This window comes from Saccharomonospora cyanea NA-134 (assembly GCF_000244975.1).
In the GTDB taxonomy this organism is placed as follows: Bacteria; Actinomycetota; Actinomycetes; order Mycobacteriales; family Pseudonocardiaceae; genus Saccharomonospora; species Saccharomonospora cyanea.
The window spans coordinates 1857195-1913023 of sequence record NZ_CM001440.1 but is presented as its reverse complement, the minus strand read 5'-3'; the positions used below and the strand labels follow the sequence as shown (position 1 = coordinate 1913023).

Here is a 55829-nt window from a genome sequence, read left to right as displayed (position 1 = left end):
ACACCGGGTTCCGGGAAGTCGGGGATCTCGGTGATGAGGTCCAGCGCCCGCTCGAGTTCGCTCCCGCTCACCGCTTCCGCTTCCCTGTCGGGCGCGCGGCGCTCCGCTGCTGAGTCGACTTCGGGTGCCGAGCCGGCACACTCGCCGCGGCGGCGTAGGCCTTCTCGCGGCGTAGTTCGGCCGCGAGCTGTTCGTCGTCAGCGGGGTTGAAGTCGTCGTCGGCGAGTGCCGAACCGTTCTCCGCACCGAGCTTGCGAGCCTGGTTCTCCCTGCGGGCCCGCACCTTCTCCGCCTGCTTCCGGTACTTCGGTTCGCGCATCTTGAACGCCACCAGCAGCGGCGTCGCGAGGCAGACCGACGAGAGCGTTCCGGCGAGCATACCGGTGAGCAGCACCAGCGCCAGGTCCTGGAGGGTTCCGGACCCGAGCAGCAGGTAACCGATGACCAGCAGGCCGAGGACCGGCAGCAGCGCGATGACCGAGGTGTTGATGGAGCGCATCAACGTCTGGTTGAGCGCCAGGTTCGCGGCCTCGGCGTAGGTGCGGCGGGTCAGGTTGAGGATGCCGCGGGTGTTCTCCTTGACCTTGTCGAACACCACCACGGTGTCGTACAGCGAGTAGCCCAGGATCGTGAGCAATCCGATGGCCGTCGCGGGGGTCACCTCGAAGCCCACCAACGCGTAGACGCCCGCGGTGACCACGACGTCGTGCAGCAACGCGATCAGGGCGGAGACCGCCATCCACGTTTCGAAGTAGAGGATGAGGAAGACCGCCACCAGCACCAGGAAGACCGCGAGCGCGATCAGGGCCTGCCGGGAGATCTCGCCACCCCAGGTGGCGCTGACCCGGCTGTCGCTGATCACCTGCTGGCTCGGCTGTCCCGAGGCGTCGACCGGTTGCAACTGCTCGAACAGGGCTTGCTTGACCTGCTGGACCTCGTTCGGCTCCAGGGTCTCCGACCGCAACTGGATGGTGGCGGACTCGCCGGTGCCGACCTGCTGGGCCTCGGCGGGGTTCGTGCCCATGGCGTCGGCGAAGGCGTCGCTCGCCTCGTCGGTGGTGATCGGACCCTCGGCGCCCGCCGCGGGGAGTTGGATCTGCGTCCCGCCCTCGAACTCGATGCCGAGGTTGAAGCCCCTGATGCCCATCGTGGCGATGCAGGCGAGGATGAGCGCACCGAAGAAGACGAACCACCGCTTGCGGTGGCCGACGATGTCGAACGCGCCGGTACCGGTGTAGAGGCGCTGGAAGACCGATTCCTTCGCGGGTGCGTCGGTTGTTGCGTTCGTGGTGGTCGGGTCTGACTTCGCCACGTCACGCCTCCTTCACGGCAGTGCGGACCGCGGCTCGACGGCCTTCGCCGATGCGTTGCACCGCACCGAGACCGGAGAGCTTGGGACTCGAGAGCTTCTTCGATCGGGACACCATCGCCACCAGCGGGTGCGTCACCAGGAACACCACGATGAGGTCGAGCACCGTGGAGACGCCGAGGGTGAAGGCGAAGCCCTTCACCTCTCCCACCGCGAGCACGTACAGCACACCCGCGGCCAGGAACATGATGGCGTCCGATGCGAGAATCGTGCGCCGCGCCTTCTCCCAGCCGCGTGGCACGGCCGAGCGGAAGGTGCGGCCCTCTCGCATCTCGTCCTTCAAGCGTTCGAAGTAGACGACGAACGAGTCCGCGGTGACACCCACGGCGACGATGAACCCGACCACGCCCGCGATGTCGAGGGTGTAGCCGATCCAGCGTCCGAGCAGGACCAGTACGGCGTAGACGATCAGACCGGACAGTGCGAGCGACAGGATCGTCAGCACGCCGAGAATCCGGTAGTAGAACAGGCAGTACACGAACACGAGGGCGAGACCGACCGCGCCCGCGATCAGCCCGGCCTCCAGAGTCGCGAGACCCAGCGTGGCCGACACCGTGGTCGCGTCGGACGACTCGAACGACAGCGGCAGTGAACCGTACTTCAGAACGTCGGCCAGGTCCTTCGCCTCGGCCTGCGTGAACTGGCCGGTGATCTGGGTGTCACCGCCCGCGATGGCCTGGTTGATCGTCGGCGCGGACACCACCTCGGTGTCGAGCACGAAGGCCGCACGCTGCCCGATGTTCTGCGCGGTGAAGTCCGCCCACGTGTCCGCGCCCTGCGGCGTGAACGACAGGTTGACGACCCAGCCGCCTTCCTGGGTGTTGTAGACGGACGAGGCGTCGGCGATGGCCGTGCCCTCCAGGAACACCGGCGACAGGACGTACTTCTCGGTGCCTTCCCGGTCGCACGCCACCAGCGGCAGTTTCGGGTCGTCGTTACCGGCCAGCGGGTCGAGTTCGTTCGGGTCGCAGGTCAGTCGCGCCAGCGCCTGCTGCTGCAACTGCTGCGCCTGCTGCATCGCGGCCTGGTCGGTGGGGTCGGCGGGCACGAGTGCGGGGTCCTGCCGCCACTGCTTGGCCTGCTGGATCTGCTCGGCGGCCTCCTCCTGGAGGGTCTGACCGTCGCCACCGTCACCGCCGTCAGCATCGTCGCCCTGGCCGCCGTTGTCGTCGCCGTCGGGCTGCTGGGCGGGGGCGGAGCCGAGCGGGCTGCTGCCGCCGCCCTGGTTGCCGGAGGAGTCGTCACCGTCGGTACCGCTGGAGTCCGCCTGGTCGCCGGATTCCGTGTCACCGGTCGCGCCTTCGGTGTCCTGGCCCTGGGAGTCCTCGCCCTGGCCGGTGTCCCCCGCGTCCGCGCCGGAACCGGGCTGCTGTGTGCCCGGCGGGGTGCCCGGCTGGCCCGCGGGGACCGCCGCGACGACCTGCCGGAAACCGAGCTTCGCGGTCTGTCCCAGCGTCTTCGCCTGCTCGCCCTGGTCACCGGGGACCGTGATGACGACGTTGCTGCCGTCGAGCACGACCTCCGCGCCGCTGACACCGATGCCGTTGACGCGGTTCTCGATGATCTGACGGGCTTGCTGGAGCTGCTCGCGTGACGGCTCGGAACCGTCCGGCGTCCTCGCCGTCAGGGTGACCCGCGTGCCGCCCTTGAGGTCGATTCCGAGCTTGGGCGTCGGGCTGCCGTCGCCGGTGAAGAACACCAGCGAATACAGCGCGGCGACGATCACGACGAAAAACGCGAAGTAGCGTCCCGGGCGGATCTGCCCGGCGGGAGGTGCCACGGTCGGTCGCTCTCCTCGAACTGTTCGACGGCTTGACGAGTCGGCAGGCGGGTCACTCACCGCGAGGTAGCGAACGCGCCCAGCACCGAGACCTTACTCGGCGCTGGGCATGCGCAACAGACCACCCGCACCGGCGAGTCCGTCGACGGCGCTGCCGGTGTCGCGGTGCGGTGACGAAGCGGTCGCTACTTCTTGCCGTGCTCGGCGGAGGAGGCGACCGGCGCGCCCTCGTCGACCTTCTCGGCGTCGACCTTGCCTGCCTCGCCCTTCAGGTCCTCGGCCTCGACAGCGGAAGCCGTGACGGTCTCCTCCGCGTCCTCGGAGGCGTGGGAGGGGTCGGAGGTGTCGATGTCGGTGGTCGGCACGATGCGCTCGCGCACGGCCTGACGCAGCCAGGTCGTCACCACGCCCTCGGCGATCTCCAGGTCGATGGTGGTGTCGTCGCTCGCGTCGGCGACGGTCGCGTACAGACCCGACGTGGTCATCACGCGGTCACCCGCGGTCAGGCTGTTCTGCATCTCCTGCTGCTCGGCCATGAGCTTCTTCTGCTTGCGCGTGCTCAGGATGAGCGGCAACGCGACGACGAGCATCAACAGCAGCGGCAGGATAAGGCCGTCCATGGTTCTCCATTCGCAGACGCCGCCTGTGGTGGAGCGTGACGTCCGAGTTGTGTCCGGATGTGCTGTTTTCGAGTGTGCCAGGCGCTGTCGAGAAATCGAGCACCGGTGGCGCACACCTCGGCGTCCCTCAGTCGAACAGGGACGGCGACGTGGCGTCAAGCCCTCCCGCGTCGTCGGGAGGCCGCAACCCGAGGTGCTCCCACGCCAGCCCGGTGGCGACCCGGCCCCGTGGCGTCCGCGCGAGCATACCCGCACGCACGAGATACGGCTCACACACCTCTTCGACCGTGGTGGGTTCCTCGCCCACGGCCACCGCGAGCGTGGACACGCCGACGGGGCCACCGTTGAACGAGCGCACGAGCGCGCCGAGCACCTCCCGGTCGAGCCGGTCGAGACCGAGTTCGTCCACGTCGTACACCTCCAGCGCGGCGCGCACGACAGGCAGCGTGGCCGCCCCGTCGGCACGCACCTCAGCGTAGTCGCGCACCCTGCGCAGCAGCCGGTTCGCGATGCGGGGTGTGCCACGCGAGCGCCGGGCGATCTCGGCTCGCCCCTCGGCGTCGATGTCGATGCCGAGGATCGACGCCGACCGCCGGAGCACCTGCTCCAACTCGGCGGGGCTGTAGAACTCCATCTGTCCCGTGAAACCGAACCGGTCACGCAGCGGGCCGGTGAGCGCTCCCGACCGGGTCGTCGCGCCGACCAGCGTGAACGGCGGGATCTCCAGCGGGATGCTCGTGGCCCCAGGTCCCTTGCCCACCACGACGTCGACGCGGAAGTCCTCCATCGCGAGGTACAACATCTCCTCGGCGGGCCGGGCGATGCGGTGGATCTCGTCGATGAAGAGCACGTCGCCCTCGACGAGGTTGGACAGCATCGCGGCGAGGTCGCCGGCCTTCTCGAGCGCCGGCCCGGAGGTGATGCGGATGGCGGCGTTCAGTTCGGAAGCGATGATCATGGCGAGGCTCGTCTTGCCGAGGCCGGGAGGTCCCGACAGCAGGACGTGGTCCGGCGCCACGCCGCGCTTGCGCGCGCTCTCCAGCACCAGTTCGAGCTGCTCCCGCACACGCGGCTGACCCACGAACTCCGTCAGCCTGCGCGGACGCAGCGCCGTCTCCACCTCCCGCTCGCCCGTCTGGGCCGCCGCGGACAGCGGTGTCTCGTCCGGAACCGGCCCGGCCTCCCCGGGTGGCTCGGTCATGTCGTCGTGCACGCCCGCCGCCTCACTTCTTCCTGCCGAGGACGGCGAGAGCCGCCCGCAGCATCCGCGACGTGTCGTCAGGCACGTCGCCCGCCACCTTGTCCACGGCCTGTTCCGCCTGCTTCGCAGAGAAACCGAGGCCCACCAGCGCGTCGACCACGTCGGCCCGCACCGCGCCGCTCCCGGCCTCCGCCGGGCCGGGCCCGCCGTCGTCCGACGCGAGAGCGGCCACCTTGTCGCGCAGCTCGATGATCAGCCGCTCGGCGCCCTTGCGGCCGATGCCGGGTACCTGGGTGAGCATCGTGATGTTGCCCTCCGACAGGGCGATCCGCAGCTTCTCGGGTTCCAGCACAGCCAGTGCCGCGAGCGCGAGGCGGGGTCCGATTCCCGACACCGTCTGGAGCAGTCCGAACAGCTCCCGCGAGTCCGCGTCGGCGAACCCGAACAGCGTCAGCGAGTCCTCCCGCACCACCAGCGCCGTGTGGAGCTGCGCCTGGCTGCCCCTGCGCAGTGTCGCGAGCGTGCCGGGAGTCGCCTGGACGGCGAGACCGACACCGCCGACCTCGATCACCGCGTGATCGAGCCCCACCGACAGCACCTCACCGCGTACCGAGGAGATCATGATGTCAGTCCTGTCCCTGTCGTGTCGTCACGCCGCCTGGCTGCCGCCGCAGCCAGGCGGGCCTTGTGGGTGCGGGCCAACTCGGCCGCTCTCGCCTCGGCCTCCGCGAGCCGCGCCCGTATCGGCTCCCTCCACAGGTGACAGATCGCGAGTGCGAGAGCGTCGGCGGCGTCGGCCGGGCTGGGCGCCTTCTTCAACCGCAGCAGGCGAGTCACCATCGTGGTCACCTGGGCCTTGTCGGCACGGCCGGAGCCGGTGACAGCGGCCTTCACCTCGCTGGGCGTGTGGAAGGACACCGGGAGGCCGCGGCGCGCGGCACAGAGGGCCACCACGCCGCTGACCTGCGCGGTGCCCATCACGGTGCGGACGTTGTGCTGGCTGAAGACCCGTTCGACGGCCACCACGTCCGGACGGTGGGTGTCGAGCCAGTCGTCCACCGCCTCGCTGACCTGCAGCAGCCGTCGCGGGAGTTCAGCGTCGACGGGCGTGCGAACGACGTCCACCGCCACGCACGACACGGACCGTCCGGAACCGCCGTCGACGACCCCGAGCCCGCACCGGGTCAGCCCGGGGTCCACACCCAGCACGCGCACGAGGCCAGTCCTTTCCACGAACACCAGTTCGAGTCGAAGGCTACCGCGTCGCGTCACCACACCACGTCGAACACGCTGTCACGGCGATGTGCGTGCGGACACGCGTACGAGAACCGCGAACCAGCGTACGCGGACTGCGGACACACGCGTGTGAGCCGGATCAGGGGCCGTCGACGCCGGGCGTCCAGCTCTCGGGCTCTCCGCTGACCGTCAGCACGGGCTGCCACTGGGCGAATCCCTCGGGCGCGCCCTCGTCCCACGGCCAGAAACCGTCCGGCGTCGGCACGATGATCTGCACCGCGGGGAAGTCCCCCTCGGGATAGACGAGGAACGCGCTGCCGAAGAACTCCGGGTAATGTCCCGGCGCCACCTTCTCGAACGTCACGGGCACGCCGTCGAAGAAGTCGTCGTAGAGCCCCCCGAACTCGAACCGCTCACCGGTGGCCGCACGGTCCACATAGGCGTCGAGCAACACCGTCGCCATCTCCTGGGGCAGACCCACGACGACCGCCTCCGGGATGCCGTGCATGGCCCACGCGCACACGGTGAACGCATACCCCGCGCCCTGCTCGTCGGCGGGGACCGCGACCACCGCGTTACCGCGTTGCTCGGCCTGCGCGACGATCCACTCCCGCAGTTGCTGGTCGGAATCGAGTTCGTGGCCGTTGTGGAAGGCGGTCTCCGCAGTCACGGCCGACATTGTGCCGTATCAGCGGGCGCGCACACCACAGGCTCGCCGCGCAGGCCCTCTCCCGGAGCGCACCCCGCTCAGCCGACCTCGGCGAGCACCTCGTCGCTGACGTCGAAGTTGGAGTAGACGTTCTGCACGTCGTCGCAGTCCTCCAACGCGTCGATCAGGCGGAACACCTTGCGCGCGTTCTCGGCGTCCAGCGGGACGTTGACCGACGGAAGGAAGTTCATGTCGGCCGACTCGTAGTCGTAGCCCGCGTCCTGCAACGCCGTCCGCACGGCCACCAGGTCGCCGGCCTCGGAGATGATCTCGTAGTTCTCGCCGAGGTCGTTGACCTCCTCCGCGCCCGCGTCGAGCACGGCCATGAGCACGTCGTCCTCGGACAGGCCGTTCTTCGGCATGATGACGACGCCCTTGCGGTTGAACAGGTACGCCACCGAGCCCGGGTCGGCGAGCGAGCCGCCGTTGCGGGTCAGCGCGGTGCGCACCTCGGAGGCCGCCCGGTTCTTGTTGTCGGTCAGGCACTCGATGAGCACCGCGACCCCACCGGGTGCGTAGCCCTCGTACGTGATGTTCTGCCAGTCCGCCCCACCGGCCTCCTCACCGGCACCGCGCTTGCGCGCCCGCTCGATGTTGTCCTGCGGAACGGAGTTCTTCTTCGCCTTCTGGATGGCGTCGTACAGGGTGGGATTGCCTTCGGGGTCGCCCCCGCCGGTACGCGCGGCGACCTCGATGTTCTTGATGAGTTTCGCGAACAGCTTGCCACGCTTGGCGTCGAGGGCGGCCTTCTTGTGCTTGGTGGTGGCCCACTTGGAGTGGCCGCTCATCTCTCCTCCAACTCTCTTTCGCGTCTATGCGACCTCGGACACGGTACGAACGAACAGACGGTGAATCCGCTCGTCGCCGGTCAGCTCGGGATGGAACGCGGTGGCGAGGACTCTCCCCTGCCGGACGGCCACGATCCTATCGGCAGCCGCGCCGGGGGTTGTGTCGTCACCCACCGTGGCGAGCACCTCGACCTCGGATCCCGCCTTCTCCACCCAGGGAGCCCGGATGAACACGGCGTGGAAGCCGCCCTCGATGCCTTCGAACTCCAGCTCGGCCTCGAACGAGTCGACCTGCCTGCCGAACGCGTTGCGCCGGACGACGACGTCGAGCGCGCCGAGCTGGTGCTGGTCGGGCCTGCCGTCGAGCACCTGCCGAGCCAGCAGCACCATCCCGGCGCAGGAGCCGAAGACCGGCAGCCCGTCCCGGATCCGCTGCCGCAACGGTTCGAGCAGCCCGAAGGAGCCGAGGAGCCGCGACATCGTGGTGGACTCGCCGCCGGGCAGCACGAGGCCGTCGACCTCGGCCAGTTCGGAGACCCGACGCACCGGCAGGACCCGGGCACCGGCACGCTCCAGCATGGCGGCGTGCTCCCGCACGTCACCCTGCAGGGCGAGGACACCGACGAGGGGTCGCTGCGGCACGTGCGTCACCTTTCCCGCGATCATTGCTGGTCAAGCCTAGTGGGAGCGCCAGAGGAACAGAGCTCAGGGCACGCCGAGCAGCCGCAGTCCCGCCGCCGTCGCCCCGGCGGCGAGCACGACGACCACGAACGGCGCCTTCTTCCACGCGAGCACACCACCCACGGCGACACCCGCGGGGCGAGCCCAGCCCGCGAACTCCGCCCCCTCCAGCAGGGACGACGTCGCGACCAGGGAGGCCAGGAGCACGACCGCCGACACGGCGAACAACTTCTCGACCCTCGGCGACAGCCGCACGCGGGCCTTCAGAGCGGGGCCGACGGCACGGAACGCGAACGTGCCCGCACCGAGCACGACGGTGGACGCGATGAGCGTGGTGGCGGTCATCCTGCCGTCCCCTCCCCTCCCCTTCGATCGGCCAGGGCCTGTTCCTGCTCGTCCGTGGTTTCGGTGGCGCCACGGCGCAGGACCGCGACGACGCCCACCAACCCGAGGAGCACGGGCAACCCGGCCGGGACGAACGGGGCTGTCGCCAGCGCGACGGCGACGCCCACCAGCACGGCCCTGCGGGTGTCCGCGTCGCGCAACGCGGGCAGCACCAGCGCGAGCAGCACCGCCGGGAACGCGGCGTCGAGGCCGAGCGCGGCGGTGTCGCCGACCGCCGTGCCGACGACGGCACCGACGACCACACCGAGGTTCCAGGCGACGAACAGACCGAGACCGCAGCCCCAGTAGGCAGCCCTGCGGCGCTCGCGCTCACGCTGGGCCAGCGCGAACGCGACCGTCTCGTCGATCATCAGATGGGTGCCGAGCAGGCGGCTCGCCCACCGTCGGCCGAGGAGGTCGGCGACCGCGAAACCGAACGGCACGTGGCGCGCGTTGAGGAGCAGGGCGGCGACGACGGCCGCGACCGGGTTGCCGCCGGAGGCGACCAGCCCCACGAACATGAACTGGGCAGCACCGGCGAAGACCACCACCGACAGCAGCATGGGCAGCCACAACGGCAGGCCCGAGCCCACGGTGATGGCCCCGAAGGAGATGCCGACGAGGGCGTCGGCGAGGCAGACCAGCGCGATGTCACGCGCGAGGTCGCGGTCCAGGGTTCGCCATATCGAACGCACGACTCCTATGCTGAACACAAGGACTCGCGTTCGTCAAGGCGAACAAGCGGACTGTGGAGCGAACAACATGACGCAGACCAGGGACAACGGAACATCCGGTGCCACCGGCGCGCCCCTCGCGGCCATCGCCGCCTCGCTACAGCGCGAGCGGCAGCGGGCCGGGCTGTCGCTCACCGAGCTCGCCCGCAGGGCGGGCATCGCGAAATCGACCTTGTCCCAACTGGAGTCCGGGACCGGAAACCCGAGCGTCGAGACGATCTGGGCGCTCAGCACCGCCCTCGACATCTCGTTCACCCAGCTCGTCGAACCGGTCCGGCCTCGGGTGCAGGTGGTGCGAGCGGGCGAGGGACCTCGGTTCTCCGCCGAGCGCGCGGACTACGTCGCCACCCTGCTGTCCCCCGCCCCACCACACACCCGTCGTGACGTCTACCTCATCCAGGCCGAGCCCGACCGGCCGAGGGAGTCGGACCCGCACATGCCCGGCATCGTGGAACACATCGTGCTGTGCAGCGGCCGAGCCCTCGTGGGACTCCTCGACGACCCGGTGGAGCTGAAACCGGGCGACTACGTCGCCTACCCCGGCGACCTGCCGCACGTGTTCAAGGCTCTTGAGGCGCAGACGATGGCCGTGCTCGTCTCCGAACAGAGCTGAGCGGTCGCCCTCACTCGGCGGCCGAGGCAGGCTCGGAGCGCGTCACCACCCGCGTTCGGCGAGCCGGTGGGGCGCGGGCACGTCGTCGACGTTGATGCCCACCATCGCCTCGCCGAGCCCCCGCGAGACCTTCGCGACGACGTCCGGGTCGTCGTGGAAGGTGGTGGCCTTCACGATGGCCTCGGCCCGCCGGGCCGGGTCGCCCGACTTGAAGATGCCCGAGCCGACGAAGACGCCCTCGGCGCCGAGCTGCATCATCATCGCGGCGTCGGCGGGCGTGGCGATACCACCGGCCGTGAAGAGCACCACGGGCAGCGAGCCCGTCTCGGCGACCTCCCTCACCAGTTCGTAGGGGGCCTGCATCTCCTTCGCCGCCACGTACAGCTCGTCCTCGGGCAGGGCCGACAGCGTGCGGATCTCCGAGCGGATGCGGCGCATGTGGGTGGTCGCGTTGGACACGTCCCCGGTCCCGGCCTCGCCCTTGGACCGGATCATCGCGGCGCCCTCGTTGATGCGGCGCAGCGCCTCGCCCAGGTTGGTCGCGCCGCACACGAACGGCACCGTGAACGCCCACTTGTCGATGTGGTTGGCGTAGTCGGCGGGGGTGAGCACCTCGGACTCGTCGATGTAGTCCACGCCGAGCGACTGCAGCACCTGCGCCTCGACGAAGTGGCCGATGCGCGCCTTCGCCATCACCGGGATGGACACCGCGGAGACGATGCCGTCGATCAGGTCGGGATCGCTCATGCGGGCCACACCGCCCTGGGCTCGGATGTCGGCGGGAACCCGCTCCAGCGCCATGACGGCGACCGCGCCGGCGTCCTCGGCGATCCTGGCCTGTTCGGGCGTGACGACATCCATGATCACGCCACCCTTGAGCATCTCCGCCATCCCGCGCTTGACCCGCGCGGTACCGGTCCGGGATTCGACAGAGTCGCTGGGCGAAGCGTTCGACACAGCAGTACCTTTCACCGCGTTCTTCTCGAGCTGACGGCACCACCGTAGGGCGGATGTGGACCGGCGGAGGAGGCCATTGAGCGTCGATTCCGGAGGACCACTTCGCCGTTGCGGTGTTCCGGAGTCCGCCCGCCTTGCCACCCGCACCGATCGGGTGTGTGCTCGAAAGCACAGCACCCGCCACCGTCGCAGGAGGCCGTGATGGCCGAGAAGAACATCAGGACCAGCGACCCGGCGGCCGCGGTCGCCGTGGACGAACCCGGCAGGGTACGCAACGTCGCACTCGTCGGCCCCTCCGGTTCCGGAAAGACCACCCTCACCGAAGCTCTGCTCGTCGCCGCGAAGACCCTCAACAGGGCGGGATCCGTGGTGGAGGGCACCACCGTGTGCGACCACGACCAGGCCGCCGTTCGCCAGCAGCGTTCCGTCGGCCTCGCCGTCGCCCCCGTCGTCCACGGCGACGTCAAGATCAATCTCATCGACACGCCGGGCTACGCCGACTTCGTGGGAGAGGTGCGCGCCGGGCTCCGCGCGGCCGACGCCGCGTTGTTCGTCGTGAGCGCGGGCCACGGTGTCGACCCCGCGACCGTGTCGCTGTGGGAGGAGTGCGCTGCCGTCGGCCTGCCGCGCGCCGTCGTCGTGTCGCGCCTCGACCACGCCCGCGCCGACGTCGACGCGACGATCATGGCGTGCCAGGAGGCGTTCGGGGCCGGGGTGCTCCCGCTGTACCTCCCGGCGGGGGACGGCGGCCCGGCGCTGGTCGGCCTGGTCACACGACGCCGCTACGACTACTCGAACGGCCATCCTCCGCGCCTCGGTGACGTCGGAGGAGAGGACGCCGAACGCCTGTCGGGCGCCCGTGACGCGCTCATCGAGGGCATCATCGCCGAGAGCGAGGACGAGACCCTCATGGACCGTTACCTCGCCGGCGAGTCGATCTCCGAGGACACCCTGATCGCCGACCTCGAGAAAGCCGTGACCAAGGGCACGTTCCACCCGGTCATTCCCGCGTGCGCGCAGACGGGTGTGGGCACGGCCGAGGTCCTCGACGGTATCGCCCGTGCGTTCCCCTCCCCGCTGGAACACGCACCGCCCATCGCCACCACGCCGGAGGGCATCCCGCATCCCCGGCTCTCCACCGATCCCGGCGGGCCGCTCGCCGCCGAGATCGTGCACACCTCCGTCGACTCCTACGTAGGCCGGGTGTCGCTCGTCCGGGTGTTCTCGGGCACGCTGCGTCCTGAACGGACGGTCCACGTCAGCGGACACGGCCTCGTCGACCGAGGGCACGACGAGCACGACACCGACGAACGCGTCGCGCACCTGTACTCCCCGTTCGGGGCCGCCCTGCGGGAGGTGCCCCACTGTGTGGCGGGCGACGTGTGCGCACTGACGAAGCTCACGTCCGCCGAGACCGGTGACACCGTGTCCGAGCCCGAGGACCCGCTGCTCATCGCGCCCTGGGAGATGCCCGAGCCGCTGCTGCCCGTCGCCGTCGTCGCGCAGTCCCGCAGCGACGAGGACGTGCTCGCCCGCAACCTGTCGAGGCTCGTCGCGGGTGATCCGACGCTACGGCTGGAGCGCAATGCGGAGACCCGCCAACTGGTGTTGTGGTGCATGGGCGAGGCACACGCGGACGTCGTGCTGTCCATGCTCCGGGCCGGTGGCGCGGAGGTGACCACCGAACCCGTACGGACCAGCCGCCGCGCCACGTTCGCCGCGCCCGCCGACGGGCACGGACGCCACGTCAAGCAGTCCGGAGGGCACGGACAGTACGCGGTGTGCGACGTGTCGGTGGAGCCCCTCCCCCGAGGCGAGGGGGTGGAGTTCGTCGACCGCATCGTCGGCGGCGTCATCCCCCACCAGTTCATCCCCAGCGTGGAGAAGGGGGTGCGGGCACAGTTGCGCAACGGCATCGGCAGCGACGATCCCGTCGTGGACGTGCGCGTCACCCTGTTCGACGGCAAGGCCCACAGCGTGGACTCCTCCGACGCCGCGTTCCAGACCGCCGGGGCGCTCGCGGTGAAGGACGCGGCCGCCAGGGCGGGGCTTGTGACGCTGGAACCGCTCGACGAGGTCGTCGTCCGGCTGCCCGACGCCTACCTCGGCGCCGTGCTGGGCGACCTGTCGTCCCGGCGGGGCCGGGTGCTCGGCACCGAGTCGGTCGAGGGCGGGCACAGCCTCGTCCGCGCCGAGGTGCCGTCGGCCGAGCTGGTGCGTTACGCCGTGGACCTCCGCTCGCTCACCTCCGGCCGGGCGAGCTTCACCCGCCGCCACGTCCGCTACGAGTTCGCCCCGCAGAAGCTCCCGACACGCGAACACACCAAGGCCCGAGCCTGAACCAGCTGAACCAGCGCACGCGTGTCCGCAGGTTGTGCACGCGTGTCCGCAGCCTGCGACGCGAACACGCGTGCGAGAAGTGCGGACACGGTGGTTTCGGCTCAGGTCTTCGGGGGCGTCGCGGGGTCGGGTTCGGCGATCTCGAAGTACTCCGGGCGGCGGGCCGTGCCGGCGAGCCGGAAGTACCGCACCCGGCGGCGGCGCCGCAGCGCCAGTGTGTCGCGCACCGCGTCGTTGTAGACCCGGCGGGCGATGACCACGCGCTCCTCGGCGTCGGTCAACTCGTCGGCGAGCCCGGCGGGCAGCGTCCGCCGGTCGACCTCGGCGAGCCGGCGCGTCAGTTCGTTCTCCGCTGACTCCCGCTCCGGCCGGGGCGCGAGCTCCGCCAGGTCGGCCGCGGCCCTCAGCACCTCGGCGTCCTCACCGCGCAGCACACTCGCCGCCACCGTCCTGGCCACCACGGCGCGGCGCGCGAGCGCGGCGTCGAGGGCGGCCCAGCCCGCGTCCATGCGGACGTGCAGCCGGTCGAGCCGGTTCGCGGTGGCGACCAGCCACAACGCGTTCGCCACCACCAGCGCCACGACGAGCGCGAACACCACCAACCACGTGGTCATCGCAGAACGCCGGGCTCGGCGCCGACCTTGCGTGGGTCGGCCGCGATCGCCGTCTCGTACACGCGCACGACCTGCTTCACGACGGTGCCCCAGTCGTAGCGCGCGACGCGTCGGGTGGCCGCCTCCGACAGCGCGGCCCGGCGGGCCGGATCGGCGATCAGCCCCCGCAGCGCGCCCGCCAGGGCTTCGGCGTCGCCGGTGGGCACCAGCACGCCGGCGTTTCCGTCGTCGAGCACCCGGCGGAACGAATCGAGCGCACTGGCCACCACGGGGGTGCCCGCCGCCATGGCCTCGGTGAGGATCATCCCGAAGCTCTCTCCCCCCGTGTTCGGGGCGCAGTAGACGTCCACACTGCGTAGTGCGCGCGCCTTGGTCTCGTCGTCCACCTGCCCGAGCAGGTCCAGTCGTGACGCGAGTTCGGGGCCTGCCTGCCGGTACAGCGTCTCGGCCTCTCCACGCCCGACGACCAGCAACCGCAGCGACGGCGACTCCGGCGCCAGCACACGCAGCGCGTCGAGCAGCACACCCATGCCCTTGCGGGGTTCGGTGTACCGGCCGACGAACCCGATCGTGCCGCCCTGACGGGGATAGCCCTCCAGCGGTTCGGCACCCGAGAAGAACGCGGCGTCCACCCCGTTGGGGATCTCCACCGCGTCCCCGCCCAGGTGTTCCACCTGCACGCGACGCGCCAGCGCCGACACGGCGATGCGGGCGGTCACCTTCTCCAGCAGCGGACGCAGCACCGGCTCGAACGCCGCCAGCGTGCGCGAGCGGGGGGTGGAGGTGTGGAACGTCGCGACGATGGGTCCTTCCGCGACGGTCAGCGCCAGCAGCGACAGGCTCGGCGCCGTCGGTTCGTGCAGGTGCAGCACGTCGAAGTCGTGGTCGCGCAGCCAGCGCCGCACCCGTGCGTACGAGACGGGGCCGAACTGCAGCCGCGCCACCGAGCCGTTGTACGGGATGCCGAGCGAACGACCCGCGGGCTGCACGAACTCGGGGAGGTGCGCGCTTTCGTCGTCGCCGGGAGCGAGTACCGACACGGTGTGCCCGAGCGAGCGCAGCGCCTTGGCGAGGTCCACGACGTGTCCCTGAACGCCTCCGGGCACGTCGAAGGAGTACGGGCACACGATGCCGACCTTCATGACACGCTCCGTTCCCCCGGCTCGGCCTCACCGACGTCGGTGTCGCCCGCCTCGTCCTCGCTGCCGCGGTCGGCGAGCCAGAACGGCTGGAGCATGTGCCAGTCCGTGGGGTGGGCCGCGATGTCCCCCGCGAAGACGTCGGCGAGTGCCTGCGTCGCGGCGGACACCTCCTCGCGGGTGCTGACGCGGATCCGGGGGTGTATGCGCACCGCCCACCCGCCGTCGGTGAACCAGCATCCCACCGGCAGCAGCGCGGCTCCGGTGCTCAGTGCCAGCCGGGCCGGGCCTGCGGGGAACGTCGCCTTCTCGCCGAAGAACGTCACGGGTGTGCCCGAGCCGGTGAGGTCGCGGTCGCCCACCAGGCACACCACCTTGTTCTCCCGGAGTCGCCGCAGCAGCAGGCGGAAGGACACGCTCCCGTCTGCGGGGACGACCTCGAAGCCGAGCGACTCGCGGTAGGCGACGAACCGTTCGTACAGCGACTCCGGCCGCAGCCGCTCCGCCACCGTGGTGAAATTGCCGGAGTGTCCCACCAGCCACACGCCCGCGACGTCCCAGTTACCCGTGTGGGGCAGCGCGACCACCGCTCCGTTGCCCTCTTCCAGGGCGGCGTCGAGGTATTCGGCACCCGTGACGTCGATGCGCCCGCGCACGTCCTCGGGGTCCATCGAGGGCAGGCAGAACGCCTCCTGCCAGTACCGGGCGTACGAGCGCATGGCCCGCCTGGTGAGGTCCTCCAGTTCCACCGGGCCCGCCTGTGGCACCACCCTCGCGAGGTTGCGGCGAAGTCGCGCGGCGCCGCCGCGGTCGCGCCGCGCGGCGATGTCGGCTCCCACGGCGAACGCCGTGGTGACGAACGAATCCGGCAGTTTCGGCACCAGACGCCACGCCGCGGCGTAACCCCATTCCACGAGTCGCCGCCTGCTCACAGCGGAGCCTTCCTCGCCGCCGTGGCCACCGCCACGACGCGCTGGGCCAGGGTGATCACCGAGAGCACCGCGAGCAGCCATTGTGACGTCTCGACGGCGTACGGCAGGCCCAGTCCCTGCAGTCCCGTCCCGACGAGCGCGATGATCAGGCGCTCGGCGCGTTCGACGAGTCCCCCGTTGGCCGCGTCGCCGAACCCGGACGCCTCCGCCCTCGCCTTGACGTAGGAGATGACCTGCGCGAGCACGAGACACAGCAGTGCCGCCGCGGCGACCCGGGGGTTGTCGGCCACGGCGAACGCCCACCAGGCGACGGCCGCGAACACCGCGCCGTCGACCAACCGGTCACACGTGGCGTCGAGCACCGCTCCGAACGGCGTGCTCCCCTTCGCCCTCGCCATCGCCCCGTCGAGCAGATCGAGCATGACGAAGCCCCACACCACGAAGGTGCCCGCGAGCAGCATCCCGGTCGGGAAGAAGGCCAGGGCCCCTGCGATGGCGCCCGCGGTGCCGATGAGTGTCATCGCGTTCGGGGTCAGCCCGACGCGCACCAGGGCGGCACCGATCGGGTCGGTGACGCGAGACACGGACGCGCGCGCGAAGATGTTGAGCATCTCATCCTACGGGTGCTTGCTGGCGAGTGCGGATCAACTCGGCAAGCAAACCCTATCGAGCCGCCACGAAGCCGGCGTCCCGTGCCCCTGCACCGCGTGTCACGGGCGACTACCGACGGCAGACTCCTCGGTGTTGTGGGAGGCTCCGGCCGCCTCGACTTCGGCGCGGGCGCATTCCGGCGTCAACCGGTCGGTGATCGCCGCGCTGATCGCGCCGAGCTGTCGGGCCTGCTCCGGCGTGAGCGCGTCGAACAGCGCCTCGCGCACCGCCTCGACGTGCCCGGGAGCGGCGTCGCGAATGGCCCGGAGCCCGGCGTCGGTCAGGTGGGCGAACGCGCCACGCTTGTCCGTGGGGCACGCCTCCCTGCGAATCCAGCCGTTGGACTCCATGCGGGCGACGGCATGCGAGAGCCTGCTCCGGGAGGAACGCGTCGCGAGCGCGAGGTCGCTCATCCTCAGCACCCGGCCGGGGGCCTCCGACAGGGCGACCAGAACGGCGTAGTAGGTGGTGGGCATGCCCGCGTCGCGCTGCAACTGCGCCTCGAGGTGGGCTCGGAGCATGTCGATGGCGGCCGAGAAGTCGCGCCACACGCGCTGCTCCTCCGGTGTGAGCCATCGAGGTGTCGACATGGGGCCATTCTAACCCAGACGAAGACCTGATTGAGCTCTCAACCAAACCTCCGCTATCGTGTGCGATTGAAAGCTCAATCACATCGGTTCACAGAGGGAGCCCCATGACCACCAGCACGACCGGCATCCCCGGCTACCTGACCGGCACCTGGACGATCGACCCCGTGCACTCCAACGTGAGCTTCGTCGTGCGCCACCTCGGCGTCACCCGCGTTCGCGGCCGGTTCACCGAGCTGAGCGGCGAGATCACCACCGCGGAGGACATCACCGACTCCTCGGTGACCGCCACCATGCAGGCCGCGAGCATCGACACCACCAACCAGCAGCGCGACGAGCACGTGCGCAGCGCCGACTTCCTCGACGTCGAGAACCACCCCACGCTGAGCTTCCGCTCCACGGGTATCCGCGCCGACGGCGAGGACTTCCTCATCGACGGCGAGCTGACACTGCGCGGTGTCACCAGGCCCGTGACGCTGACCGCCGAGCTCGGCGGCTTCGGCGACGGCATGACCGAGGGCAGCAAGGTGATCGGCGTGGCGGCCCGCACGGAGATCAAGCGCTCCGACTTCGGCGTCGGCGGCAACATCCCCACGGCGGTCGTCAGCGACAAGGTCGTCATCGAGCTCGACATCGAGGCCGGACGCCAGGACTGAGCCGCCTCACCACGCGTCGGCGAGCAGCTCCCGGGTCTGCCCGAGCAGCTGCGGCAACACCTTCGTGTGCCCGACGACCGGCATGAAGTTGGAGTCGCCGCCCCACCTCGGTACCACGTGCTGGTGCAGGTGGGCGGCGATTCCCGCCCCCGCGGCGACCCCCTGGTTCAGCCCGATGTTGAACCCGTGGGCGGCCGACACCGTCCTGATCACCCGCATCGCCCGCTTGGTGAACTCGGCCACCTCCGCCGTCTCCTCGGCCGTGAGGTCCGTGTAGTCGGCAACGTGCCGGTAGGGCACCACCATGAGGTGCCCCGGGTTGTACGGGTAGAGGTTGAGCACCGCGAACACGGTCTCGCCGCGCGCGAGGATCAGCGCCGTCTCGTCGTCCAGCCCGGCCAGGCGGCAGAACGGGCACCCACCCTCGCCGTCACCGTCGGGCTTGTTCTCTCCCTTGATGTAGGCCATCCGGTGGGGGGTCCACAACCGCTGAAGCTGGTCGGCGACCCCCACCCCGTCCTGTTCCACGAACTCCCGGCGCGGGCTCTCGCCCGGCCCGCGGTCACCGGTCAACGAACGCTCCCAGCGCCTCCGCCGTCGGCGACGCGTTCTCGCGGCGCGCGACCCAGTCGGCCACGGCCTCCACGGCCGTCGCCACCGGGACGCCGTTGATCTGGCTGCCGTCGCGGAACCGGAACGACACGGCGCCCGCCTCCACGTCCTTGGCGCCCGCGAGCAACAGGAACGGCACCTTCTGCGTGGTGTGCGTGCGGATCTTCTTCTGCATGCGGTCGTCACTGGTGTCGACCTCGACCCGGATCCCCCGGTCGCGCAACGCCTTCTCCACGCCGCGCAGGTGCTCGACGTGTGCGTCGGCAATGGGGATGCCCACGACCTGAACCGGTGACAGCCAGGCCGGGAACGCCCCCGCGTAGTGCTCGGTGAGCACGCCGAAGAACCGCTCCATCGACCCGAACAGGGCCCGGTGGATCATCACCGGTTGCTGCCGGGAGCCGTCGGCGGCCTGGTACTCCAGCCCAAACCTCTCGGGCAGCATCATGTCGACCTGGATGGTCGACATCTGCCAACTCCGGCCGATGGCGTCCTTGGCCTGCACGCTGATCTTCGGCGCGTAGAACGCCGCGCCACCCGGGTCGAGCACCAGTTCCAGACCACTCGACTCGGCCGCCTCCCGCAGCGCGTTGGTGGCCCGCTCCCAGTCCTCGTCACTGCCGATGGACTTCTCGGGGTCGCGTGTGGACAGCTCCAGGTAGAAGTCGTCGAGGCCGTAGTCGCGCAGCAGGTCGAGCACGAACTGCAGCAGCGACTTGATCTCGTCCTGCATCTGGTCGACGGTGCAGTAGATGTGCGCGTCGTCCTGGGTGAAGCCCCTCGCCCGGGTGAGGCCGTGCACGACACCGGACTTCTCGTAGCGGTACACCGTGCCGAACTCGAACAACCGCAGCGGCAGCTCACGGTAGCTGCGGCCCCGCGAGCGGTAGATGAGGTTGTGCATCGGGCAGTTCATCGGCTTCAGGAAGTACTCCTGGCCGGGCTTGCGCACTTCACCGTCGTCGTCGTACTCCGCGTCGAGGTGCATGCCCGGGTACATCCCCTCGCGGTACCAGTCGAGGTGACCGGAGGTCTCGAACAACTGCCCCTTGGTGATGTGCGGGGTGTTGACGAACTCGTAGCCCGCCTCCTCGTGGCGGCGACGCGAGTAGTCCTCCAGCTGCTTGCGGATCACACCCCCCTTGGGGTGGAAGACGGGCAGCCCGGAACCGATCTCGTCGGGGAACGAGAACAGGTCGAGTTCCGCGCCGAGCCTGCGGTGGTCGCGCCGCTCGGCCTCCGCCAGCATCTCGAGGTAGTGCTCCTGCGCCTCCTGCGACTCCCACGCGGTGCCGTAGATGCGCTGCAGCTGTGGGTTCTTCTCGTCGCCGCGCCAGTACGCCGCCGCGACGCGGGTGAGCTTGAAGGCGGGGATGTACTTGGTGGTGGGCACGTGCGGACCCCGGCACAGGTCACCCCACACGCGCTCCTTGGTGCGCGGGTCGAGGTTGTCGTAGACGGTCAGCTCGCCCGCGCCGACCTCCATCACCTCGGAGGTGTCGACGGAGTCGGCCTCACCGCCCGACTTGAGGTCCACCAGTTCGAGCTTGAACGGCTCGTCGGCGAGCTCGGCCCTGGCCGCCTCCACCGAGGCGACCACGCGGCGCGAGAACTGCTGGGCGCCCTTGATGATCTGCTTCATGCGCTTCTCGAGCGCCTGGAGGTCCTCTGGCGTGAACGGCCGGTCGACCGCGAAGTCGTAGTAGAAGCCGTCCTTGACGGGCGGCCCGATGCCCAGCTTCGCCTCGGGGAACTGCTGCTGCACGGCCTGCGCGAGCACGTGTGCCGCCGAGTGCCGGATCACACTCCTGCCGTCCTCGGTGTTGGCCGCGACCGGCTCCACCTCGACGTCGGCATCGGGAACCCACGCGAGATCGCGGAGAGCACCGGAGGGATCGCGCACGACGACCACGGCCTCGGCGCCCTTGCTGGGGTAACCCGCCTCACGCACCGCGGCACCCGCCGTAGTGCCTGCTCGCACCACCACGCGCGAGGCGGACGAGACTGCGGCGGACGACGACTGCGACACGGGAACTCCCTTGAAAACGTGGTTTGACGTGCACGCACGATGCTAGTCCTCGCATCGGCCGCCCCGGCCCCGGGTCACGACGACGAGCTCCCCAGGACATCACATCGACGGCGCCCCGCACTGTGGCGCCGAGCACATCGTGGGCGTGGTTACAGGATTGTCACAATCGCCGGAACGCTCGCTACCGTGGAGAGCACCGAGAACGAATGTTCCCGACCCCGGCCAGGTCACTCCCGACGACCTCCGAGCCCACGACGTCGACGAGGCATCGTGGCGAACACCAGAAGAACATCGTTTGTCGCCGTGAGTGAGCGGGCACCCACCGTAGTGGGTGGTGTCCGCGGCCACGTACCACCCGGTCGCGGACCACTGCTCCGCCGGTACCACGAGACCGGCAGCGCACCGTGTCCGAACTGTTCACTCGGGCCGGGGTGTGTGCCTGTCGTGGCTGGTTGGAACCAGTGACCAAGGGAACATGAGAAAGACCCGGCGGATGCCGGGTCTGACTACGAAAACAACTGAATTGTCGTGGTGGGCGATACTGGGATCGAACCAGTGACCTCTTCGGTGTGAACGAAGCGCTCTCCCGCTGAGCTAATCGCCCTTTGCTGTTGTGGGAACAACTGTAGCGGAGGCTGATCGCGCCCCGAAAGCGGGGTCCCCTTTCGTGGAGGGGCGGCGGGGTCGCGGTGAGACACCGGCACTGTTTCCACTGGTGACACGTCGACGTGCAGCCGAAAGAGACCGCAAGGCGATCCCGACCCCGGCAGGTGTCTGCTGCAACATTCGCGCGACTTGTCTGTCCTTCGCCGGACGAAGCAAGCAGGATGTACCAGGGCCTCCCACGCGACACACACGTTTGGGTGATGTTCGAACTCAGGGTGATCGAACCGGCGCCGGAGTGCGTCACACCCGTAGGACACGGCCGAAGCCGGCCGGAAGGGAGCAGAAGGGTAACGACATGCGAAACGATCACGTCACGCTCCGGTCCACGGCGGTCTTCGACCTTCTGGCACCGCGAACGCCTCCGGTTCCGGTGAAGGTGGAACTGCGGTACGACACCCGCGACCCGTACGCGGTCGTGGCGGCGTTCCGCACCGGACGCGCCGGCTGGGTCGAGTGGGTCTTCGCCCGCGACCTCCTGGCCGACGGCCTCCTCGGGGAGGCGGGGGACGGCGACGTGCGCATCAAGCCGTCGATCGAGGACCCCGACTCCGTCTTCGTCGAACTGAACTCGCCGTCCGGTCACGCGATGTTCGAGGCCTCCGCCCAGGAGCTCGCCGACTTCCTCGACCAGACCTACGACGTCGTGCTGCCCGGCAACGAGCACCTGTGGGTCGACGTCGACGACGCGCTCACGAGGCTCATCCCGCACGATCTCGGCTGATCACGGGCTTGCGCGAGAACATGACCACCCCCCGTGCAAACGGCCGGAAGGGCATCGGATACAGTTCTTCACACACGACGACGAGGGGTCACCGGCCGAAAGGCCGAGTGACACCGAGTCGGAGATTGCGGACGTAGCGCAGTTGGTAGCGCATCACCTTGCCAAGGTGAGGGTCGCGGGTTCGAGTCCCGTCGTCCGCTCGACTGCGGCGGCATTCCGCAGTTGGATCGAGCTCGCGCTTGATTCACACCCACGGCGGAGTGGCCGAGTGGTTCAGGCAAGGGCCTGCAAAGCCCTGTACACGGGTTCGATTCCCGTCTCCGCCTCGCGCGATTAGCTCAGCGGGAGAGCGCTACCTTGACACGGTAGAGGTCACTGGTTCGATCCCAGTATCGCGCACCACCGAACCCCGCCCCGGACCACCGGGGCGGGGTTTCGTCGTTCAGGCCGACCGGGGGCCGTTCCGTCGGGGTTTCTGGCCCGGCCGCGGTCCGGCGGCCTTCGGCCGCACGGCGCGCGCTCGTTCCTCCTCACGATCCAGCACCCGGGTGAGGACGTACTGCTGACCGAACGTCCACAGGTTGTTGGCGAGGAAGTACAGCAGGACCCCGAGTGGCACGGGAAACAACGCTCCGGAGAGCAGCATGCCCGCAGGGGCGAGGTACACCATGGTCTTGCCGAACACGGCCGGCCCTCCCACGGCGGCGGTGTCGCCCTGCCGCCACAAGGACATCCGCATCGACAGGTACGTCGCAAGGCTCGCGACGAGCAGCAAGGGGCCGCCGACGGCGACCATGTGCAGCCGGTCGGTGCCGAACGCCGCGAGTTCCGCCGTGGACTGACTGAGCCAGTTGCCGAGTTTCGCACCGAACAGGTCGGCGCCCAGGAACGATTCCACGCCCTCCCGGTCGAACACGTGGTTGGTCCGAGCTTCGGGAGCGAAGCCACGCAACACCCAGAACAGGCTCAGGAACACGGGTATCTGCAGCAGTGCGGGCAGGCAGCCCGCGAGCATGCTGGTGCCGTGGTCGGCGTGCAGCTTCTGGATCTCCTGTGCCGTCCGCGCGCGGTCATCGCGGTACTTCGCGCGGATGCGCTGCACGTGTGGCGCGAGGTCCCGCATGCGGCGGGCCGCGCGGAGCTGGCTCAGCGTGGGTCTCACCAGTAGCGCGCGAACGGAGAAGACGAGGAAGACGATCGCCAGCGCCCACGCCGACCCGCTGTCGGGGTCGAGGAGGCTGCCTGTGACGCGGTGCCAGAACCAGAGGACGGCGGAAACGGGTAGGAGGAGGACATCGAACATCGGGGAGTTACTCCGTCACGTCGAGAAGAGACCAGGACAGCGTTCGGTGACCGCCCGGCTCGGCGTGGGAGTCAGGCGGTGTCGGCGCTGCCCAGTGACGGAGCTCGCGGTCGCGTACGACCTTCAGCGTCGGGGTCGAAGAGGCGGAGGACGAGTGCCCGCCGCGCTCGTTGCCGGTGACGGGCGCGCAACAGCCGAGCGGGAGCGCACCGGCGGGCGGAGCAGAGCGCGGCCGCGGACCCCACGAGTGCGGCGGCCACGCTCGTGGCCAGCACCGTGGCGAGCCCGAGCGGGCCGGCCTCCCCTGCCGCCGACACGGCGAGCAGGAGAGCGGGCAGCAGCGCGAGCAGCAGCAACAGCCGCCGCACCACGCTGCCTTCGAACGTCACGAGGCGAACCTAGCAGCCCGCGCACCGGCGAAGGGGCGGATCGGGCCGGGAAACGGTCCGCGGTCGGGCCGTCAGCCCTCCCCCGGCTCGGAACGGCCCTGTTGCTGCTCGGCCAGGAACCGCTCGAAGTGCTCGGCCAGCTCGTCGCCACTGGGCATCTCGTCGGCGTCGGCGAGCAGGTTGCTCTCCGGGCTCGCCTCGGTGAAGGCGTCGTACTGGCGTTCCAGCGCGGCGACCACGTCCGCGACCTCGGTGCTCTCCCGCACCTGCCGGTCGATCTCCAGGTTCGCGGCGTGTGCCGCCTCCCGCAGGTCGGCCAGGGGAACACGCAGGCCGGTCACCTCGGTCACGGCGTCGAAGAGCCGCAACGCGGCGGCCGGGTAACGCGACTGCGCGAGATACTGCGGGACGTGAGCGGCGAAACCCATCGCGTCGTGCCCGGCCTGCCCGAGCCGGTACTGCAACAACGCCGCCGCGCTGCCCGGCACCTGCACGTGGTTGAAGGTGACCCGGTGACTCCGCACGAGCTCGGGACGGGTCGCGTGGGCGGTGATACCCAGCGGCCTCGTGTGCGGCACGCCCATCGGGATACCGTGAGCGGTCACCGACAGCCGCACCCGCCACCGCTGGACGAGACCGCGCACGGCGGCGGCGAACGTCTCCCACTTCGTGTCGGGTTCCGGACCGGTGAACAGCAACAACGGCGTCCCGTCGGAGTCGTGCAGCAGCCGCACGGCCAGTTCCGGCTCGTCGTAGTCGGCCCAGTGGTCGGCGGCGAACGTCATCATGGGCCGCCGCGAACGGTAGTCGAGCAGCCGGTCGACGTCGAACCGCGCCACCACGGGGCCGTCGAACTCCGACCGCAGGTGCTCGACGAGGGTCCTCCCTGCCGAGCCCGCGTCGACGAACCCGTCGAAGTGGTAGAGCAGCACCGCCTCTTCCGGCACGGACACCCCGGAGTCCAGGTCGTACAGCTGCTCCGGATTGCGATCCACCGTCAACCTCCTGACCTCACCACGTCTGCCGTCACAGGGGGCAACGCCTGCTGACGTCCGTTCAATCCCACCACATCACTCGAGAGTGCCGTCTCCAGGCGGCCCATGATGGAAAGATGGGATGGGTGCAAGGGCCTCAATCCGGACAGACGACCACGACGATGGCGGTCGGTGACCACGCCGACAGCCTGGCCACCGTGCTCGACCTCGTGCGTTCGGGCACGGCGAGAACCCGGCCCGAGATCGGTAGACGTTCGGGTCTCGGCCGCACCGTCGTCACACAGCGGGTGAACCAGCTCACAGCGTGCGGACTGCTGGAGGAGGGAGCGCTCGGCCCGTCCAGCGGTGGTCGTGCGCCTCGCGAGCTGCGGTTCCGCGCGAGAGCAGGGGTGATCCTCGCCGCGGAGCTCGGTGCCACCGGCATCAGCGTCGGCGTCACCGACCTCACCGGGACCGTGCTGGCCGAGCACACCGAGGAGGTCGACATCGCGACGGGGCCGGACACCGTGCTGGGCCGCGTCGAGGAGGTGTTCGACGAACTGCTCGACCGGGTACGCACCGAACTCGCCGACCCGGGCCTCACCGTGTGGGGGGTGGGCATCGGCCTGCCGGGACCGGTGGAGTTCGCCACGGGGCGGCCGAGTGCGCCGCCGATCATGCCCGGCTGGGACGGCTACCCGGTGCGTGACCGCCTCGCCCGCCGCTACGACACCCCGGTCTGGGTGGACAACGAAGTCAACACCATGGCGCTCGGCGAACTGCGGGCCGGATCGGCGAAAGGCCAGCGGGACATCCTCTACGTGAAGATCGGCACCGGAATCGGCGCCGGACTCGTGTCCGGCGGCACGTTGCACCGCGGCAGCCAGGGCTGCGCGGGCGACATCGGGCACGCGGCGGCCTCCGACGAGGACGACGTGGTGTGCCGGTGCGGGAACACGGGCTGCCTCGAGGCGTACGCGGGTGGCGCGGCACTGGCCAGGGACGGGCTGGCCGCGGCGAAGGAGGGCCGCAGCCGGTTCCTCGCCGACGTGCTCGCCTCCACCGGCACGGTGACGGCGGCCGACATCTCCCGCGCCGCGCAGAGTGGCGACCGCACGTCGGTGGAGCTGCTGACCCGCGCGGGACGGCTCATCGGCAACCTGCTCGCGACGCTCGTCAGCTTCTACAACCCCGCACTCGTGATCATCGGAGGCGGAGTGTCGCGGGCGGGCGACCTGCTGTTGGCCACCGTGCGCGAGACCGTCTACCGGCGGTCGCTGCCACTCGCGACACGGGAGCTGCGCATCACCCGCTCCGCGCTCAGCAACCGGGCGGGGCTCGTCGGAGCGGCCTTCATGGCCATCGACGAACTGTTCGCGCCCGAGCGGCTCACGCGGTGGGTGGACAGAGGCTGCCCGGCAGGCGATCCCGCGCTGGTCGCGGTGCCACTGCGCGAGCCCGTGCTCTGACCACCCCCACACGTCACTTCTTCTTGGGCTTCTTCTCCCTCACCCGGACGTTGATCCGGACCGGAGTGCCCTTGAACCCGAAGCGCTCACGGAACTTGCGCTCGACGAACCGGCGGTAGCCCGCCTCCAGGAATCCGGTGCTGAACAGCACCAGCGTGGGCGGGCGCACTCCCGCCTGCGTGGCGAACAGCACCTTCGGCTGCTTGCCGCCGCGCACCGGCGGCGGGGTGGCGGCGATGAGATCGGACAACCAGCTGTTGAGCTGTCCGGTGGGCACGCGCTGGTCCCACGACGTCAGGGCGGTCCGCAGCGCGGGAGCGAGTTTGCGCACGGCTCGCCCTGTCAGGGCGGACACGTTCACCCGCTCCGCCCACGGCACCCGTACCAGCCCGCGATCGATCTCCCGGTCGAGCCGCTGGCGCCGGTCCTCGTCCACGAGGTCCCACTTGTTGAACGCGAGCACGAGCGCACGGCCCGCGTCGGCGACGGTGGTGACGATGCGCAGGTCCTGCTCCGACAGCGGCTCGCTGGCGTCGAGCAGCACGATGGCCACCTCCGCCGCGTCGATGGCGTTCTTGGTGCGCAGCGAGGCGTAGTACTCGGTGCCGCTGGCCGTCTGGACGCGCTTGCGCAGGCCCGCGGTGTCGACGAAGCGCCAGAGCTGCCCGTCGAGTTCGACCAGCGAGTCCACCGGGTCCACGGTGGTGCCCGCCACGGAGTCGACCACGGCACGCTGCTCGCCCGTCAGCTTGTTCAGCAGACTCGACTTGCCGACGTTGGGTTTGCCCACCAGGGCCACCCGCCTCGGCCCGGCGACGACCCGGTCGGTCTCGCGGGGTGCTTCGGGCAACGCCTCCACGACGGCGTCGAGCAGGTCACCGGAGCTGCGCCCGTGCAGCGCGCTCACCGGCCTCGGCTCGCCCAGCCCGAGGGACCACAGCGACGCCGTCTCGGCCAGGAGCCGCTCGTCGTCCACCTTGTTCGCCGCGAGGATCACCGGCCGCTTCGAGCGACGCAGCACCTTAGCCACGGCCTCGTCGGTCGCGGTGGCCCCCACGGAGGCGTCCACCACGAGCAGCACAACGTCGGCCGTGGCCATGGCGAGCTCGGCCTGCGTCGCCACCGAGGCCTGCAGGCCGGATGCGCCGGGCTCCCAGCCACCGGTGTCCACCAGTGTGAACCGGCGTCCCCGCCAGGTGGCGTCGTAGGCGATGCGGTCTCTCGTCACGCCCGGTGTGTCCTGGACGACCGCCTCCCGACGGCCCAGGATGCGGTTCACCAACGTGGACTTGCCGACGTTCGGCCTGCCGACGACGGCCACCACGGGCTGCGGTGGTTCCCCGGCGTCCGGGTACGGCTCCTCGGCGGCGGCAGCGTCGAGCCGGAGGAACTCCGCCTCGTCGGACCAGGTTCCGTCCAGTTCGGTCATGCGTCGTCTCTTCCCTCGTTCTGCCTGTCCTGCCAGGGGCGCTCCCCCAGATCGTCAGTTCTCGCGGTCGCGGCGGGCGCGCTCGTCGTCGACGGCGCGCACGAGCGCGGCGAGAGTGTCGCGAAGCCGGTCGGTGGCCTGCGCGAGTCCGGCCCGCCCTTTCCCGACGTCGAGGGTGAACGGCTCACCGATCACCACGTCGACCACCGGGCGCAGGCGTCGCCGCGCACCCGGAGGCCGCAGGGTTCCCCGCACCGCCACCGGGAGCACCACGGCACCGCTCGCCCGCACCAGCCACGCCGCTCCCTGCTGCGCCTGGCTCACGTCCCCCGCGCCACGGGTTCCCTCGGGGAACACGCCCACCAGCCCGCCGTCCCGCAGCACGTCGGTGACGGTCAGCAGCGCGGTGCGGTCGGGAGCCCCCCGCCGCACCGGCACCTGTCCGATGCGGCGCAGTCCCCAGCCTGCCGCGCCGGTGAACATCTCCTCCTTGACGAGGAACACCGAACGCCTCGGCAACATTCCGAAGATGAGTTGTGGCTCGATCATCGTGCTGTGGTTGGCCACGAGCACGACGGGGCCGGTGCGCGGTACCCGCTCCACACCCCGCACCCGCAGCCGGTACGCGGGCCGGTAGAGCCAGCGGCCGATGAACCTGCCCAGATCGTGCAACCACGGTACCGCGCCGGGAGGCAGGCCCGTTCCGGCCGAGCGTGCCGCGGGAGTCACCGGCGCATTCCCGCGACTTCGCCGCCGAGCAGGCCCCGGCCGTCGGCGAGTTCGGCGAGCTTCGCGGTGACCTCGTCGATCGTCAGGTCGGAGGTGTCGAGCAGCACGGCGTCGTCGGCGGCCCGCAACGGCGAGGTCGCTCGGGTCGAGTCCAGGTGGTCGCGGCGCTGCACGGACGCCTTCGCCTCCTCGAAGGTGGACGCCCGGCCCTCCGCCGAGTCCTGCGCGGTGCGTCGCCGCGCCCGCACGTCGGCCGAGGCGGTGAGGAAGACCTTGAGCGGCGCGTCAGGAGCGACCACCGTTCCGATGTCCCGGCCGTCGACCACGATGCCGCCGCCGGTGTCGAGAGTCTCGTGGATGACACGGCGCTGCTCGGCCACGAGGAGTTCCCGGACGGCCGGCACCGCCGACACCGGGGACACGGCCCGGTTGACCTCCTCCGTGCGGATCTCGGCACTGACGTCCGTGCCGTCCAGCAGCGCCCTCGGCGTGTCCGGGTCGGTGGCCACGTCGATCCGCGTCCGGCGCACCACCGTCACGACGGCCGCCGGGTCGCCGGGATCGGCACCGGCCCGCAGTACCGCCAGCGTGGCCACACGGTACATGGCCCCGGTGTCCAGGTACCCGGCGCCCAGTTCGGTGGCCAGCCTCCGCGCCGCCGTCGTCTTGCCGGTTCCCGACGGACCGTCCAATGCCACCACGCCACACAGCGCTCGAGCCACCGGGCCCACTCCTTGCCGTTTCATGATCGTCTCGTCTTCGTCAGCGGACGCGCCGCAGCAGGCGGCCGCGCGTGCGGGTCTCATTGTGCCCGGTGCTGTGATGAGACCCGTCTCACCGGTCCCCGGGGCGGCCCTTCGGCGAGAGGAAGCCCTCCCGGCGCAGCCGATCGCCCAGGTGGTCCCGAACGAGGGACGACCTCTCGACGGCACCGATCCGGTACGCGGCTCTGCCCACGAGCTGCGAGAGGACGGGGGCCGTGACCACCTGCAGGAGCGCCACGAGAACCAGGCCGAAGGCGTCCACGATCTCCAGCTGGAGGGCCGCGCCGAACAACACCATGATCAGGCCCACGGTCTGGGGCTTCGTCGCGGCCTGCAGCCGGCTGAGCAGGTCGGGGAACCGCAGCAGCCCGAACGCGCCCACTGCGCAGAACAGCGCCCCGCCGAGGAGGAAGACGCTGGACACGATGTCGATCAGCATCAGCGATGCTCCTTCCGTCCCTCGGTGAGCCGGACGACGCTGAGCGTGCCGACGAAGCCCAGCAACGCCGTACACACCAGGATCGGCACCGTGAGCACGGAGTCTGTCATCGCCATGTTCACGGCGAAGCCCGCGACGATGAGGACCACGAGCACGTCGAGGGCCATGGCCCGGTCGAGGATCCACGGGCCCTTGACCAGCCGGACCAGGGTGAGCAACCCGGCCACGGCGAGGACGGCCAGGGTGGTGACGTAGACGACGATCACTGCTTCACCTCACGAGTCGACTCTGTGGTGGTGCTCGGATGACTCATGCCCGGCCCTCCACCGGACTCGGCTCGGCACCGAACCGCTGCGCGCGCTCGACCGCGGCGCGGATCTCCTCGGCGGTGCCGAACGCCCTGGCCACCCTGACCTGCATCTTCATGGCACCTTGGACGTGCGGCTCCACGTCGGACGAGTACGCGCCCAGGGCGTAGACGTAGAAACAGCCCCGCGGCCGGTCGATGTGCAGCACGAAGGTCCCCGGAGCCAGCGACACCAGGTTGGCCGCCGAGGCCACCAGGAAGTCGCGGTCCACGAGGATCGGCACCTCGACGATGACCGCCTTGGTGCGGGGTCCGTAGCGCGTGGCGTCCCACCCGACCCGCACCCCCGAGCTGACCAGATCCCACACCAGGTACACCGCGAGGCCGAGGAGCCGGTGGGGGCGGACCAGCAGCGGGGACCGCACGGGGCTGAACGGGAACATCAGCAGCACCGCGGCCGTGACGACCACACCGGAGACCAGCACGAGCGGTTCGACCGAGCGCCACAGCAGCACCCACACCAAGCACAGCCACGGGGCGAGCAGTGGGGAGAACCGGCGCATTCCGTTCTGCATGTTCAGTCCTCCCCCTCGGTGAGCACCACACTGCGGTACTGGTCGCCGCCCAGGAGGTCCTCCGCCGCTCGTTCGCTCATCGCCGCCAGGGGCCCGGCCGCGAGCGCGATGGCCACACCGGTCAGCACGAGCACGCTCGTGGCGAAGACCATCGGCCGGTTGGTGAGCCCCGTGCCCACCGTGAGCTCGTCGGTCGGGTCGTCGTCGGGGAACGGTTCGCGCTTCGCGCCCCAGAACGCGCCGACCCACACCCGGGTCATGGCGTACAGGGTGAGGAAACTCGTCAGGACCGCAGCCGCGGTGGCCGTGTACGCGAGCACCGTGGCGCTCTCGGCCCCGGCGCGGAACAGCGTGATCTTGGCGATGAAGCCGGAGAACGGCGGGATCCCCGCGAGGTTGAGCGCGGGAACCGCGAACAGCGCCGCGATCAGCGGCGCGCTCTTGGCGACACCGGACATCTCCCGCAGCGACACCGTTCCCGTGCGCCGGGTGAGAAGACCGCTGACCAGGAACAGCGCCGCCTGCACGGTGATGTGGTGAACGACGTAGAGGATCGCACCGGTCACCCCGACGACGGTGGCCATGCCGAGCCCGAACAGCATGAAACCGATGTGGCTGACCAGCAGGAACGACAGCAACCGGTTGATGTCCTCCTGCGCGATGGCGCCGAGGACACCGACGACCATGGTCAGAATCGACACCACGAGCAACACGTTCCACACGGCGTCGTTCTGGAACACCAGCGTGTGCGTACGGATCAGCGCGTACACGCCGACCTTCGTGAGCAGGCCGGCGAACACGGCCGTGATGGGCGCGGGCGCTGTCGGGTAGCTGTCCGGCAGCCAGAAGTGCAACGGGACCAGCGCGGCCTTGATACCGAAGACGACGGTCGCGAGCAACGCGATGCTCGTCTGCACGCCCGGCGACAGGTCGCGGAACGCCACGGACAGATCGGCGAGGTTGATGGTGCCCGTCGCCGCGTACACCAGCGCGATCAACGTGATGAACAGCAGCGACGACGTGAGGCTCACGATCACGTACGTCATGCCCGCCCTCACCCGGCGGGCGCTGGTACGCCGCGTGATGAGCACGTACGACGCCGACAACATGATCTCGAACGCCACGAAGAGGTTGAACAGGTCGCCGGTGATGTAGGCCAGCGAGACACCCGCGCACAGCACCAGGTACGCGGGCTGGAACGTGGTGGACGCGATCTCCCGGCCGTAGTCGGTGATGCGCTGCCCGATGGAGAACACCAGCACCGCCAACGTGACCACCGCCGACACGAGCAGCAGCAGCGCCGCGAGCCGATCGGCGATCAGGGTGATGCCGAACGGCGCGGCGTAACCGCCGAGCTGCAGCACCACGGGCCCCTCGGTGTCGGTGACGTACACCAGCACCGAGGCGATGGCGACGACGACACTGAGGACGGTCGTGCCGATCACGCGTTGCAGGTCGGGCCTGCGCCCGAGAAGCAGTGACAGCGCCGCGCCGAGCAGCGGCAACAGAACGGGGAGGGCGAGCAGCACGGTCATCGGCGGGCCTCCCGAGGTGTCTCGGGAGCGTCCTCGGACGCTTCCTCCGCCTCGCCCGGGGTGTCGGAGTCGGCGACGTCCGGCGACGCGCTCTCCTCCACGGCGCGCGCCTCACGGACGGCCACCCGGCGGTCCTCGACGTCGTCCTGCACCTCGTCGTGTCCGAGCAGCACCCACGAACGGAACGCCAGTGCCAGCAGGAACGTGGTGAGCGCGAACGTGATGACGATCGCCGTGAGCGCGAGCGCCTGTGGCAACGGGTCCACCATCAGTTCGGCGACGGCCTCGCCGACGAAGCTGGGCACCCCGGGCGGACCACCGGCCACCTGCAGGAAGAGGTTCGCACCGTGCCCGAGGATCGTGATGCCGATGATCACGCGCATCAGCGACCGTTGCATGATCAGGTAGAACCCGACCGTGTACAGCCCGGCGATCGCCACCGCCATCGTCAGATTGATCGTCACGTGCTCGCGTCCCCCGGCTGGTGGTCGTTCAGTTCGCTCTCCAGTTCGCCCAGTTGGATGCCCTCGCCGAGAGTGCGGAGCAGGTTCAGCACCACACCGACGATGAGCAGGAAGACACCGGTGTCGAACGCCAGACTCGTCGCGATCTTCAACGAGCCCAGCAGCGGGACGTCCACGGTCCAGATCGCGCTGGACAGCACGGGAAGCCCGAAGAACACCGGCACGATCGCACTCGCGACCACCACGACCAGCCCGCAGCCGATCACGACCGGCGGCTGCACCCGGGAGCTGCGAAGGCCCGTCACCGACCCGCCCGCGACGTAGCGGAGCACGAACGCCAGACCCGCCACGAGCCCCGCGCTGAACCCTCCGCCCGCACGCGTGTGACCGGCGAACAACAGGTAGACCGCCACGAGCAGCACCGTCGGGAAGACGATCCGCAGGCACACCTCGAGTAGCAGCGACCGCGGCCAGCGGGTCTGTTCGCTCTCCCGCATGAGCCAGTGCTCACGCGGCCGGTCGCAGGTGTCCCACCACAGCTGCGCGCCCTCGGGCCGGGATACGGTCACAGTACTGACCCTTCCTGGTACCCGGGCTCGCTCTCCGGACGGTTCCGCACCTCCTGCTCGTCCTGCTCGGCCTCCTCGTCCGTGTCCGCGGCCGGGTCGTCCGGCCGCCGGCGCTGCCGGTGAGCCGCGAGGATGAGGCTCGCCGCGCCGATCGCGGCCACCGCCAGTACCGTGATCTCGCCGAGGGTGTCGAACGCGCGGAAGTCGACGATGATCGCGTTCACGACGTTCGTGGCCCCGGCTTCGGGCTCGGCCCGGGCGATGTACTCGTGGCTGGTCTGCGGGAGCCCGTCACGCGAACCCGACACCAGCACCGCGAGTACCGCGACCACGGTGCCCCCCAGCGCGGCGATGGCCGCTTTGGTCCAGCGAACCTTCACCGACTTCGGCCGGCGCTTCCCGAACGCCGAGGGGAATCGCCGCAGCACGAACACGAACACGACGAGCGTGAGCGACTCCACGAGGAACTGCGCCAGCGCGAGGTCCACGCCACCCTCGACCACGAACAACGCCCCGATGCTGTAGCCGACCAGCCCGGTCAGCAGCACGGCCGTCAGCCGGCGGCGCGCGAGCACGACGGCGCCCGCCGCGGCGAGCATCACCACCACCAGCACCGGCTGTATCCACGAGTCGGCGAACCGCAGAGCGGTCTGCTCGCCGATCCCGCTCAACAGGCCCAACGTCGGCACCACCGACATCGTCACGATGATCACGCCGAGGTAGACCGGCAGTGAACCGACCTGCAACCGGCCGGTGAGCCAGCGAGCGGTCCGGTCGAGCGCGCCCATCGTGGCCAGATACGACGGTTCCGCCTGCAACGCCACGGGCAGGCGGCCCGCGAACCGGCGGAGCACCCAGGTCGTCCGGTAGGCGGCGTACCCCGCGGCCAGGATGAGTACCGACAGCGCCAGGGGCACGCTGAATCCGTGCCACAGCGCGAGGTGGTAGCGCACTCCCTCCGACGGGTAGGCGCTCGCGTACCGTCCCGTGAGGACCTCGGCCCAGGACGGCACGAGCCCGAGCACGAGGCTCGCCACGGCGGGCACCAGCACAGGGGCCACGAACAACGCTCCCGGGCGTTCGACCCGGACCGGCTCGACCCCGGGGCGGGTGCCGAACGCGCCGACCAGGAACCGCAGGCTGTACGCCGCGGTCAGCGCCGAGCCGAGAGCCAGCCCCACGAGGACGATCGTGCCCACGCCCCGGCCGAGAGCGCCGCCGTGCAGGAACGCCTCCAGAGCCGCTTCCTTACCGACGAAGCCCAGCAGCGGCGGCACACCCGCCATCGACGCCACCGCGAGTGTCGCCACCCCGGCCAGTAGCGGCCACTGGCGGCCGAGGCCGGACAAATGGCGCACATCACGTGTCCCGGCTCGCTTGTCGATGATGCCGGTGACGAGAAAGAGCGTCGATTTGAACAGCCCGTGCGCGAGAATGAGCGTCGCACCGGCCAGCGCGGAAACGAAGCCGCCCGAACCGACCAAAACCATCAAAAAGCCCAATTGGCTGACGGTTCCGAACGCGAGCAGCGTCTTGAGGTCGTTCTGCCGCAGGGCCCGCACGGCGCCGAGGAGCATGGTCCAGAGCCCGAGGACCACCAGCGGGATCCACCAGGCCGGCATCGCGGAGAAACCGGGAGCGAAGCGCGCGACGAGGTAGACACCGGCCTTCACCATGGCGGCGGCGTGCAGGTAGGCGCTCACCGGCGTGGGCGCGACCATGGCAGCGGGCAACCAGAAGTGGAACGGGAACTGGGCGGACTTCGTGAAGGCCCCCACAAGGACGAGCACCACCGCGACGCTCACCAGCGGCCCCGCGGCCGGCGGGTCGGCCACGATCTCCGACACGCGGACCGTTCCGGCCGCCGCCGCGAGCAGGACCAGCCCCAGCAACATCGACAGCCCGCCCGCGGCGGTGACCAGCAACGCCTGCGTGGCGGAACGGCGCGACCGCCTCGTCGTGCCGTCGCCACCGACGAGCAGGAACGAGCACACGGTCGTCAGTTCCCAGAACAGGTACAGGGAGAAGACGTCGTCGACGAGAACGAGCCCCAGCATCGCTCCCGCGAACGTCACCAACAGCGAGGAATTCCGCCCGATGTTCTTGTCGTCCGGTTTCGCGTAGCACGCGTAGTAAAAAAGGACCAGAGCGCCGACCCCGGAGACGAGCAGCGACATGAGCACCGAAAGGGAATCGATTCGGAGCGTGATTTCCAAATCGATGGACGGCGCCCAGGGAACCGTCTGCTCCACGGCATCACCCGGATCACCGAAAGCGCCCCGGGAGAAGAAAAGGAGTAATGTGGCGAGAGTGGCGGCCGACAGTACGCCTCCGACGAGGAAGGCGACCCTTCCCCACCTGCGCGAGATCGCGGGCAGCAGCACCGCGACGGCGAAATGGGCGAGAATCGCCACAAGCATACGTTCCACCGCCGTCTCGGGTCCGAAACATTGTCATCGGGCTCGGAAGGGCACAGTCAGCACATCAGCGTACTGATCATCGAAGAACCCCGTGGCTCCATCCTACAGAACGGCCTTTCCTCATCGCAGCGCGCGACGGCCATTACCGGACGTGATGATCTTCTCAGTTTTCCGGCGCCGATTCGTAGTAGAATCCATGAATTGAGACCCCGATCCGTTCGACCCCGCTCGACTCCGGACTCCCTGCCGATGCCCCCGCCTGAGCCTCGTATCCCGAGCCGACCACCACGGATGCCCTCCCCCTCATGCGTTACCGTGGATCGCGTGAACGTCGACGTAACCCCACTGCCGGGAATCGGCGTCCGTAAGGACTTCGCGTTGAGCAACGGTCGGCGCGTGGGTGTGGTGACACACCGCGACGGCGTGATCGAGCTCATCGTGTCCAAGTCGGAGGACCCCGATGCGTGCCTGGCTTCGCTGCCGCTCAACGCGGAGGAGGCGGGCACCCTGGCGAACCTCCTCGGCGCGCCACAGCTGGTGGCTCAACTGACCGAGGAGCACCGGGAGCTTCCCGGTATCAGCACGAGGCCGATGGCGATCAAGGGTGGCTCTCCGTACGACGGCCACACCCTCGCCGACGCCGCACTGCGCAGCCGCACGGGTGTGTCCGTCGTCGCGGTCATGCGCGCGGGCCAGGTCCACCCGTCCCCCACTCCCGACTTCCTGTTCACAGGTGGTGATGTACTCGTGGCCGTCGGCACGTCCGACGGGCTCGACGAGGCCGCCAGGATTCTCAAGCAAGGCTGAGGCTAACTCGCGTGGATCACACAGCACTGTCCCTGCTCGAACTAGGCGCTGTGTTCTTCGGGCTGGGCGTGCTGGGCCGGCTCGCAGGCAAGATCGGAATGTCCCCGATTCCGCTGTACCTGCTGGGCGGCCTCGCCTTCGGCCAGGGCGGAATCTTCCCTCTCGGCGACATCAGCGGCTTCACCACGCTCGCCAGTGAGATCGGTGTCGTGCTCCTCCTGCTCACTCTGGGACTGGAGTACACCGCCGACGAACTGTTCACCGGCCTGCGCCGCTCCTGGATGGCCGGGTTGCTCGATCTGGTGCTGAACGCCGCCCCCGGAGTCGCTGTCGCCCTGATCCTCGGTTGGGGACCGCTCGGCGCGCTCGCCCTCGGCGGTATCACCTACATCTCCTCGTCGGGCATCATCGCCAAGGTTCTCGGCGACCTCGGGAGGCTGGGCAACAGGGAAACCCCGGTGGTGCTGTCCATCCTCGTGTTCGAGGACCTGGTGATGGCGGTGTACCTGCCCATCCTCACCGCAGTGCTGGCCGGGGTGAGCCTCATCGGCGGGCTGAAGGCCGTCGGCATCTCGCTCACCGTCGTGTGCGTGGTCATGCTCGTGGCGCTGAAGTACGGCCGCTACGTCTCCGCGGTCGTCGACAGCCCCGACCGTGAGGTCTTCCTGCTGAAGGTCCTCGGGTCGGCACTGTTGGTGGCGGGACTGGCGTCGGCCATGCAGGTCTCGGCCGCGGTGGGCGCCTTCCTGCTCGGTATCGCGATCTCGGGTTCGACGGCGGAGAACGCCACGAAACTGCTCGAACCGCTGCGGGATCTGTTCGCGGCCGTCTTCTTCGTCGTGTTCGGGCTCAACACCAATCCGCAGAGCATTCCTCCGGTGCTGCTGTGGGCGGTCATCCTCGCCGTGGTCACCACGGCCACGAAGGTCACCACGGGCTGGTGGGCGGCCCGCCGTTCCGGAGTGGGACTGATGGGTCGAGCGAGGGCCGGTGCCGCACTGGTCGCGCGCGGCGAGTTCTCCATCGTCATCGCGGGGTTCGCCGTGTCGGCGGGCGCCGTCGACGGCCAGCTCGCCGCGCTCGCCGCCACATACGTGCTGCTCATGGCGATTCTCGGCCCGATCGCGGCCCGCGTGGTGGAACCCGTGACCCGGCTGTTGATCAAAAGTCCGTCGAGGTCCGCACCCGCCGAGACGGCCAACCCCTGACCAGGGGCGGGTATTGTCGCCGAAATCGGTCGATCCCGCACTCGCAAGGCCCCGGCATCGCTAGGGTGAGCGTCGCCCTGCCTCGTCTTCGAAAGGCTGTCCGGTGCTCGCGTGGCTGTGTGTCTCGCTCGGTGTCGCCTTCGGCACGTCCGTGCTGCCGGTCATGAGCGTCGAACTGTTCGTGGTGGGGCTCGTCACGAGCGAGCCGTCCCTGCCGTGGATCGGCATCGGTGCCGCCGTGGCGCTGGGGCAGGTCGCGGGCAAACTGCTCTACTACCTGGCCGCCCGAGGCACCATCGAACTGCCGTCGGCCCTGCACGCGAAACTGCGGCACGGCGGGCGGGGCCGATCGTACTCCCCGGCCAGGCAGCGCTGGCGGCTGCGCACCGAGCGGCTGCGCAGGCTGCTGGAAACGGTGCGCGAGCGCTGTCATCGGCACCCACACTGGATGACCACCACCTACGGGGTGAGCTCGGTGATCGGCATCCCCCCGTACATGGCCACGGCGGTGCTCGCCGGCATCGTGCGCATGCGGCTGTCGCTGTTCGTGGTCGTCGGGTTCCTCGGCCGGTTCGTACGGTTCAGCGCGCTGGCGGCGGCTCCGGCGTTGTTCGCGAGCCTGCTACGGATCTGAGTGGTCAGCGACCGCTGTCGGTTCCCTCGGCGGCTTCGAGTTCCACGGCCTTACGCATGGTGGCACGGGCTCTCCTGCGATCCCCCGCGATGTCGTAGGCGTAGGCCAAGCGGTACCAGCGCCGCCAGTCCCGCGGATCGGCCTCCACCTCGGCGCGCCGTTCGTCGAACCACGTGTCGGCCGCCGCCCGGTCGACCCGTCCGGACGGCCTGCGTGGCAGGTCGGAGGTGTCGGGAAGCCCGCCCTCCGCCTCCAACCGCCGCGCGAGCCGCTGGATCTGCACACCCGAACGCCACGTCGACACCAGCATCCAGGCCCCGAGCAGCGGCAACACCAGTACGCCCGCGCCGAGCCCGATGGCCACCGGATCGTCCGAGCGCAACAGCTCCACGGCGCGTCCGGCCAGCAACACCAGGTAGACGGCGACCGCGAGGGTGACGACGACGGCGAGATTGCGGGTTCTCATGGCCGCGTCAGATGCCGAGGACGTGTTCGAGGCCGATGGTCAACCCGGGTCGGGAGAGCACCGACCGGACGCCGAGGAGGACACCCGGCATGAACGACGTGCGGTCGAGCGAGTCGTGACGGATGGTCAGTGTCTCACCCTGCGCACCGAAGAGGATCTCCTCGTGCGCCACGAGACCGGGTAGCCGCACCGAGTGCACGCGGACCCCGTCCACGTCGGCACCGCGCGCACCGTCCAGTTCGGACGTCGTGGCGTCCTCACCGGGGCCCCTGCCCGCCTCGGCCCGCGCCGTCGAGATCAGCCGGGCGGTGTGCGCGGCCGTGCCCGACGGGGCGTCGGCCTTGCGGTTGTGGTGCAGTTCCACCACCTCCGCCGAGTCGTAGAACCGTGCCGCCTGCTGGGCGAAGCGCATGGCGAGCACCGCACCGAGCGCGAAGTTGGGGGCGATGAGCACACCCAACTCCGGCTTACCTGTCAACCACCCGGTGAGGGTCTCGACCCGCTCGTCGGTGAACCCGCTGGTGCCGACCACCGCGTGCAGGCCGTGGTCCACCGCGAACCGCAGGTTGTCCATCACGGCGTCAGGGTGGGTGAAGTCCACGACCACGTCGGCCGAGGTCAGCGTCGACCGGGCGTCATCGGAGTTCACCGTCGCGGCCACCGTCATGTCGGGCGCGGATTCCACGGCCTTGACGACCTCGGTGCCCATGCGGCCCCGCGCGCCGAGTACACCGACCTTGATCGGAGTCCTGTCACCGGCTACGGATGCCCCGGTCATGCCATCACCTCGTGCAGTTCATCGGGAAGCTCGTCGGTGTGAGCGTACGGGCCGACCACGGCGACCGCCGAGCGACCACCGGGCCGACGCAGCAACGTACGCGCGAGCTCCGCCACGTCCTCCGCCGTGACCTCGTCGATGCGGGACACGGTGTCGCTCACGCTCTGGTAGCGACCGTAGTTCAGCTCGTTCTTGCCGAGCCGGAACATCCGGGAAGCGGTGTCCTCGAGGCCGAGAACGAGACCGCCGCGGAGCTGGCCCTTGGCCCTGGCCACCTCCGCGTCGGTGAGCCCGTGTTCGGCCACCTCGGCGAGGACCTCGCCCACGACTCCGGCCACCTCACCGAGCCGGTCGGGCTGGCAACCCACGTACACGTCGAGGTGCCCGGCGTCGGCGTAGCTCGCCACCGACGAGTACACCTGGTACGCGAGACCCCGGCGCTCGCGGATCTCCTGGAACAGCCGGGAACTCAGGCCACCACCGAGGGCGGCGTTGAGCACCGACAGCGTGTACCGCCGATCGTCGTGCCTGCCCGGCGTACGGACTCCCAGCATGAGGTGTGCCTGCTCGGTGTCGTCACTGTGCAGCGCCAGCCGGGGCGATCGACCGAACCGGGCCCGGCCCGCCCTCGGCTCCGTCGGCGCCTCCGAACCGGACAGCCGGTCGCGCAGCGCCGAGCGGACGAGCCGCACCACGTCCTTGTGCTCCACGTTGCCCGCCACCGCGAGCACCATCTGATGTGGACGGTAACGTCGACGGTAGAAACCACGCAGGGCCGCAGGAGCCATGTCCGAGATGGACTGTTCGGTGCCGAGAACCGACCGGCCGAGCGGGTGCCCGGGCATGATCGTTCGCACGAACGTCTCGTGTAGCAGGTCCTCGGGATCGTCGTCGCGCATGGCGATCTCCTCGAGCACCACGCGCCGTTCGGTTTCCACGTCGGTCTCGGCGCACGTCGCCTGGAAGACGACGTCGGTGATGAGGTCCACCGCCAGTTCCAGGTCCTCGTCCAGTACCTGGGCGTAGAAACACGTGTGTTCCTTGGCGGTGAAGGCGTTCATCTCCCCACCGACCGCGTCGATCTCCTCCGCGATCTGGGTGGCGTCGCGCCGCGCCGTGCCCTTGAACAGCAGGTGTTCGAGGTAGTGTGCCGCTCCGGCAACACGTGGTTGCTCGTCACGGGATCCGATCCCGACCCACAGGCCCAGCGTCGCCGAGCGCACCCCCGGCACCGACTCGGTGATCACCCGCAGTCCGCCGGGCAACACCGTGCGCTTGACGACACCCGAGCCCGAGTCGAGGGTGCGGGTGGAACCGATGGGTTGAAGGTGTCCGGCAATCTGTCGCGCCATGACTTCGTCGACTCACCTCACCCGAACGGCCCGTCACCGCCGGTGTGGTCGGCGACGGGCCGTTCGAGGTCGTTCGTTTGTGTGTAGGGGACTTCGCGGGTGTCGTTACTCGACGTCGGCGGGACCGCCCTCGCCCGCCTGCTTGTCGACCTTCTCGGTACGGTCACCCTTGTCGCCGCCGCGGCCTCGCCCGCCGCGGCGGGTGCGCTGCCTCGGCCTGTCGGAACGCGAGCCCCGCTCCTTCTCCGTCTTCGCCGGCTTGTCCTGCTCGGAGTCCTCTTCCGCCGCTGCGGCAGGCTCGGCCTTCGCCGATCCCTCGGCCTGCTCGTCCTCGTCGCGGACGACGATCAGGCTGATCTTGCCGCGGCTGTCGATGTCGGCGATCTCCACGCGCAGCTTGTCGCCGACGTTCACCACGTCCTCGACCTTGTCGACGCGCTTGCCGTTGCCCAGCTTGGAGATGTGGACGAGGCCGTCCTTGCCGGGCAACAGCGAGACGAACGCGCCGAACGCCGCCGTCTTCACGACGGTGCCCAGGAAGCGCTCACCGACCTTCGGCAGCTGCGGGTTGGCGATAGCGTTGATCTTGTCGATCGCGGCCTCGGCCGAAGGACCGTCGGCGGCACCCACGTAGATCGTGCCGTCGTCCTCGATGGAGATGTCGGCGCCGGTCTCCTCCGTGATCGAGTTGATCATCTTGCCCTTCGGCCCGATGACCTCACCGATCTTGTCCACCGGCACCTTCAGGCTCGTCACGCGCGGCGCGTACGGGCTCATCTCGTCCGGCCCCTCGATGGCCTCGGCCATGACCTCCAGGATCGTGAGGCGGGCGTCGCGGGCCTGGTTGAGCGCCGCGGCCAACACGTCCGACGGGATGCCGTCGAGCTTGGTGTCGAGCTGGAGCGCCGTGATGACGTCCCTGGTGCCCGCCACCTTGAAGTCCATGTCACCGAAGGCGTCCTCGGCACCGAGGATGTCGGTGAGCGCCACGTACCGCATCTCCCCGTCGACCTCGTCGGAGACGAGGCCCATCGCGATGCCCGCCACCGGAGCCTTGAGCGGCACACCGGCGTTGAACAGACTCATCGTCGAGGCGCACACCGAGCCCATCGAGGTGGAGCCGTTGGACCCGAGAGCCTCGGAAACCTGACGAATGGCGTACGGGAACTCCTCGCGCTTCGGCAACACGGGCACGAGCGCGCGCTCGGCCAGCATGCCGTGGCCGATCTCACGACGCTTCGGCGTGCCGACCCGGCCGGTCTCACCGGTGGAGTACGGCGGGAAGTTGTAGTGGTGCAGGTACCGCTTCGTCGTCTCCGGCGACAGCGTGTCGAGCTGCTGCTCCATGCGCAGCATGTTGAGTGTGCTGACACCCAGGATCTGGGTCTCGCCGCGCTCGAACAGCGCCGAGCCGTGCGCCCTGGGAACCACGGACACCTCGGCGGAGAGCTGCCGGATGTCGGTGACACCCCGGCCGTCGATGCGCACCTTGTCGCGCAGGATGCGCTGCCGGATCAGCTTCTTGGTCAGCGCCCGGAACGCGGCGCCGATCTCCTTCTCGCGTCCCTCGAAAGCCTCGCCCTCGCCGATGCCGACGCGCTCGAGCACGGCGTTCTTGACCTCGTCGATGGCGTTCTCGCGGTCCTGCTTGCCCGCGATGGTGAGCGCCTTGGTGAGGTCCTCGGTCGCGATGGCCGCCACCGCGTCGTAGGCGTCGATCTGGTAGGCCGGGAACACCGGGAACTCACCGACCGGCTTCGCGGCGGCGTCCGCCAGCCGCTGCTGCGCCTCGCACAGCACGCGGATGAACGGCTTCGCGGCGTCGAGGCCCTGCGCGACCGTCTCCTCGGTGGGCGCCGTGGCACCCTCCGCGATCAGGTCGAGCGTGTTCTCGGTGCCCTCGGCCTCCACCATCATGATGGCGACGTCCTCGGGCGCCTCGCCCACGATGCGACCGGCCACGACCATGTTGAACGTCGCACGCTCGAGCTGGGACCACGTGGGGAAGGCCACCCACTGGTCGTCGATCAGCGCGACGCGCACACCGCCGATGGGACCCGAGAACGGCAGCCCGCCGATCTGGGTGGAAGCCGACGCGGCGTTGATCGCGAGCACGTCGTAGGGGTCGTCGGGGTGCAGGGACTGCACGGTGACGACGATCTGGATCTCGTTGCGCAACCCGTCGGCGAACGAAGGCCGCAGCGGCCGGTCGATCAGCCGGCAGGTCAGGATGGCGTCGGTGGACGGGCGACCCTCCCGGCGGAAGAACGCTCCGGGGATGCGCCCTGCCGCGTACATCCGCTCCTCGACGTCCACCGTGAGCGGGAAGAAGTCGAACTGCTCCTTCGGCTGTTTGGACGCGGTGGTGGCCGACAACACCATCGTCTCGTCGTCCAGGTAGGCCACCACGGACCCGGCGGCCTGCCGGGCGAGCCTTCCGGTCTCGAAACGGACAGTGCGGCGGCCGAACCGCCCGTTGTCGATCACGGCTTCCGTCTCGTGGACGGCAGGTGCGGCGGTGCCGCTGACGTCAGTCATGACTTTGTTACTCCTCGTACGTCCGGGCGATCGCCTCCCCGCTCGTCGGGGTGCGCGCGAGGTACGAGGCCGGTCATCGATCGAAGCCGACGGGGGTGACCCCCGGCGGCCACTACCGAGGACCGGCTATGGCGTCCTCGTGCGCTGGTGCGCTCGCCCATGGGTATTGCTCTCTTGTACCGAGGGGGCGTGACCCGGGCCGGGTCACGCCCCCTCGGAGCCTGTCATCGACGCAGACCGAGTCGCTGGATCAGCGAACGGTAGCGCGCGATGTCCACTCGCATCAGGTAGTTGAGCAGTCGGCGACGACGGCCGACCAGCAGCAACAGGCCACGGCGCGAGTGGTGGTCCTGCTTGTGCACCTTCAGGTGCTCGGTGAGGCCGGTGATCCGCTTCGTCAGCAGGGCCACCTGCGCCTCGGGCGATCCCGTGTCGGACTCGTGGAGCCCGTACTCGGCCAGGATCGACTTCTTCTCCTCGGTGGTCAGAGCCACGCGTTCACTCCTCGAACTTGTGCCGTGTGTCGGTTGTCGCGAGTACCGGCCGCCACGGACCGCAGCCGGACTCAACTGTCGAGACTATCAGCTCACCCGGTACACCGGCCTCGTACGCGCGTCAGTTCGGCGCGTCGAGGGGGAACCGGTCGACCACGCTGTAGCGCGGACCGACGCCGGGCTCACCCGCCGGGTCGCTGCGCATCAGCACCACCTCGGTGGCCGTCCACTCCGGGCCCCGGACGTCGGCGAGTGCCCGGCGCCACTGCTCGACGGCCGCCTGGGCGGAGCGCTGCGACGTCCGCGCTCCGCGCCGGGCCAGCGCCAGGGTGAGGTGGGCGACGTACGGGCGTCTCTCCTCGTCGGGACGCGCGGCCTCCGCCACCTCGGCGAGACCGCTGCCGTGCACCCCGACCCACAGTACACCGCGAAACGAGCCGGACCCCTCGATCCGCACCACCGGTGCGGCGAGCCCGGTCAGCCGCGCCCGCAACCACTCGGCCCTCGCCCCCGGGTCGTCCAACCCGTAGAAACCCAGCGTGACGTGCCACTGCTCAGGCGTGGTCCACCGCAGTCCCGGCGAGCGAACCCGCCCGGTGTGCCGCAGCCCGCGGCGAAGGGCGGTGAGCACCGCAGGCGGCGGCACCACCGCGCTGAACAGCCGGGCCCGCTCCGCCATGCCGGCCGCCCTACTGCGCCTGCGACTTCCCCGCCCGGCGCAGCAGGTCGGCGATGGCGGGGAACTCCGCGTCCAACCGCTCGGCGGCGTCCAGCAGGCTCTCGTCCTCGGCGATCTCCCGCAGCGCCGTGAGCACGGCCGTCTCGTCGGGCCCCACTCCCACCGGGAAGTTGTCCCGGTTCACCGTGGGCCTCGACGCCTTGACGTCCTCCAACGCGGCGCGGATGGCCTCCTTGCTGCCCGCCGCGACGTCCGGTGTGAGGACCTTGCGTTCGAGCATGATGAGCCGGGCGAGCACCACGGGGTTGCCGATCTTGGCGCGTCGCCCGCTCATGACCTGACTGAGCATGGGTGCGCTGATACCCAGCACCTCGGCAAGGTATGCCTGCGAGACGTCGAAGGCGACCACAAGCCTGCGCACGCGATCACCGAGTGGTTCGCCGTACCACTCGCGCTGCAACGCGATGTTCCGCTGGACGATCTTGTGGTCATCCACGGCTGAGTTCTGCTCCCCTCCACGACGTCGACCGGAGGATGCGCCGGTCGGTCAGCATCTTGTCAGGCTCGGCACCCGTCCGGGGACGAAATGCCCGAGGCGTTCGCATTCGCACCGCAGGCGGGCCTCACCGTTCCAGAGCCCGGCGGGTGCGTACCACGTCGTCGTCGATCTGGCCGACGAGAGCCTCGGGGGTGTCGAAGGCGATCTGCCCCCGCAGTCGCCGCACGAAGTCGAGGGCCACGTGCTGGCCGTAGAGGTCGGCGTCGAAGTCCAGCACGAAGGCCTCCACGGTCCGCTCCCGTCCCGAGAAGGTGGGGTTGGTCCCCACCGACACGGCGGCGGGCAGCCGCTGCTCCTCCCGGCCCTGCCGGACGAACCAGCACGCGTAGACGCCGTCGGCGGGCACGGCGGCGAAGCTGGGCAGCGACAGGTTGGCCGTGGGGTAGCCGAGGTGGCGACCGCGGCCCTCACCGCGCACCACGATGCCCTCCAACCGGTGCGGCCTGCCGAGGGCTTCGGCCGCGGCCACCACGTCACCGGCGTCGATGCACGACCGCACGTAGGTGGACGAGTAGGTGATCTCGGTGTGCTCGCCGTCCTCGGGCGACGACCGGCCCCACAGCCGGGCCTCGTGCGCCGTGAACCCGAACCGCCTGCCCAGCGCCTTCAGCGTCTCCACCGTGCCCGCGGCCTTGTGCCCGAAGCGGAAGTTCTCCCCCACGATGACGGTGGCGGCGTGCAGCCGGTCGACGAGGATCTCGTGCACGAACTCGTCGGGGCTCAGCCTGGACAACTCCGGTGTGAACGGCAGGACCGCGAAGACGTCGGCTCCCAGGCTCTCCACCAGATCGGCCTTGCGCGTGAGTGTCGTGAGCTGCGCGGGGTGGCTACCGGGACGCACGACCTCCGCCGGGTGCGGATCGAAGGTCAGGACCACGCTCGGCAGGCCCCGCTGCCGAGCCGCTTCCACCGTCTGGGAGATCAGCGCCTGGTGACCTTTGTGGACACCGTCGAACACCCCGATCGTGACCACGCACCGGCCCCAGTCGCCAGGGAGGTCCGTCACACCACGCCATCGTTGCACGTGGTGCAGCGTAGTCCTTCTCGCCCTGCCACCCGGGCGGCGGGCAGGGCATCGGGTCGGGTGTCGGGTCCACTCCGAACCGGTGCGCGGGGTCCGCGCACCGCGGCCTAAGCCGGGTCGAGGACGACCACCGGCTTGGCGGTGCGCCCGGTGTCCTGCGCCAGCGCGAGCACGTGCCCGTCGGGCGCGAACACGCCGTAGGTGCCCTCCAGTCCCGCCGCGGGAACCCGCTGCCCGTGCCGGATCGCGGCCGCGACGGGCGCGTCCACGTCGGTGCGGGGGAAGGCGGCGGCCACGGCCTCGGCGAGGTTCAGGGACAGCCCGGGTTCCCGCTCGACCTCGTCGAGGGTGCGGGCTTTCGCCAGGGTGAACGGTCCGACGGACGTGCGCCGCAGCGCCGCGAGGTGGCCACCGACGCCGAGCGCGGCGCCGAGGTCGCGCGCCAGCGCCCGCACGTAGGTGCCCGACGAGCAGTCCACCATCACGTCGAGCTCGACGCGGTCGGTCTCCCTACGCGTGGCCAGCAGGTCGAACCGGTGCACGGTGACCGGCCTGGCGGGCAGGTCGACCTCCTCCCCCGCGCGCACCCGCGCGTAGGCGCGCTTGCCGTTCACCTTCACCGCGCTCACCGCGCTGGGCTTCTGCAGGATGTCACCGGTCAACGCGGCGATCCCCGCCGCGATGTCGGCATCGGACACACCCGCGACGGCGGAGACGTCCGCCCGTGAGGTGATCTCACCCTCGGCGTCGTCGGTCGTGGTGGCGGCGCCGAGGGCGATCGTGGCGAGGTAGGTCTTGCGGTCGAGCGCCAGGTGGCCGAGCAGCTTCGTGGCGCGCTCCACACCCAGCACCAGCACCCCGGTGGCCATCGGGTCGAGCGTCCCGGCGTGGCCGACCCTGCGGGTACGCAGGAAACGGCGAGCCTTGGCGACGACGTCGTGAGACGTCATTCCGCCGGGTTTGTCGACGATCAGCAGGCCGGGAGGGGGAGCTTGCACAGGCACGCCCGCAGCGTAACCGCTGCCGCCCGGCTCCCCACCGGGCGGCGGTCGGTGCCGGTCGGTCACACCGGCGACGGCGAGCCTTCGAGTTTGGCGCGCACCGAGTCCCAGCGGTGCCTGCGCAGTCGCACGGGCACCGACTCTCCCCTCTCCTCCGCGGCGAACACGGCCGCCCGCGCCCGCAGCCACCACACGCCCATCCGCCAGGCCCCGAAAGCGAGCACGACCACCATCGTCAGCAGGGCGACCCGGTAGTCACCACCCGTGGCCTCCAGCAGCAGACCGATGGCCAGGGACGCCACGGTGGTGGCGACGAACCCGCCGACGTTGACGATGCCGGTGGCGGTGCCGACCCGCGACATCGGGTTGTAGTCGCGGGCGAGCGCGAAGCCAATCGTGGAGAACGGACCACCGAGCGACAGGACGGTGAACGCGGGCACCAACACGGCGATGGGCACCTGACCCGGCCAGCCGAGCAGCACCGCCCACACCACACCGGTGGCCACGAGGTAGGTGACCACGAGCGGTATGCGCAGCTCCGGCCTGCGGCCCACGAACCCGCCGAGCAACGGACCACTGACCATGGCGCCGACCACGAACACCGCCAGCAGCGAACTCGCTGTCGTGGCGGGATAGCCCTGCCCGTCCACGAGGAACGGCACACCCCACAACAACACCATCACGTTCTGGGAGAACGGGGCGGAGAAGTGCGTCCAGAACCCCAGCCGCGTGCCGGGGACGCGCAGTGCCTCCCGCAGCTGGGCCGTGACCTCCGAGAGGGACTCCGACGGGGAGGCCGCCGTCCTGGAGGTGGGTGTGTCGCGCACACGCAGGGTCACCGCGGCGGTGAACACCAGCGTCACGAGCCCCGCCACGAGGAACGTGGGGGTCCAGCCGGGCCCGGCGAGCAAGAGGGTCAGCGGCAGGGTGGCGGCCAGGTTGCCGACGAAACCGAGCGTGCCCGTCAACGCGGTGACGAGCATGTACTGCCTGCCGGGGAAGTGGTTGGCGGCAAGGCGGAGAACGGAGACGAACGTCAGCGCGTCACCGAGTCCGAGCACCCCGCGCGCGACGAGCGCGACGGCATAGGTGTGGGCCAGTGCGAGCAGCACCTGCCCGAGCCCCAGGAAGAGCAGGGCACCGGTGAGCACCCTGCGCGGCCCGAACCGGTCGACCAGCACCCCGGTGGGGATCTGCATGGCCGCGTACACGCCGATCTGCAGGACGGTGAAGGTGGCCAGGGCTGCGGAGCCGACGCCGAACCGTTCGGCGGCGTCGAGACCCGCGACGCCCAGTGAGGTTCGGTGGAAGACGGCGAGTAGGTAGACGACGGCGGCGGTCAACCAGATCAACCACGACGTCAGCGGCGTAGCGGGCGCGGTCGTGGCAGGTCGGGAAGACAAGAAGACTCCTCACAGTGGCGGGCCGGGTGGCCGACGGACGTGGACCATGGGGCGGCGCGACAGTGGGTCCCGTCAGTTGTATCGCCTAAACAACCTCGATACTTACCTGTGACCTTGGTGTGATTCGCCACACCGGCTGGGCACACTGCGTCACGCCCCGACGGCACCTCCCGCGCCCACCGTCCCTTCGACGGCCCAACGCCCCGAACGCCACCGCACCAGCACGAAGGCCAGGCGCAGGACCATGAACAGCGTCAGCCCGGTCCAGATGCCCACGAGCCCCCAGCCGAGCGCCAGCGACAGCCAGATCAGCGGCAGATAACCGAGCACGGCACTGCCCAGCGTCGCGTTGCGTAGGAACGCGGCGTCACCCGCGCCGAGAAGCACGCCGTCCAGCGCGAACACGACTCCCGCCACCGGCTGCAACGCGACGAAGAACCACCACGCGTGCGGGATGGTGCCGAGCACCCCGGCGTCGGCCGTGAACGCGTGGGGCAGTACGGGATACGCCGCGGCGAACACCACGGCGAGCACGCAACCGAACACGAGCCCGTAGGCGACGATCTGCGAGGCGATGCCGCGTGCTCGCGGCGAGTCGCGTGCTCCGAGCGCGGCGCCGACCAGCGACTGCGCCGCGATGGCCACCGAGTCGAGCACCAGCGACAAAAACGTCCACAACTGCCACACCACCTGGTGCGCGCCGACGGCCTCGGTGGACGTCCGCGCGGCCACCGAGGTGGCGGACACGAAGCAGGCCTGGAAGGCCAGGCTGCGCAGCACGAGGTCGCGGCCCAACCGCAACTGCTCGCGCATCACCCTCGGATCCGGGCGCACGAGGCTGCCCTCACGCACCAGCGCCAGCAGGAACAGGCTCGCCGACACCGCCTGGGCCACGACGTTCGCCACGGCCGAACCCTCGAGGCCCCAGCCCACCGGGTACACGAGCACCGGACACAACACCGCCGACAGCGCGTTGCCCGCCAGGACGTAACGCAGCGGGCGCACGGCGTCCTGCACCCCCCGCATCCAGCCGTTGCCGGCCATCGTGACGAGGATCATCGGCGCGCCGCACAGGGCGATGCGCAGCCACGACACCGTCTGCTCCGCGACGGCGGGATCTCCTGACATCGCCAGGGCGACGGGTTCGGCCAGCAGTTGCCCCACGAGCAGCACCACGAGGCCGACCGCCAGCGCGAGCCACGTGGCCTGCACGCCCTCTCCCACCGCCTCGGCACGCCGACCCGCGCCGTGCAGCCGGGCCGTGCGCGACGTGGTGCCGTAGGACAGGAACGTGAGCTGTGTCGACACCAACGAGAGCAACGTGCCGCCGAGCGCGAGGCCCGCCAGCGGCAACGCGCCGAGGTGACCGACCACGGCGGTGTCGACGAGCACGTAGAGCGGTTCGGCGGCGAGCACTCCGAGCGCGGGGACGGCAAGCCGCCACACCTCGCGGGCTGGCACGCGGTGCTGGATCGTGTCGGTCACTCAGGGCAGCGTAATCGGCCCTGCGACACACTGGACTAAGCTGTCTGGCCGATGCCCGAGTACGCGATTCTCGTCCTTCCCTCCGCCAACCGCGTCTACACCGACACCGCGCCCACGCTGGTGCGGGCCGAGCTGTCCGCGTTCGCGCCCGCCCTGTCGACCGACGTCGCCGACACCGACATCAGGACGATCGGCGGTGTGGACTACGTCACGCTCCGCACCGACCGGCCGTTGACGGACGACGACGTCGCGCTGCTGTCGAACGTCTCGTCGGCGTACGCCCTGTTCGAAGTCACCGGCGACCTGCTGCGCCCCCTGCCGATGGCGCCCGTCGCCCGATTCGGCTCCGACCTGTTGACCATCCAGAAGTACCCGGGCAAGACCAACGAACAGTTCACCCAGCTGATGGTCAACCTGACCGTGCTCGCCTCGCGGTGGGCCTCGGCCCCCTTCGGCACGGCGCTGCACGTGCTGGACCCGCTGTGCGGCCGGGGAAGCACGCTGAACCAGGCGATGATGTACGGCTTCGACGCCACGGGCGTGGAGGTCTCGGCGAAGGACTTCGAGGCCTACGAACGGTTCATCAAGACGTGGCTGCGCGGCAACCGCCTCAAGCACACCGCGCAGTCGGGGGTGCTGCGCCGAAACCGCACCCGGCTGGGGCAGCGGCTGGAGATCGACTACGCACCCAGCAAGGAGGCCTACCGCGCCGGGCACACCCGGAACCTCACCTACTACAACACCGACACGTTGCGTACCGACGAGCTGCTGCGCCCCGACTCGGTCGATCTGATCGTCACCGACGCCCCCTACGGCGTGCAGCACGGCAGCCGCGGTGACGACGACTCGCTCGCTCGCAGTCCGCGGGACCTGCTCGCCGCGGCGGTGCCGGTGTGGAGCCGGGTGCTGCGTCCCGGCGGCGCGCTGGGGATCTCGTTCAACACCTACGTCCTCGCCCGCGACGAGCTGCTCGGCATCCTCGACCGCGCCGGGCTGAGCGTGGTCAGCGGTCCCGGCTACGACACGCTGACGCACCGGGTCGACCATGCCATCGTGCGGGATCTGGTCGTGGCCCGGAAGGAGCCCTCGCCGTCCGGACGATGAATCCGGCCCGCACGTGGTCCCCTTCGTCGGCCCCGGCGCGGAAGGCCACGGAAGCGGCAGTGAACATCCTGGTGTCGACCGCACGAGCGCGCCGCGACCGATAGCAGGCCGGGCCGCCGGGTAGCCGGACGGGGTGACGACCACACCCGCGATCACCGTGCTGATCGGTGCACCGGGGGCGGGTAAGACCACGGTGGCCCGTACCCTCGCCGACCGTCCGGTCGTGCTGTCCCTGGACAGGGCTCGGGCCGTCTGCGGCGAACACGAGGGCGACCAGAAGGCCAGCCGGGCTGCGTTCGCCCACGTCGAGAAGCTCGTTCACGAGCACCTCGCGGACGGACTGGCAGTGGCGATCGACGCCACGGGGGCGCGCCGACGCGACCGCAGGGTGTGGCTGCGCCTCGCCCGAGAGCACGACGTTCCCGCCACGGCTCTCGTCGTGTCAGCTCCGCTCGAGGTCTGTCTCGAACGCAACGCCGACCGGCCGCCACACCGCCGGGTGCCCGACCACACCGTCAGCCGCATGTGGAACACCGTCTCCGCACTCACCGACACCGACCTCATCAGTGAGGGATTCGTCCGGGTCGAACGGGTCACCACCGCACCGGAGCCGAACTGACCCAACCCCACTCCGGCGAGCCCGCGTGCTCACCGGAGTGCCGGGTCGTCGCGATCACGCGGTGGCCGGTGCGGAACTCGGGCATCGCTAGCCCTTTCCCGCTGTCACCAGGGCGCTGTCCGGCTCGTGGCGACAGGGGGACAGCGGGAAAGGGCGGGCTCGAACCCCGGGGTCCGAGCCCGGGTCAGTCCTCGTCGTCGTCCTTCACGCGGTACGGGTCGGCCTCGCCCGCGGGTTGCGCACCCGTGGCGAGGCGGGCCACCTCGGCGTCGGCCTCCCGCGCCTTCGCCAGCAGGTCGTCGATGTGCCGAGCGTCCTGCGGCAACTGGTCCGGCACGAACGTCAGCGTCGGCGTGTAGCGCACACCCGTGCCCTGTCCGACCTTCGTCCGCAACACCCCGCGCGCCGACTCCAGCGCGGCGGCGGCACCGGCGAAGTCCGGCTTCGAGTCGAGACTGTCCCCGAGCACCGTGTAGTACACGGTTGCGTCCCTCAGGTCTCCCGTGACCCTGGCGTCGGTGATCGTCACGTTGCCCAGTCGTGGGTCCTTGATCTCGTGTTCCAACGCGGACGCCACGATCTGCGCGATCCGCTTGGCCAACCGTCGTGCGCGAGCCTGATCAGCCATGGCGCACCCCCTTCATCTTCGCTCCCACGCTTCAGTCCTCCGGGCCGAGCAGCCGTCGGTGTGCCGACAGCAGTTCGATCTCCGGGCGCGACGCCACGAGCCGCTCGCACGCGTCCAGCACGTCCCGCACGTGGGAGGCGTCCGCGGCCACCACGGCCACACCCAGCAACGAACGCCGGTGCAGGTCGAGATGCCCGGCCTCCGCGACGGCGACCTCGTACCGGCGCCGTAGCTCGGCCACGATCGGACGCACGGCGGAACGCTTCTGCTTCAGCGACCGGACGTCGCCGAGCAGCACGTCCAGTTCCAGTGTGCCGACGAACATCTGTGTCGTCCCCCGCTCATGGCAGCGGCCGGGCGGGTGGATCACCGCGCCCGGCCGCCGTCCGTGTCACTCGCGCGGCTTCTCGCGGAGCTCGTACGTCTCGACCACGTCACCGACCTTGATGTCGCCGAACCTGCCGAGCGTGAGACCACACTCGAACCCGTCGCGCACCTCGACGACGTCGTCCTTGAACCGGCGCAGCGAGTTCACCGGCAGGTTCTCGGCGACCACCACGTCATCACGCAGCAGGCGTGCCTTCGCGTTGCGGCGGATCACGCCCGAGGAGACGAGGCAACCGGCGATCGTGCCGACCTTCGAGGACTTGAACACCTCGCGGACCTCGGCCTTGCCGAGCTCCACCTCCTCGTACACCGGCTTGAGCATGCCCTTGAGGGCCTGCTCGATCTCCTCGATCGCCTGGTAGATCACCGTGTAGTACCGGACGTCGACGCCCTCACGGGTGGCCCGTTCGGTCGCCTTGCCCTGCGCCCGCACGTTGTACCCGATCACGATGGCGTCGGACGCCGTGGCGAGGTCGATGTCGCTCTCGGTGACACCACCCACGCCGCGGTGGACGACGTTCAGCTCCACCTCGTCGCCGACGTCGATCTGGAGCAGCGACGCCTCCAGCGCCTCGACGGTACCCGAGTTGTCGCCCTTGATGATCAGGTTGAGGGTGTTGGTCTCCTTCAGCGCGGAGTCCAGGTCCTCCAGGCTGACCCGCTTGCGCCGGGCCGCGTTCTCCGCGTTGCGGATCCGGGCCTGACGACGCTCCGCGATCTGCCGGGCCACCCGGTCCTCCTCGACGACGAGGAAGGTGTCACCGGCCCTTGGCACCGACGTGAAACCGATGACCTGCACCGGCCTCGACGGCGTCGCCTCGTTGACGTCGCGGTTGTACTCGTCGACCATGCGCCGCACCCGGCCGTAGGCGTCACCGGCGACCACCGAGTCGCCCACGCGCAGCGTGCCGCGCTGCACCAGCACCGTCGCCACGGGACCACGACCACGGTCGAGGTGCGCCTCGATGGCCACACCCTGGGCCTCCATCTCCGGGTTGGCCCGGAGATCCAGCGCCGCGTCGGCGGTCAGCACGATCGCCTCGAGCAGACCGTCGATGTTGGTGCCCTGCTTCGCCGAGATGTCGACGAACATGGTGTCGCCGCCGTACTCCTCGGCCACGAGGTTGTACTCGGTGAGCTGCTGGCGCACCTTCGCCGGGTTGGCGCCCTCGACGTCGATCTTGTTGACCGCGACCACGATCGGTGCCTTGGCGGCCTGCGCGTGGTTGATGGCCTCCACCGTCTGCGGCATGACACCGTCGTCGGCCGCGACCACGATCACGGCGATGTCGGTGGCCTGCGCACCACGGGCACGCATGGCGGTGAACGCCTCGTGACCCGGGGTGTCGATGAAGGTGATCACGCGCCGGTCGCCGTCGACCTGGGTCTCCACCTGGTAAGCGCCGATGTGCTGGGTGATGCCACCGGCCTCGCCCTCGGCGACCTTCGCCTGCCGGATGGTGTCCAGCAGTCGCGTCTTACCGTGGTCGACGTGACCCATGACGGTCACCACCGGCGGCCTGGCCTGGAGGTCCTCCTCACCGCCGGCGTCCTCGCCGTAGGTGATGTCGAAGGTCTCCAGCAGCTCGCGGTCCTCCTCCTCGGGGCTGACCACCTGGACGTTGTAGTTCATCTCCGAGCCGAGCAGCTCCAGCACGTCCTCGGAGACGGACTGCGTCGCGGTGACCATCTCACCGAGGTGGAACAGCACCTGTACCAGTGAGGCCGGGTTCGCGTCGATCTTCTCCGCGAAGTCGGTCAGCGACGCTCCCCGGTGCAGCCGGATGGTCTCGCCGTTGCCCTTCGGCAGGCGCACGCCGCCGACCGACGGCGCCTGCATGTTCTCCATGTACTCCTGGCGCTTCTGCCGCTTCGACTTGCGGCCCTTGCGCGAGGGACCACCGGGACGTCCGAAGGCGCCGGCCGTGCCGCCACGACCACCGGGGCCACCACGGCCACCGCGGAAGCCGCCGCCACCGCCGCCACCACCGGGACGGAAGCCGCCACCGCCGCCACCGCCGCCGGTGCCACCGGGACGGAAGCCGCCACCGCCGCCACCACCACGGGGGCCGCCGCCACCACGACCGCCGCCGGGGCCGCCACGGCCACCACCGGGGCCGCCACCGCGGCCACCGGGACCGCCCGCGGGCCTCGCCGGACGCGACGGCATCATGCCGGGGTTCGGGCGCGGCGGCATGTTGCCGGGACTCGGCCGGTTGCCGCCGGGGGCACCGCCACGGGGGCCAGGCCGGTCGCCACCGGGACGCGGACCACGCTCACCCTGCTGCCCGCCACCGGGCCGCGGAGGCGTGGGACGCGGCGCGGGCGCACCGGAACCGACACCGAACGGGTTGTTGCCGACCCGGGGAGGACGCGGACCCGGCTTCGGGCCGGGCTTCGGACCCTGGGGCTTCGGCGGGACGACGGAGCCCTGCTCCTTGGCCTTCGCGGCCGGGGCCTGCTCACCCTGCTTGGGCGCAGGGCCCGGCTTCGGGCCCGGACGCGGACCCGGCTTGGGGGCCTGCGGCGGGGTGGGCTTGGCCTGCCCCTGTTGGGGCTGCGACTGCTGCGACTGCTGTGGCTGCGGTCGCTGCGGCGGCGCCGGCTTCGGCGCGGGCACACCACGACCCGACGGCGCCGGCTTCGGGCTCGACGCCCTGTCCCTGCCGGACGGCCTCTCGGACTGCTTGCCGTCCTTGCTCGAAAACGCGTCACGCAGCCGACGGGCGACGGGCGCCTCGACCGTGGATGACGCGGACTTCACGAACTCGCCCTGCTCCTTCAGCTTGGCGAGTACTTCCTTGCTCGTGACACCGAGCTCTTTCGCGAGCTCATGTACGCGGGCTTTGCCTGCCACTGCTCTCCTCAACTGGTGAGGTCTGGCGGCGCAACCCGCAGACCTCGTCCTATCGTCGCGCGTTCATGGCTTCAGCTTCACGGCTGACTCATGACGGGTCGACCTGCTTCCTTGTCCGTTCCGGGCGTGGCAATTCCACGCCCGCCTTGCTCTCGGTGAGCCGCTCCACATAATGCCGCACACGGGCGGTGTCGAGCACCCCCCTTACCCGAAGGGCACGGGGGAACGCCCGCCGCCGCTCGGCCTTGGACAGGCAGTCCGGGTGCGGGTGCAACCAGGCTCCGCGGCCCGGCAAGCGCCGACGTTCGTCGACGACCAACCGCCCATCCGATGCGACCACGCGAGACAACTCGCCGACCGACGCCCGTTGCCGACATCCGACACACAGACGGACCGGCGAGGTTCCGTCCGTACGTCGCGT

At 70.1% G+C, this 55829-nt stretch carries 58 protein-coding genes and 4 tRNA genes (2 of these 62 cut by a window edge); 13 read left to right on the top strand and 49 right to left on the bottom strand.

Annotation, left to right across the window (positions count from 1 at the left end):
* The 12 genes from SACCYDRAFT_RS09160 to SACCYDRAFT_RS09105 form a co-directional block, all read right to left on the bottom strand.
* A protein-coding gene (locus SACCYDRAFT_RS09160; RefSeq protein ID WP_005455606.1) for an adenine phosphoribosyltransferase crosses the window boundary here: on the bottom strand, positions 1-71 show its 5' portion. The gene continues 457 nt to the left of window position 1, outside the view; the window shows 71 of its 528 coding nt (coding positions 1-71); its start codon is at positions 69-71; the stop codon falls past the left edge of the window.
* A complete protein-coding gene (gene secF / locus SACCYDRAFT_RS09155; RefSeq protein WP_005455605.1) occupies positions 68-1312 on the bottom strand; it encodes a protein translocase subunit SecF in 1245 nt (414 codons plus the stop codon). The genes SACCYDRAFT_RS09160 and secF overlap by 4 nt, the downstream gene beginning before the upstream one ends.
* 1 nt (position 1313) lies before the next feature.
* Entirely contained in the window at positions 1314-3149 is a 1836-nt protein-coding gene (secD, locus tag SACCYDRAFT_RS09150) for a protein translocase subunit SecD (protein ID WP_005455604.1), read from the bottom strand.
* A 185-nt stretch (positions 3150-3334) separates the two neighbouring features.
* Positions 3335-3769, bottom strand: coding sequence for a preprotein translocase subunit YajC (gene yajC / locus SACCYDRAFT_RS09145; RefSeq protein ID WP_005455603.1), 435 nt, complete (start codon positions 3767-3769; stop codon positions 3335-3337).
* A 127-nt stretch (positions 3770-3896) separates the two neighbouring features.
* Positions 3897-4970, bottom strand: a complete 1074-nt coding sequence (ruvB, locus tag SACCYDRAFT_RS09140; RefSeq protein WP_232283804.1) for a Holliday junction branch migration DNA helicase RuvB — start codon at positions 4968-4970, stop codon at positions 3897-3899.
* 22 nt (positions 4971-4992) lie between these two features.
* Entirely contained in the window at positions 4993-5592 is a 600-nt protein-coding gene (gene ruvA / locus SACCYDRAFT_RS09135; protein ID WP_005455601.1) for a Holliday junction branch migration protein RuvA, read from the bottom strand.
* Entirely contained in the window at positions 5589-6185 is a 597-nt protein-coding gene (ruvC, locus tag SACCYDRAFT_RS09130; protein WP_005455600.1) for a crossover junction endodeoxyribonuclease RuvC, read from the bottom strand. Before ruvC ends, ruvA begins: the two co-directional genes overlap by 4 nt.
* Positions 6186-6345: 160 nt before the next feature.
* On the bottom strand, positions 6346-6885 hold the full coding sequence (locus SACCYDRAFT_RS09125; protein ID WP_005455599.1) for a DUF4262 domain-containing protein: 540 nt from the start codon (positions 6883-6885) through the stop codon (positions 6346-6348).
* Between the two features lie 68 nt (positions 6886-6953).
* A complete protein-coding gene (locus SACCYDRAFT_RS09120; protein ID WP_005455598.1) occupies positions 6954-7703 on the bottom strand; it encodes a YebC/PmpR family DNA-binding transcriptional regulator in 750 nt (249 codons plus the stop codon).
* Positions 7704-7727: 24 nt separating this feature from the next.
* A complete protein-coding gene (gene pdxT / locus SACCYDRAFT_RS09115; protein WP_005455597.1) occupies positions 7728-8369 on the bottom strand; it encodes a pyridoxal 5'-phosphate synthase glutaminase subunit PdxT in 642 nt (213 codons plus the stop codon).
* A gap of 39 nt (positions 8370-8408) precedes the next feature.
* On the bottom strand, positions 8409-8729 hold the full coding sequence (locus SACCYDRAFT_RS09110) for an AzlD domain-containing protein (protein WP_005455596.1): 321 nt from the start codon (positions 8727-8729) through the stop codon (positions 8409-8411).
* Positions 8726-9463: an AzlC family ABC transporter permease gene (locus tag SACCYDRAFT_RS09105; RefSeq protein ID WP_052309087.1), complete on the bottom strand. Its 738-nt coding sequence runs from the start codon at positions 9461-9463 to the stop codon at positions 8726-8728. Before SACCYDRAFT_RS09105 ends, SACCYDRAFT_RS09110 begins: the two co-directional genes overlap by 4 nt.
* A 67-nt stretch (positions 9464-9530) precedes the next feature.
* Here SACCYDRAFT_RS09105 and SACCYDRAFT_RS09100 point away from each other — a divergent pair, with 67 nt between their 5' ends.
* The gene (locus tag SACCYDRAFT_RS09100) at positions 9531-10115 is read left to right on the top strand and encodes a helix-turn-helix domain-containing protein (protein WP_005455593.1); all 585 of its coding nucleotides are present in this window, start codon (positions 9531-9533) and stop codon (positions 10113-10115) included.
* 42 nt (positions 10116-10157) lie between these two features.
* Here the strand turns inward: SACCYDRAFT_RS09100 and pdxS are convergent, their stop codons facing one another.
* Positions 10158-11072 (bottom strand): pyridoxal 5'-phosphate synthase lyase subunit PdxS, encoded by a 915-nt coding sequence (gene pdxS, locus SACCYDRAFT_RS09095; protein WP_005455592.1) that lies wholly within the window; start codon positions 11070-11072, stop codon positions 10158-10160.
* Positions 11073-11273: 201 nt separating this feature from the next.
* On the opposite strand from pdxS, the gene SACCYDRAFT_RS09090 reads away from it, so the two are divergent.
* Positions 11274-13412, top strand: a complete 2139-nt coding sequence (locus tag SACCYDRAFT_RS09090) for an elongation factor G-like protein EF-G2 (RefSeq protein ID WP_005455591.1) — start codon at positions 11274-11276, stop codon at positions 13410-13412.
* Positions 13413-13513: 101 nt separating this feature from the next.
* On the opposite strand, the gene SACCYDRAFT_RS09085 is transcribed toward SACCYDRAFT_RS09090, so the two are convergent.
* The 5 genes from SACCYDRAFT_RS09085 to SACCYDRAFT_RS09065 form a co-directional block, all read right to left on the bottom strand.
* Positions 13514-14026, bottom strand: coding sequence for a LemA family protein (locus SACCYDRAFT_RS09085; protein ID WP_005455590.1), 513 nt, complete (start codon positions 14024-14026; stop codon positions 13514-13516).
* Positions 14023-15168, bottom strand: a complete 1146-nt coding sequence (locus tag SACCYDRAFT_RS09080; RefSeq protein ID WP_005455589.1) for a glycosyltransferase family 4 protein — start codon at positions 15166-15168, stop codon at positions 14023-14025. The genes SACCYDRAFT_RS09085 and SACCYDRAFT_RS09080 overlap by 4 nt, the downstream gene beginning before the upstream one ends.
* Positions 15165-16097 (bottom strand): phosphatidylinositol mannoside acyltransferase, encoded by a 933-nt coding sequence (locus tag SACCYDRAFT_RS09075; RefSeq protein WP_005455588.1) that lies wholly within the window; start codon positions 16095-16097, stop codon positions 15165-15167. Before SACCYDRAFT_RS09075 ends, SACCYDRAFT_RS09080 begins: the two co-directional genes overlap by 4 nt.
* A complete protein-coding gene (gene pgsA, locus SACCYDRAFT_RS09070) occupies positions 16094-16708 on the bottom strand; it encodes a phosphatidylinositol phosphate synthase (RefSeq protein ID WP_005455587.1) in 615 nt (204 codons plus the stop codon). The genes SACCYDRAFT_RS09075 and pgsA overlap by 4 nt, the downstream gene beginning before the upstream one ends.
* 99 nt (positions 16709-16807) lie before the next feature.
* Positions 16808-17338, bottom strand: coding sequence for a MarR family winged helix-turn-helix transcriptional regulator (locus SACCYDRAFT_RS09065; protein WP_005455586.1), 531 nt, complete (start codon positions 17336-17338; stop codon positions 16808-16810).
* Between the two features lie 104 nt (positions 17339-17442).
* Here SACCYDRAFT_RS09065 and SACCYDRAFT_RS09060 point away from each other — a divergent pair, with 104 nt between their 5' ends.
* Positions 17443-17991: a YceI family protein gene (locus tag SACCYDRAFT_RS09060; RefSeq protein ID WP_005455585.1), complete on the top strand. Its 549-nt coding sequence runs from the start codon at positions 17443-17445 to the stop codon at positions 17989-17991.
* A gap of 6 nt (positions 17992-17997) precedes the next feature.
* Here SACCYDRAFT_RS09060 and SACCYDRAFT_RS09055 read toward each other — a convergent pair whose 3' ends face one another.
* The 3 genes from SACCYDRAFT_RS09055 to SACCYDRAFT_RS09045 all read right to left on the bottom strand — a co-directional run bounded on the left by SACCYDRAFT_RS09055 (position 17998) and on the right by SACCYDRAFT_RS09045 (position 21236).
* Positions 17998-18564, bottom strand: a complete 567-nt coding sequence (locus SACCYDRAFT_RS09055) for an HIT family protein (protein ID WP_005455584.1) — start codon at positions 18562-18564, stop codon at positions 17998-18000.
* Positions 18554-20632 carry a threonine--tRNA ligase gene (gene thrS, locus SACCYDRAFT_RS09050; RefSeq protein ID WP_005455583.1) on the bottom strand — a complete coding sequence of 693 codons (2079 nt, stop codon included), beginning with the start codon at positions 20630-20632 and terminating at the stop codon, positions 18554-18556. The genes SACCYDRAFT_RS09055 and thrS overlap by 11 nt, the downstream gene beginning before the upstream one ends.
* Positions 20633-21161: 529 nt before the next feature.
* Positions 21162-21236, bottom strand: a tRNA-Val gene (locus SACCYDRAFT_RS09045).
* 357 nt (positions 21237-21593) lie between these two features.
* On the opposite strand from SACCYDRAFT_RS09045, the gene SACCYDRAFT_RS09040 reads away from it, so the two are divergent.
* The 4 genes from SACCYDRAFT_RS09040 (at position 21594) to SACCYDRAFT_RS09025 (ending at position 22421) form a co-directional block, all read left to right on the top strand.
* Positions 21594-22019 (top strand): SsgA family sporulation/cell division regulator, encoded by a 426-nt coding sequence (locus SACCYDRAFT_RS09040; protein ID WP_005455582.1) that lies wholly within the window; start codon positions 21594-21596, stop codon positions 22017-22019.
* Between the two features lie 127 nt (positions 22020-22146).
* Positions 22147-22219, top strand: a tRNA-Gly gene (locus SACCYDRAFT_RS09035).
* A 54-nt stretch (positions 22220-22273) separates the two neighbouring features.
* Positions 22274-22345 (top strand) — tRNA-Cys (locus tag SACCYDRAFT_RS09030).
* Position 22346: 1 nt separating this feature from the next.
* A tRNA-Val gene (locus SACCYDRAFT_RS09025) sits at positions 22347-22421 on the top strand.
* Between the two features lie 40 nt (positions 22422-22461).
* Here the strand turns inward: SACCYDRAFT_RS09025 and yidC are convergent.
* The 3 genes from yidC to SACCYDRAFT_RS09010 all read right to left on the bottom strand — a co-directional run bounded on the left by yidC (position 22462) and on the right by SACCYDRAFT_RS09010 (position 24706).
* On the bottom strand, positions 22462-23322 hold the full coding sequence (gene yidC / locus SACCYDRAFT_RS09020; protein WP_005455580.1) for a membrane protein insertase YidC: 861 nt from the start codon (positions 23320-23322) through the stop codon (positions 22462-22464).
* Between the two features lie 71 nt (positions 23323-23393).
* Positions 23394-23711: a DUF6412 domain-containing protein gene (locus tag SACCYDRAFT_RS09015; RefSeq protein WP_005455578.1), complete on the bottom strand. Its 318-nt coding sequence runs from the start codon at positions 23709-23711 to the stop codon at positions 23394-23396.
* Between the two features lie 71 nt (positions 23712-23782).
* Complete coding sequence (locus SACCYDRAFT_RS09010; RefSeq protein ID WP_005455576.1) at positions 23783-24706, bottom strand: proteasome assembly chaperone family protein; 924 nt, start codon at positions 24704-24706, stop codon at positions 23783-23785.
* A 116-nt stretch (positions 24707-24822) separates the two neighbouring features.
* Between SACCYDRAFT_RS09010 and SACCYDRAFT_RS09005 the strand changes: the two genes are divergently transcribed.
* A complete protein-coding gene (locus SACCYDRAFT_RS09005; RefSeq protein WP_408640300.1) occupies positions 24823-26154 on the top strand; it encodes an ROK family protein in 1332 nt (443 codons plus the stop codon).
* Positions 26155-26167: 13 nt separating this feature from the next.
* Here SACCYDRAFT_RS09005 and der read toward each other — a convergent pair whose 3' ends face one another.
* From der to mbhE, 10 genes are all read right to left on the bottom strand, one after another.
* Positions 26168-27583 (bottom strand): ribosome biogenesis GTPase Der, encoded by a 1416-nt coding sequence (gene der / locus SACCYDRAFT_RS09000; RefSeq protein ID WP_005455573.1) that lies wholly within the window; start codon positions 27581-27583, stop codon positions 26168-26170.
* Positions 27584-27637: 54 nt separating this feature from the next.
* Entirely contained in the window at positions 27638-28312 is a 675-nt protein-coding gene (locus SACCYDRAFT_RS08995; RefSeq protein ID WP_005455571.1) for a lysophospholipid acyltransferase family protein, read from the bottom strand.
* Positions 28309-29034, bottom strand: coding sequence for a (d)CMP kinase (cmk, locus tag SACCYDRAFT_RS08990; RefSeq protein ID WP_005455569.1), 726 nt, complete (start codon positions 29032-29034; stop codon positions 28309-28311). Before cmk ends, SACCYDRAFT_RS08995 begins: the two co-directional genes overlap by 4 nt.
* 112 nt (positions 29035-29146) lie before the next feature.
* Positions 29147-29515, bottom strand: coding sequence for a monovalent cation/H(+) antiporter subunit G (gene mnhG, locus SACCYDRAFT_RS08985; RefSeq protein ID WP_005455568.1), 369 nt, complete (start codon positions 29513-29515; stop codon positions 29147-29149).
* Positions 29515-29781: a monovalent cation/H+ antiporter complex subunit F gene (locus SACCYDRAFT_RS08980; protein WP_005455567.1), complete on the bottom strand. Its 267-nt coding sequence runs from the start codon at positions 29779-29781 to the stop codon at positions 29515-29517. The genes mnhG and SACCYDRAFT_RS08980 overlap by 1 nt, the downstream gene beginning before the upstream one ends.
* Before the next feature lie 43 nt (positions 29782-29824).
* Positions 29825-30397 carry a Na+/H+ antiporter subunit E gene (locus tag SACCYDRAFT_RS08975; protein WP_005455566.1) on the bottom strand — a complete coding sequence of 191 codons (573 nt, stop codon included), beginning with the start codon at positions 30395-30397 and terminating at the stop codon, positions 29825-29827.
* Positions 30398-30399: 2 nt separating this feature from the next.
* Complete coding sequence (locus tag SACCYDRAFT_RS08970; RefSeq protein ID WP_005455565.1) at positions 30400-31932, bottom strand: Na+/H+ antiporter subunit D; 1533 nt, start codon at positions 31930-31932, stop codon at positions 30400-30402.
* Positions 31929-32396, bottom strand: coding sequence for a Na(+)/H(+) antiporter subunit C (locus SACCYDRAFT_RS08965; protein WP_005455563.1), 468 nt, complete (start codon positions 32394-32396; stop codon positions 31929-31931). The genes SACCYDRAFT_RS08970 and SACCYDRAFT_RS08965 overlap by 4 nt, the downstream gene beginning before the upstream one ends.
* On the bottom strand, positions 32393-32965 hold the full coding sequence (locus SACCYDRAFT_RS08960) for an MnhB domain-containing protein (RefSeq protein WP_005455561.1): 573 nt from the start codon (positions 32963-32965) through the stop codon (positions 32393-32395). The genes SACCYDRAFT_RS08965 and SACCYDRAFT_RS08960 overlap by 4 nt, the downstream gene beginning before the upstream one ends.
* On the bottom strand, positions 32962-35385 hold the full coding sequence (gene mbhE / locus SACCYDRAFT_RS08955) for a hydrogen gas-evolving membrane-bound hydrogenase subunit E (RefSeq protein WP_005455559.1): 2424 nt from the start codon (positions 35383-35385) through the stop codon (positions 32962-32964). The genes SACCYDRAFT_RS08960 and mbhE overlap by 4 nt, the downstream gene beginning before the upstream one ends.
* A 324-nt stretch (positions 35386-35709) precedes the next feature.
* Between mbhE and SACCYDRAFT_RS08950 the strand changes: the two genes are divergently transcribed.
* The 3 genes from SACCYDRAFT_RS08950 to SACCYDRAFT_RS08940 all read left to right on the top strand — a co-directional run bounded on the left by SACCYDRAFT_RS08950 (position 35710) and on the right by SACCYDRAFT_RS08940 (position 38034).
* Positions 35710-36192 (top strand): cation:proton antiporter regulatory subunit, encoded by a 483-nt coding sequence (locus tag SACCYDRAFT_RS08950; protein ID WP_043537168.1) that lies wholly within the window; start codon positions 35710-35712, stop codon positions 36190-36192.
* Between the two features lie 11 nt (positions 36193-36203).
* A complete protein-coding gene (locus SACCYDRAFT_RS08945) occupies positions 36204-37400 on the top strand; it encodes a cation:proton antiporter (RefSeq protein WP_005455556.1) in 1197 nt (398 codons plus the stop codon).
* 103 nt (positions 37401-37503) lie between these two features.
* Positions 37504-38034, top strand: coding sequence for a hypothetical protein (locus tag SACCYDRAFT_RS08940; protein ID WP_005455555.1), 531 nt, complete (start codon positions 37504-37506; stop codon positions 38032-38034).
* Between the two features lie 4 nt (positions 38035-38038).
* On the opposite strand, the gene SACCYDRAFT_RS08935 is transcribed toward SACCYDRAFT_RS08940, so the two are convergent.
* The 11 genes from SACCYDRAFT_RS08935 to SACCYDRAFT_RS08885 form a co-directional block, all read right to left on the bottom strand.
* Positions 38039-38500: a tetratricopeptide repeat protein gene (locus SACCYDRAFT_RS08935; protein WP_005455553.1), complete on the bottom strand. Its 462-nt coding sequence runs from the start codon at positions 38498-38500 to the stop codon at positions 38039-38041.
* A gap of 7 nt (positions 38501-38507) precedes the next feature.
* The gene (gene dapB / locus SACCYDRAFT_RS08930) at positions 38508-39278 is read right to left on the bottom strand and encodes a 4-hydroxy-tetrahydrodipicolinate reductase (protein ID WP_005455550.1); all 771 of its coding nucleotides are present in this window, start codon (positions 39276-39278) and stop codon (positions 38508-38510) included.
* The gene (locus tag SACCYDRAFT_RS08925; protein ID WP_005455547.1) at positions 39275-40630 is read right to left on the bottom strand and encodes a M16 family metallopeptidase; all 1356 of its coding nucleotides are present in this window, start codon (positions 40628-40630) and stop codon (positions 39275-39277) included. Before SACCYDRAFT_RS08925 ends, dapB begins: the two co-directional genes overlap by 4 nt.
* 105 nt (positions 40631-40735) lie before the next feature.
* Positions 40736-43168, bottom strand: coding sequence for a polyribonucleotide nucleotidyltransferase (locus SACCYDRAFT_RS08920; RefSeq protein ID WP_005455544.1), 2433 nt, complete (start codon positions 43166-43168; stop codon positions 40736-40738).
* A gap of 224 nt (positions 43169-43392) precedes the next feature.
* Positions 43393-43662, bottom strand: coding sequence for a 30S ribosomal protein S15 (gene rpsO / locus SACCYDRAFT_RS08915; RefSeq protein WP_005455541.1), 270 nt, complete (start codon positions 43660-43662; stop codon positions 43393-43395).
* A 121-nt stretch (positions 43663-43783) separates the two neighbouring features.
* Positions 43784-44341, bottom strand: coding sequence for a 2'-5' RNA ligase family protein (locus tag SACCYDRAFT_RS08910; protein WP_005455539.1), 558 nt, complete (start codon positions 44339-44341; stop codon positions 43784-43786).
* A 10-nt stretch (positions 44342-44351) separates the two neighbouring features.
* Positions 44352-44837: a helix-turn-helix domain-containing protein gene (locus SACCYDRAFT_RS08905; protein ID WP_005455536.1), complete on the bottom strand. Its 486-nt coding sequence runs from the start codon at positions 44835-44837 to the stop codon at positions 44352-44354.
* Between the two features lie 127 nt (positions 44838-44964).
* Positions 44965-45924, bottom strand: coding sequence for a bifunctional riboflavin kinase/FAD synthetase (locus tag SACCYDRAFT_RS08900; protein ID WP_005455534.1), 960 nt, complete (start codon positions 45922-45924; stop codon positions 44965-44967).
* 107 nt (positions 45925-46031) lie between these two features.
* Positions 46032-46928 (bottom strand): tRNA pseudouridine(55) synthase TruB, encoded by an 897-nt coding sequence (gene truB / locus SACCYDRAFT_RS08895; protein WP_083844802.1) that lies wholly within the window; start codon positions 46926-46928, stop codon positions 46032-46034.
* A 59-nt stretch (positions 46929-46987) separates the two neighbouring features.
* Positions 46988-48328, bottom strand: a complete 1341-nt coding sequence (locus tag SACCYDRAFT_RS08890) for an MFS transporter (RefSeq protein WP_005455532.1) — start codon at positions 48326-48328, stop codon at positions 46988-46990.
* Positions 48329-48478: 150 nt separating this feature from the next.
* The gene (locus SACCYDRAFT_RS08885) at positions 48479-49813 is read right to left on the bottom strand and encodes an MATE family efflux transporter (protein ID WP_005455530.1); all 1335 of its coding nucleotides are present in this window, start codon (positions 49811-49813) and stop codon (positions 48479-48481) included.
* Between the two features lie 51 nt (positions 49814-49864).
* Between SACCYDRAFT_RS08885 and SACCYDRAFT_RS08880 the strand changes: the two genes are divergently transcribed.
* The gene (locus tag SACCYDRAFT_RS08880; protein WP_005455528.1) at positions 49865-50917 is read left to right on the top strand and encodes a TRM11 family SAM-dependent methyltransferase; all 1053 of its coding nucleotides are present in this window, start codon (positions 49865-49867) and stop codon (positions 50915-50917) included.
* Positions 50918-51050: 133 nt separating this feature from the next.
* A complete protein-coding gene (locus SACCYDRAFT_RS08875; protein ID WP_005455526.1) occupies positions 51051-51536 on the top strand; it encodes an AAA family ATPase in 486 nt (161 codons plus the stop codon).
* 184 nt (positions 51537-51720) lie between these two features.
* Here SACCYDRAFT_RS08875 and rbfA read toward each other — a convergent pair whose 3' ends face one another.
* From rbfA to SACCYDRAFT_RS25760, 4 genes are all read right to left on the bottom strand, one after another.
* Entirely contained in the window at positions 51721-52164 is a 444-nt protein-coding gene (gene rbfA, locus SACCYDRAFT_RS08870; RefSeq protein ID WP_005455524.1) for a 30S ribosome-binding factor RbfA, read from the bottom strand.
* Between the two features lie 31 nt (positions 52165-52195).
* Positions 52196-52489: a DUF503 domain-containing protein gene (locus tag SACCYDRAFT_RS08865; RefSeq protein WP_005455523.1), complete on the bottom strand. Its 294-nt coding sequence runs from the start codon at positions 52487-52489 to the stop codon at positions 52196-52198.
* Positions 52490-52555: 66 nt separating this feature from the next.
* Complete coding sequence (gene infB / locus SACCYDRAFT_RS08860; protein ID WP_005455522.1) at positions 52556-55408, bottom strand: translation initiation factor IF-2; 2853 nt, start codon at positions 55406-55408, stop codon at positions 52556-52558.
* An 88-nt stretch (positions 55409-55496) separates the two neighbouring features.
* A protein-coding gene (locus tag SACCYDRAFT_RS25760) for a YlxR family protein (RefSeq protein ID WP_005455521.1) crosses the window boundary here: on the bottom strand, positions 55497-55829 show its 3' portion. It continues 27 nt past the right edge of the window; the window shows 333 of its 360 coding nt (coding positions 28-360); its start codon lies beyond the right edge, outside the window — the gene reads right to left on this strand; the stop codon is at positions 55497-55499.

What these genes read in the sequence shown, in the direction of transcription:
- ruvA (WP_005455601.1), bottom strand. Translation starts at nt 5,592, where the DNA reads ATGATCTCCTCGGTACGCGGTGAGGTGCTGTCGGTGGGGCTCGATCAC.
- SACCYDRAFT_RS09120 (WP_005455598.1), bottom strand. Translation starts at nt 7,703, where the DNA reads ATGAGCGGCCACTCCAAGTGGGCCACCACCAAGCACAAGAAGGCCGCC.
- SACCYDRAFT_RS08970 (WP_005455565.1), bottom strand. Translation starts at nt 31,932, where the DNA reads ATGACCGTGCTGCTCGCCCTCCCCGTTCTGTTGCCGCTGCTCGGCGCG.
- mbhE (WP_005455559.1), bottom strand. Translation starts at nt 35,385, where the DNA reads ATGCTTGTGGCGATTCTCGCCCATTTCGCCGTCGCGGTGCTGCTGCCC.
- SACCYDRAFT_RS09040 (WP_005455582.1), top strand. Translation starts at nt 21,594, where the DNA reads ATGCGAAACGATCACGTCACGCTCCGGTCCACGGCGGTCTTCGACCTT.
- SACCYDRAFT_RS09125 (WP_005455599.1), bottom strand. Translation starts at nt 6,885, where the DNA reads ATGTCGGCCGTGACTGCGGAGACCGCCTTCCACAACGGCCACGAACTC.
- SACCYDRAFT_RS08920 (WP_005455544.1), bottom strand. Translation starts at nt 43,168, where the DNA reads ATGACTGACGTCAGCGGCACCGCCGCACCTGCCGTCCACGAGACGGAA.
- SACCYDRAFT_RS08880 (WP_005455528.1), top strand. Translation starts at nt 49,865, where the DNA reads ATGCCCGAGTACGCGATTCTCGTCCTTCCCTCCGCCAACCGCGTCTAC.
- SACCYDRAFT_RS09080 (WP_005455589.1), bottom strand. Translation starts at nt 15,168, where the DNA reads ATGAAGGTCGGCATCGTGTGCCCGTACTCCTTCGACGTGCCCGGAGGC.
- pgsA (WP_005455587.1), bottom strand. Translation starts at nt 16,708, where the DNA reads ATGCTCAACATCTTCGCGCGCGCGTCCGTGTCTCGCGTCACCGACCCG.
- SACCYDRAFT_RS08975 (WP_005455566.1), bottom strand. Translation starts at nt 30,397, where the DNA reads ATGCAGAACGGAATGCGCCGGTTCTCCCCACTGCTCGCCCCGTGGCTG.
- der (WP_005455573.1), bottom strand. Translation starts at nt 27,583, where the DNA reads ATGACCGAACTGGACGGAACCTGGTCCGACGAGGCGGAGTTCCTCCGG.
- SACCYDRAFT_RS09090 (WP_005455591.1), top strand. Translation starts at nt 11,274, where the DNA reads ATGGCCGAGAAGAACATCAGGACCAGCGACCCGGCGGCCGCGGTCGCC.
- rbfA (WP_005455524.1), bottom strand. Translation starts at nt 52,164, where the DNA reads ATGGCTGATCAGGCTCGCGCACGACGGTTGGCCAAGCGGATCGCGCAG.
- SACCYDRAFT_RS09065 (WP_005455586.1), bottom strand. Translation starts at nt 17,338, where the DNA reads ATGTCGACACCTCGATGGCTCACACCGGAGGAGCAGCGCGTGTGGCGC.
- SACCYDRAFT_RS09060 (WP_005455585.1), top strand. Translation starts at nt 17,443, where the DNA reads ATGACCACCAGCACGACCGGCATCCCCGGCTACCTGACCGGCACCTGG.
- SACCYDRAFT_RS09085 (WP_005455590.1), bottom strand. Translation starts at nt 14,026, where the DNA reads ATGACCACGTGGTTGGTGGTGTTCGCGCTCGTCGTGGCGCTGGTGGTG.
- SACCYDRAFT_RS09110 (WP_005455596.1), bottom strand. Translation starts at nt 8,729, where the DNA reads ATGACCGCCACCACGCTCATCGCGTCCACCGTCGTGCTCGGTGCGGGC.
- yidC (WP_005455580.1), bottom strand. Translation starts at nt 23,322, where the DNA reads ATGTTCGATGTCCTCCTCCTACCCGTTTCCGCCGTCCTCTGGTTCTGG.
- SACCYDRAFT_RS08925 (WP_005455547.1), bottom strand. Translation starts at nt 40,630, where the DNA reads ATGGCGCGACAGATTGCCGGACACCTTCAACCCATCGGTTCCACCCGC.
- SACCYDRAFT_RS09005 (WP_408640300.1), top strand. Translation starts at nt 24,823, where the DNA reads ATGGGATGGGTGCAAGGGCCTCAATCCGGACAGACGACCACGACGATG.
- SACCYDRAFT_RS08910 (WP_005455539.1), bottom strand. Translation starts at nt 44,341, where the DNA reads ATGGCGGAGCGGGCCCGGCTGTTCAGCGCGGTGGTGCCGCCGCCTGCG.
- mnhG (WP_005455568.1), bottom strand. Translation starts at nt 29,515, where the DNA reads ATGCTGATCGACATCGTGTCCAGCGTCTTCCTCCTCGGCGGGGCGCTG.
- SACCYDRAFT_RS09100 (WP_005455593.1), top strand. Translation starts at nt 9,531, where the DNA reads ATGACGCAGACCAGGGACAACGGAACATCCGGTGCCACCGGCGCGCCC.
- yajC (WP_005455603.1), bottom strand. Translation starts at nt 3,769, where the DNA reads ATGGACGGCCTTATCCTGCCGCTGCTGTTGATGCTCGTCGTCGCGTTG.
- pdxT (WP_005455597.1), bottom strand. Translation starts at nt 8,369, where the DNA reads ATGATCGCGGGAAAGGTGACGCACGTGCCGCAGCGACCCCTCGTCGGT.
- ruvB (WP_232283804.1), bottom strand. Translation starts at nt 4,970, where the DNA reads ATGACCGAGCCACCCGGGGAGGCCGGGCCGGTTCCGGACGAGACACCG.
- SACCYDRAFT_RS08935 (WP_005455553.1), bottom strand. Translation starts at nt 38,500, where the DNA reads ATGAGAACCCGCAATCTCGCCGTCGTCGTCACCCTCGCGGTCGCCGTC.
- SACCYDRAFT_RS08865 (WP_005455523.1), bottom strand. Translation starts at nt 52,489, where the DNA reads ATGTTCGTCGGCACACTGGAACTGGACGTGCTGCTCGGCGACGTCCGG.
- dapB (WP_005455550.1), bottom strand. Translation starts at nt 39,278, where the DNA reads ATGACCGGGGCATCCGTAGCCGGTGACAGGACTCCGATCAAGGTCGGT.